The sequence below is a fragment of the Micromonospora sp. SD12 genome (assembly GCF_052068495.1).
GTDB classification, from domain to species: domain Bacteria; phylum Actinomycetota; class Actinomycetes; order Mycobacteriales; family Micromonosporaceae; genus Micromonospora; species Micromonospora echinofusca.
This window is the reverse complement of sequence record NZ_JBQHDF010000012.1, coordinates 56,538-114,208: the sequence shown is the minus strand read 5'-3', so window position 1 is coordinate 114,208 and position 57,671 is coordinate 56,538. Positions and strand designations below refer to the sequence as shown.

Genomic DNA, 57,671 nt, shown 5'->3' with positions numbered 1-57,671 from the left:
GCTCGACGAGGTACCCGCCGACGCGCCGCTGACCAGCGTCGTGCACGCGGCCGGCGTCCTCGAGGACGGGGTGCTCGACGGGCTCACCGCCGACCGCCTCGCCACCGTCCTGCGCCCCAAGGTGCTGGGCGCCCTGCACCTGCACGAGCTGACCGTCGGGCGGGAACTGCGCGCGTTCGTGCTGTTCTCCGCGATGGCCGGCCAGCTCGGCGCCGCCGGCCAGGGCAGCTACGCCGCCGCCAACGCCTACCTCGACGCCCTCGCCGAGCAGCGGCACCGCCAGGGCCTGCCGGCGACCTCGGTCGCCTGGGGTCCCTGGTCGGCCGGCGGGATGGCCGCCACCGACCAGGCCGTCGAGGAGCGCCGCCGGCGCACCGGCGTGGCCCGCCTCGACACCGCGCCCGCGCTCACGGCGCTCGCGCAGTGCGTCGCGCGGGGCGAGCCGGCGACGATGGTGGCCGGCATCGACTGGGCCCGCTACGTGCCCGGGTTCGTCGCCGTGCGGCCCAGCCCGCTCATCGCGGGCGTCGCCGAGGCGCGCCGGGCCGTCGCCGAGCGGGCCGAGGACACCGGCGTCTCCGCGGAGTCCCTGGCCGCCCTGCTCGCCGGGCAGACCGACGCCGAACGGCGCAAGACCCTGCTGGAACTGGTACGCGGGCAGGCCGCCGCGGTGCTCGGGCACGCCTCGATGGACGCCGTGGAGCCGGACCGGGCGTTCCGCGAACTCGGGTTCGACTCGCTGACCGCCGTGGAGCTGCGCAACCGGCTCACCGCGGCGACCGGCGTCCGGCTGCCCGCCACGGTGGTGTTCGACTACCCGACCGCCGCCGGGCTGGCCGAGTACGTGCGGGCCGCGATCGTCGACGGCGGGGTGGTCGGGGTCGCGCCGGTCTTCGGTGAGCTGGACAGGTTGGAAGCGGCGCTCTCCGGCTCGGCGCCGGACCGCAGCGCCCGAATTCGGATCACCGAGCGGCTGCGGGCGCTGCTGGCCTCCCTCAACGAGGCCGACGCGCCGGCGGACGGCGACACCGTCGCCGAGAAGCTCCAGGACGCGACGCCGGACGAGGTCTTCGACTTCATCGACCGCGAGCTGGGGATGTCCTGACGTGATCGCTGCTGCGACGACGGGTCAACACAAGGAGTGCGCGGTCCATGGCTGACGAGGCGAAGCTTCTCGACTACCTCAAGCGGGTCACCGCTGACCTGCACCAGGTGCGCCAGCGCCTGCGCGAGGTGGAGGCCGGTGAACAGGAACCGGTCGCCATCGTCTCCATGAGCTGCCGCTTCCCCGGCGGCGTGCGGTCGCCCGAGGACCTGTGGGAGGTGGTCGCGTCCGGTCGGGACGTGGTCTCCGACTTCCCGGAGGACCGCGGCTGGGACCTCGGGTCGCTCTACGACAGCGACCCCGAGCAGAGCGGTACGTCGTACACGCGGCAGGGCGGCTTCGTCCACGACCTGGCCGACTTCGACCCGGGCTTCTTCGCGATCTCCCCCCGGGAGGCGCTGGCGATGGACCCGCAGCAGCGCTGGCTGCTGGAGACCTCGTGGGAGGCCCTGGAGCGGGCCGGCATCGACCCGCACTCGCTGCGCGGCAGCCGCACCGGCGTCTTCGCCGGCAGCACCGGCCAGGACTACGGCACCGTGCTGATGGGCGCCGCGCAGGGCCTCGAGGGGCACCTGATGACCGGCAACGCCGGCAGCGTGGTCTCCGGCCGCATCGCCTACACCTTCGGGCTGGAGGGGCCGGCCGTCACCATCGACACCGCCTGCTCGTCCTCCCTGGTCGCCCTGCACCTCGCGGGCCAGGCGCTGCGGCAGCGGGAGTGCACCCTGGCCATCGTCGCCGGGGTCACCGCCATGTGCACCCCGGCCGCCTTCGTCGAGTTCTCCCGGCAGCGCGGCCTGGCCGCCGACGGCCGGTGCAAGGCGTTCGCCGCCGCCGCCGACGGGACCGGCTGGTCCGAGGGCGTCGGCGTCCTGGTGCTGGAACGGCTGTCGGACGCGCAGCGCAACGGCCACCCCATCCTCGCCGTGGTGCGGGGCAGCGCGGTGAACCAGGACGGTGCCTCCAACGGCCTGAGCGCCCCGAACGGGCCGTCGCAGCAGCGGGTGATCCAGCAGGCGCTGGCCAACGCCGGCCTCGCCGCCGGTGGCGTGGACGTCGTGGAGGCGCACGGCACCGGCACCCGGCTCGGCGACCCGATCGAGGCGCAGGCGCTGCTGGCCACGTACGGGCAGGACCGGGGCAACTCGGCGCCGCTGCTGCTCGGCTCGGTCAAGTCGAACATCGGCCACGCGCAGGCCGCCGCCGGGGTCGCCGGCGTCATCAAGATGGTCATGGCGATGCGGCACGGACTCGTACCGCCCACCCTGCACGTCGACGAGCCGACCCCCGAGGTCGACTGGTCGGCCGGCGAGGTCTCGCTGGTGACCGAGGCGACGCCGTGGCCGGCGGTGGACCGGCCGCGCCGTTCGGCGGTCTCCTCGTTCGGGGTGTCCGGCACCAACGCGCACACCATCCTGGAGCAGGCCCCGGCACCGCAGCAGCCCGCGTCGGCCGCCGCGCCGGTGGTCGAGCGGCCGGTCGTGCCGGTGCCGGTGTCGGCCCGGGACGCCGCCGGCCTCGCCGCGCAGGCGGGCCGCTGGGCCGCCCGGATCGCCGCCGACGACACCCTGCGCCCCCTGGACGTGGCGTTCTCGTCGGTCACCTCCCGCTCCACCCTGGACCACCGGGCCGTGGTCTCCGCGACCGGCCGCGACGACCTGCTGGCCGGGCTGCGCGCCCTCGCCGCCGGGGAGCCGTCCGGCGCGGTCGTCACGGGCCAGGCCGGCGGCCGGGGATCGCTGGCGGTGCTCTTCTCCGGCCAGGGCGCGCAGCGCGCCGGCATGGGCCGGGAGCTGTACGCCGAGTTCCCGGTCTTCGCCGCCGCGCTCGACGAGGTGTGCGTGTACCTGGACGCGCTGCTGCCGCGCCCGCTGAAGGAGGTGCTGTTCGCTCCCGAGGGTTCCGCCGAGGCGGAGCTGCTGGACCAGACCGCGTTCACCCAGGCCGGGCTGTTCGCCGTCGAGGTGGCGCTGTTCCGCCTCGTGGAGTCCTTCGGGATCACACCGGACTTCGTGGGCGGCCACTCCATCGGCGAGGTCACCGCCGCGCACGTGGCGGGGGTGCTGTCCCTGGCGGACGCGGCGGCGCTGGTCGCGGCGCGGGGCCGGCTGATGCAGGCGCTGCCCACCGGCGGTGGGATGCTGGCCGTCGCGGCGGCCGAGGCCGACGTCCTCGCCACGCTCGACGGGCTGGTCGACGTGGGGATCGCGGCGGTGAACGGGCCGACCTCGGTGGTCGTCTCGGGTGCCGTGGACGTGCTGGACGAAGTGGAGCGGCTCTGGAAGGACCGGGGCGCGCGCACCCGCCGGCTCACGGTCAGCCACGCGTTCCACAGCCCGCTGATGGAGCCGATGCTCGCCGACTTCCGGGCCGTCCTCGACGGGCTGACGTTCGCCGCGCCGACGCTGCCGATCGTGTCGAACGTGACCGGCGCGCTCGCCGACGCCGACGAGATCCGCACCGCCGACTACTGGGTGCGCCACGTCCGGCAGGCCGTCCGCTTCGCCGACGGGGTCGCCGCGCTGCGCGCCGCCGGGGCGGACACGTTCCTGGAGGTCGGGCCGCAGAGCGTACTGACCGCGATGGCGGCGGACATCCTGCCCGGTGACGACGGCGTGCTGGCCGTCGCCGTGCAGCGCAAGGACCGGCCCGCCGTGCACGGGCTGCTGGCCGGGCTGGCCGAGCTGCACGCGCACGGGGTGGCCGTCGACTGGCAGCCGTGGTTCGCCGACACCGGCGCCCGGCGGGTGGACCTGCCCACGTACGCCTTCCAGCACCAGCGCTACTGGCCCGAGGCGGGCGCCGGGTGGACCGGCGACGTCACCGCGTTCGGCCTGCGGCCCGCGCAACACCCCCTGCTCGGGGCCGCCGTCGGCGTCGCGCACGCCGAGGGCTTCCTGTTCACCGGACGGCTGGCCCGGCGTACCCACCCGTGGATCTCCGACCACGTCGTCTTCGACACCGTGCTGCTGCCCGGCACGGGCTTCGTGGAACTCGCCCTCCAGGCGGGCGCACACGTCGGCGCGGACCACGTCCGCGAACTCACCCTGGAGTCGCCGCTGATCCTGCCGGAGACCGGGGGCGTCGACATCCAGCTCTGGATCGGCCCGGCGGACGAGACCGGCTGCCGGTCCGTGTCGCTGCACTCCGCCCAGGACGGCGAGCCGACCGAGGGCGAGCGGGCCTGGACCCGCAACGCCAGCGGCGTGCTGGCCAGCGGCCCTGCCGCCCCGAGCGGCCCGGTCGGCTGGTCCGACCTGACCACCTGGCCGCCGCCCGGCGCGACCGAGGTCGGCACCGACGACCTGTACCTCAACCTCGCCGCCCAGGGCTACGACTACGGCCCGTCGTTCATCGCCCTGCGCTCCGCGTGGCGGCGCGGCGACGACCTCTTCGCCGAGCTGGCGCTGCCCGAGGCCCCCGCCGCCGAAGCCGGCGGGTACGGCCTGCACCCGGCCCTGCTCGACGCCGCGCTGCACACCCTCGGCCTGACCACGCCGGCCGGTGAGCCCTCCGGGGCCGACATGCCCCCGGGGTACGGCCGGCTGCCGTTCTCCTGGAACGACGTCGCCCTGCACGGCGCCGGCGCCGCGGCGGCCCGCGTCCGGGTGTCGCACACCGGCCCCGACAGCATCTCGCTGCTGCTCACCGACGTCACCGGCGCGCCGGTCATCTCCGTCGGCTCCCTCGTCCTGCGGCCGGTCTCCGCCGACCAGCTCCGCACCGCCTCCGGCGGCGGCACCGAGTCGCTGTTCCGGGTCGAGTGGGCGCCGCTCGCGCTGCCCGCCGGCCCGGCCACCGTCGACTGGGCGGTGCTCGGTGACGCGGCGGCGCTCACCGACGCGGTCGCCGCCACCGGCACGGCCGTGACGGCGTACGCCGACCTGACCGCCCTGGCCACGGCCATGGACGACGGGACGGACGCACCCGGCGTGCTCGTCGTGCCGTTCCTCGACCCGCCCACGTCGGCGGACGTGCCCCGGGCCGTCGCCGAGGTGACCCACCGCGCGCTCGCCGTGCTCCAGCAGTTCCTCGCCGACGACCGCTACACGGCCTCCCGGCTGGTGGTGCTGACCTCAGGCGCGGTCGCCACCGAATGGGACACCGACCTGACCGACCTGGCCGGCGCCGCCGTGATCGGCCTGCTCCGCTCCGCCCAGTCGGAGAACCCCGACCGGTTCGTGCTGGTCGACGTCGACGACATCGCCGGCTGCGCCGCCGCGCTCGTCCCGGCCGTCGCCACCGACGAGCCGCAGGTCGTGATCCGCGCGGGCGTCGCCGCCGGCGCCCGGCTCACCCGGGTACCCGCCCCGAGCGAGCCGCCGGCCGCCCCGTTCGACTCCGACGGCACCGTCCTGATCACCGGCGCCACCGGCACCCTCGGCCAGCTCATGAGCCGGCACCTCGTGGACACGTACGGCGTCCGACACCTGATCCTCACCAGCCGGCGCGGCCGCGCCGCCGGGGGCGTCGCGGAGCTCTGCGCCGAGTTGGAGGCGCTCGGCGTGAGCGTCACCGTCGCCGCCTGCGACGTCGCCGACCGCGCCGCCGTGGCCGAACTGCTGGCCGGCATCCCGGCGGAGCACCCCCTCACCGCCGTCATCCACGCCGCCGGCGTCCGCGACGACGGCGTCATCTCCTCGCTCACCCCCGAGCGGATGGACGGCGTGCTGCGGCCCAAGGTCGACGCCGCGTGGCACCTGCACGAGCTGACCGCCGACCTCGGCCTGAAGGCGTTCGTCTCGTACTCCTCGCTCGCCGCCACCGCCGGCGGCCCGGGCCAGGGCAACTACGCCGCCGCCAACGCGTTCCTCGACGGGCTGGCCCAGCACCGCAAGGCGCGCGGCCTCGCCGCCCTCACCCTCGCCTGGGGCCTCTGGGCCGACCGCAGCGGCATGACCACCGAGCTGGACGACGTCCACCTCAACCGGATCTCCCGCTCCGGCGTCGCCGCGATGGAGGCCGAGGAGGGGCTCGCCCTCTTCGACGCGGCCTGCCGCACCACCGACGCCGCGCTCGTCCCGGCCCGGCTGGACCTCGCCGCGATGAAGGTGCAGTTCGCCGGCGGGAGCATCCCGCCGCTGTACCGGGCGCTGATCCGCATGCCCGCCCGCGCCGCCGCGGCCACCACCGGCGCGTCGCTCGTGCAGCAGCTCGCCGGGCTCGGCGACGCCGAGCGGGCCGCCGCGCTGGTCGAGATCGTCCGGGGCCAGGCCGCCGCCGTGCTCGGCTACCCCGACCCGGCGGCCATCGAGCCGCGCCGGGCGTTCAGCGAGTTCGGCTTCGACTCGCTCACCGCCGTCGAGATGCGCAACCGGCTCAACAACGCCTTCGGGATGCGGCTGCCGGCCACCCTCGTCTTCGACTACCCGACCCCGCACGACCTGGCGGCCTTCCTGGGTACGGAGATCGCCGGCACCCCGGTCCCCGTGCGACCCACGACGACCGCCGTGCCGGTCGGCGACGACGAGCCCCTCGCGATCATCGGCATGGCCTGCCGGCTGCCCGGCGGCGTGTGGTCGCCCGACGACCTGTGGCGGCTGGTGGTCGACGGCGTCGACGCGATCAGCGACCTGCCGACCGACCGGGGCTGGGACCTCGACAGCCTCTACAGCCCCGACCCCGACGCCCCCGGCACCTTCTACGCCCGCGGCGGCGGCTTCCTCAGCGGCGTGGACAAGTTCGACCCCGGCTTCTTCGGCATCTCGCCCCGCGAGGCCCTGGCCATGGACCCGCAGCAGCGGCTGCTGCTGGAGACCACCTGGGAGTCCTTCGAGTCCGCCGGCATCGACCCGACCGACGTACGGGGCAGCAGCACCGGCGTCTTCGTCGGCACCAGCGGCCAGGACTACGGCTCGCTGCTCGCGTACTCGCCGGAGGCCGCCGAGGGCTACATGCTGACCGGGATGACCAGCAGCGTCATCTCCGGGCGGGTGGCGTACACGTTCGGGCTGGAGGGGCCGGCGGTGTCGCTGGACACCGCCTGCTCGTCGTCGCTGGTCGCGCTGCACTGGGCCGGTCAGGCGCTGCGGCGCGGCGAGTGCGACATGGCCCTCGCCGGCGGCGTCATGGTGATGGCCACCCCGACCGCGTTCGTCGAGTTCTCCCGGCAGCGCGGCCTTGCGGCCGACGGCCGGTGCAAGTCCTTCGCCGCGTCCGCCGACGGCACCGGCTGGTCCGAGGGCGTCGGCATGCTGCTCGTGCAGCGGCTCTCCGACGCCCGCCGGCAGGGCCGCACCGTGTACGCGGTGGTGCGCGGCTCCGCGATCAACCAGGACGGCGCCTCCAACGGCCTGACCGCCCCGAACGGCCCCTCGCAGCAGCGGGTGATCCGGCAGGCCCTCGCGTCGGCCCGCCTGACCACCGCCGACGTGGACGTGGTCGAGGCGCACGGCACCGGCACGACGCTGGGCGACCCGATCGAGGCGCAGGCCCTGCTCGCCACGTACGGGCGGGAGCGGCCCGCCGACCGGCCCCTGCTGCTCGGCTCGATCAAGTCGAACATCGGCCACGCCCAGGCCGCCGCCGGTGTGGCCGGCGTGATCAAGATGGTGCAGGCCATCCGGCACGGCCTCGTCCCGGCGACGCTGCACGTGGACGAGCCGTCCCCGCACATCGACTGGACCTCCGGCGCGGTCGAACTGGCCACGGAGTCGCGGCCCTGGCCGGCCGTGGACCGGCCGCGTCGGGCGGCGGTGTCGTCGTTCGGCATCTCCGGCACCAACGCCCACGTGATCATCGAGCAGGCAGACGAGCCGCAGGCCGTGGCCCCCGCCGAGCAGGGCCCCGGGCTCGTGGCCTCCGACGTCGTGGCCTGGCCGCTGTCGGGACGGTCGAAGGGCGCCCTGACCGGCCAGGCGGCCCGCCTGGCGGAGTACGTGCGCGAGCACGGCGAGGTGGACGCGGCGGCGGTGGGCTGGTCCCTCGCGGCCACCCGGTCGACGTTCGACCATCGCGCCGCCGTGATCGGTTCGAGCGCGGAGGAGTTGCTGGCGGGGCTGGACGCGCTGGCGTCCGGGTCGCCGGCCGGCAACGTCGTCGCGGCGGCGGCTTCGTCGCATGGCGCGGGTGCGGTGTTCGTGTTCCCGGGTCAGGGTGCGCAGTCGGCGCGGATGGCGGCCGGTCTGGTCGGTCGTACGCCGGTGTTCGACGCGCGCCTGGCGGAGTGCCAGCGGGCTCTGGCCCCGTACCTCGATGTCGACCTCGTGTCGGTGTTGACCGGCGACGACGAGTCGTGGCTCGATCGGGTCGAGGTCGTGCAGCCGGTGCTGTGGGCCGTGGGCATGGCCCTCGCCGCGGTGTGGCAGCACGCGGGTGTGACTCCGGCTGCGGTGGTCGGTCACTCGCAGGGCGAGATCGGCGCGGCGTGTGTGGCCGGGATCCTGAGCATCGAGGACGCGGCGAAGGCCGTGGCCCTGCGCTCGCGGGCGCTGACCGTGCTGCGGGGCACGGGGACGATGGCGTCGGTGGACCTGTCGGCCGAGGCGGTGGCCGGGCGGCTGTCGGCGTTCCCGGGTGTCGGGGTGGCGGCGGTGAACGGCCCGTCGACGGTGGTGGTGTCGGGTCCGCCGCAGCCGGTCGCGGATCTGGTGGAGGCGTGTCAGGCCGACGGGGTGCGGGCGCGGTTGATCCCGGTGGACTACGCGTCGCACTCGGCGGCCGTGCAGGACGTCGCGGAGCAGTTGCGCGCTGACCTGGCCGATGTGACCCCCCAGGCCGGTCACACCCGGCTCGTCTCGACGTTGACCGGTGACTGGGTGGACCCGTCCTCGATGACGGCGGACTACTGGTACGAGAACCTGCGGCAGACGGTGCAGTTCGACGCGGCTGTCCGCGTTGCGATCGCCGCCGGGCACACGACGTTCGTGGAGATCTCCCCGCATCCGGTGTTGACGATGCCGGTGACGGCGATCCTCGACGACGCGGGCGCCACCGGGCACAAGCTGGGTAGCCTGCGGCGTGGTGACGACGACGCGACGCGGCTGCTGACGAACCTCGCCACCGCCCACGCGATCGGCCTGCCCGTCGACCTGACGGCCGTGCTGACCCGGACCGACGCCGTGGCGCTGCCCACGTACGCCTTCGACCACCAGCGGTACTGGGTCGAGCCGCCGGTCCACCGGGCGCAGGACGTCAGCTCCGCCGGCCTCCAGGACGCCGGACACCCGCTGCTCAGCGCCACGCTGACCTTCCCCGACAGCGAGCGGATGGTCTTCACCGGGCGGCTGTCGGTGCGTACCCACCCGTGGCTCGGCGAGCACCGGGTGATGGACAACATCCTGCTGCCCGGCACCGCCTTCGTCGAGCTGGCCACGTACGCCGGCGAGCAGGCCGGCTGCCCGACGGTGGAGGAGCTGACCCTGCTCGCCCCGCTCGTCCTGCCCGAACTCGGCGCGCTCCAGGTGCAGCTGATGGTCGGCGACCGGGACGACGACGGGCGGCGCAGCGTCCAGCTCTACTCCCGGCCCTACCGGGACGGCTCCGACGAGATCCTGGCCGACGTCGCCTGGACCTGCCACGCCACCGGTCTGCTCGGCCCGCAGCCGGCCGACGCCGCACCCGCCTTCGACCTGGGGGTGTGGCCGCCGCCCGGCGCGACGCGCGTCGAGGCCGACGACTTCTACTCCGGCATCGAGGCCACCGTCTTCGGGTACGGCCCGGCCTTCCGCGGCCTGCGCGCCGCGTGGACCCGCGACGACGAGGTCTTCGCCGAGGTCGAGCTGCCCGCCGACCACCACGCCGAGGCCGGCCGCTTCGGCGTGCACCCGGCGCTGCTGGACGGCGCGTTGCAGGCCATGTCGATCGGCGGCTTCCTCGGCCGGATGGGCGACGGCGCCGACGCCAGCGTGCCCCGCCTGCCGTTCGCCTGGACCGGGGTCTCGCTGCTCGCCGCCGGGGCCACCGCCCTGCGCGTCCGCGTCGCGGCGGCCGGCGAGGTCGGCGTCTCCTTCCAGGTGGCCGACGCCACCGGCGCCCCGGTGCTGCACGTCGACTCGCTGATCATGCGCCGGGTCTCCGGCGACTCGCTCGGCGCGGCCCGCTCCGGCCGGCACGAGTCGCTGTTCCAGGTGGACTGGCCGGTGCTGCCAGTGCCCACCGGCCCCGTACCGGCGGCCACCCGCTGGGTGGCGCTCGGCGACGACCTGGCCCTCAGCGCCGCCTGCGAGGCGGCCGGCGCCCGGGTGCGTACCGACGTCGGCCTCGACTCGCTGGGCGACCTGCTCGCCGGGGGTGAGCCGGCGCCCGAGGCGGTGATCGTCCCCGTCGGCGACGTCGGGGACCCGACGGACCCGGCGTTGGCCGGGCAGGCGCGGGCCACCACGCACCGTACCCTCGCCGCGTTGCGGACCTGGCTCGCCGACGACCGGTTCGCCGACTCGCGGCTGGTGCTGGTCACCCGCGACGCGGTCGCGGCGGGCGAGCAGCAGACGGTCAACCTTCGCCAGGCTCCGGTCTGGGGTCTGCTGCGCACCGCGCAGCTCGAACACCCGGGCCGGTGCCAGCTCGTCGACCTCGACGACACCCCGGACAGCGCCGCCGCGCTGGCCGCCGCCGTCGCCTCCGGCGAGCCGCAGCTCGCCGTGCGAGCCGGGCAGGTCCGCACGCCACGGCTCGGGCGGGTCCCGGCCGGGGTGGAGCCGCTGCCGGGCGGCATCGACCCGGACGGCACCGTGCTGATCACCGGCGGGACGGGCGTGCTGGGCCGCATCCTGGCCCGCCACCTCGCCACCACCCACGGCGTACGGCACCTGCTGCTGGCCGGGCGGCGCGGCGCGGCGGCCGAGGGGATCGACGACCTGGTCACCGAACTCGCCGGCGCCGGTACGGAGGTGACCGTCGCGGCCTGCGACGCCGCCGACCCCGACGCCCTGTCGGCGCTGCTGGCCGGGGTGCCCGCCGCGCACCCGCTCACCGCCGTGGTGCACGCCGCCGGCGTCCTCGACGACGGCGTGCTGGAGTCGATGACCCCCGAGCGGGTGGACGCGGTCGCCGTACCCAAGATCGACGCGGCGTGGCACCTGCACCGCCTCACGGCCGACGCGGACCTCGCGGCCTTCGTCCTGTTCTCCTCGGCGGCGGCCACCCTGGGCAGCGCGGGCCAGTCCAACTACGCGGCGTCGAACGCCTTCCTCGACGCCCTCGCGGCGCACCGCCGGGCCCGTGGGCTCGCCGGCATCTCGCTCGCGTGGGGCCTGTGGGAGCAGGCCAGCGGCATGACCGGCCACCTCGGCGACGACGACGTGCGGCGGATGGCCGAGCAGGGCGCCGCCGGTCTCGCCACCGAGCAGGCGCTGAACCTCTTCGACGCCGCGTGGCGGCTCGACGCGGCGGCCGTCGTACCGATGCGCCTGGACGTCGGGACGCTGCGCGGGCAGGCGGAGGCCGGCACCCTCGCGCCCATGCTCCGGGCCCTGGTCCGGGTGCCGCTGCGGCGCTCCGTCGACGCCACCGGCGCCCGCTCCGGCGGGGTGCAGCTCAGCCAGCGACTCGCCGGCCTGGCCGGCCCGGAGCGGCTCAAGGTGGTGCTCGACGTGGTACGGGCGAACATCGCCGCCGTCCTCGGCCACGCCGGCGCCGACGCCGTCGACCCGAACCGGCTCTTCACCGACCTGGGCTTCGACTCGCTCACCGCCGTCGACCTGCGCAACCGGCTCAACGGCCTGTCCGGGCTGCGGCTGCCGGCGACGCTGGTCTTCGACTACCCGACGCCGACGGCGCTCGCCGAGAAGCTGACCAGCGAGATCGCCGCCGACGCGGCGCCCTCCACGCAACCGCTCTTCCAGGGCATCGACACGGTGGAGAGCCTGCTCAACAGCATCCCGCTCGACCCGGCGGCCCGGGCCCGGTTCACCGCCCGCATGCAGGACCTGCTCGCCAAGGCGTCCGACCTGGCGGCCGGGCCCGCCGCCGAGCCGGACCGGCCCGACCTCGACTCGGCCAGCGACGACGAGATCTTCGACTTCATCAGCAAAGAGTTTGGAATCTCCTGAGATGACCAACCTTCGAATCGAGGCAGGGGCCACCCGATGAGCGACGACAAGCTGCGGTACTTCCTCAAGCGGGTGACCGCCGACCTGCACGACACCAAGCGCAAGCTGCAGACCGTCGAGGCCCGGGATCAGGAGCCGCTGGCCATCGTCTCCATGAGCTGCCGCTTCCCCGGTGGGGTCCGGTCGCCGGAGGACCTGTGGGAGCTCGTCGCCGACGGCCGGGACGCGCTCACCGAGTTCCCCGACGACCGGGGGTGGGACCTGGAGGCGCTCTACGACCCCGACCCCAACAAGCCGGGCAAGAGCTACACCCGCATCGGCGGGTTCCTCGACGGCGCCGGTGACTTCGACCCGTCCCTCTTCGGCATTTCCCCGCGTGAGGCCCTCGCCATGGACCCGCAGCAGCGGCTGCTGCTGGAGACGTCCTGGGAGGCCGTCGAGCGGGCCGGCATCGACCCGCTGTCGCTGCGCGGCAGCTCCACCGGTGTCTTCGTCGGGCTGAGCACGTCCAACTACGGCATGGGTCTGCCGAACGTGCCCGAGGGCGTCGACATGTACATCGGCACCGGCAACACCACAAGCGTCGCGTCCGGCCGGATCTCGTTCACCCTCGGCCTCAACGGCCCGGCCGTCACCGTGGACACCGCCTGCTCCTCCTCGCTGGTGGCCCTGCACCTCGCCGTGAACGCGCTGCGTCGCGGCGAGTGCGACCTGGCCATCGCCGGCGGCGTCACCGTCATGGTCACCCCGGGCGTGTTCGTCGTCTTCTCCCGGCAGCGCGGCATGTCCGTCGACGGCCGGTGCAGGGCCTTCGCCGCCGGCGCGGACGGCACCGGCTGGGGCGAGGGCGGCGGCGTGCTCGTCGTGGAGCGGCTGGCCGACGCCGAGCGCAACGGCCACCCGATCCTCGCCGTGATCCGGGGCAGCGCCCTCAACCAGGACGGCGCGTCCAACGGGCTCACCGCCCCGAACGGCCCCTCCCAGCAGCGGGTCATCCGGCAGGCCCTCGCCAACGCCCGGCTCGGCACCGCCGACGTCGACATGGTCGAGGCGCACGGCACCGGCACCACCCTGGGCGACCCCATCGAGGCGCAGGCGCTCATCGCCACGTACGGGCAGGACCGGCCGGCCGACCGGCCGCTGTGGCTGGGCTCGGTGAAGTCGAACATCGGCCACACCCAGAGCGCCGCCGGCGTCGCCGGGCTGGTCAAGATGGTGATGGCGCTGCGCAACGGCGTCATGCCGGAGACCCTGCACGTCGACGAGCCCTCCCCGCACGTGGACTGGACCGCCGGGGCCGTGTCCCTGCTCACCGAGTCCAAGCCGTGGCCGGAACTGGACCGCCCCCGCCGCGGCGGTGTCTCCTCCTTCGGCGTCAGCGGCACCAACGCCCACGTGATCCTGGAGGAGTACCGGCCGCGCGTCGCCGACCCGGTCGCCGTCGACGGCGAGGAGGCCGTCGAGGCCACCGCCGTCGAGCCCGCGCGACGGCCCGGCCTGGTCGCCTCCGACGTCACCCTCTGGCCGGTGTCGGCCCGGTCGAAGACCGCCCTCGCCGGGCAGGCCGCCCGGCTCGCGCGGCACGTGCGCGAGCACGGCGACCTCGCCCCGGCGGCGGTCGGCTGGTCGCTGGCCACCACCCGCTCGACGTTCGACCACCGCGCCGCCGTCGTCGCCTCGACCGCCGACGAGCTGCTCGCCGGGCTGGACGCCCTCGCCGCCGGCCAGCCGGCCGGCAACCTCGTCACCGGTACGGTCACCAGCGCCGGCACCGGCCCCGTCTTCGTGTTCCCCGGCCAGGGCGCCCAGTCGGCGCGGATGGCGGCCGGCCTGGTGGGTCGTACGCCGGTGTTCGACGCGAAGCTGGCGGAGTGCCAGCGGGCCCTCGCCCCGTACCTCGACGTCGACCTGGTGTCGGTGCTCACCGGCGACGACGAGTCGTGGCTGGAGCGGGTCGAGGTCGTGCAGCCGGTCCTGTGGGCCGTCGGCATCGCCCTCGCGGCCGTGTGGCGCGCGGCGGGCGTCGTCCCGGACGCGGTCGTCGGCCACTCGCAGGGCGAGATCGGCGCCGCCTGCGTGGCCGGCATCCTCACCCTGGAGGACGCCGCCCGGACGGTGGCGCTGCGCTCCCGTGCGCTCGCCGTGCTGCGCGGCACCGGCACGATGGCGTCGGTGGACCTGCCGGCCGACGCGGTCACCGAGCGGCTGCCGGCCTTCCCGGGCGTCGGGGTGGCGGCCGTCAACGGCCCGTCCACCGTCGTGGTCTCCGGCCCGCCGCAGCCCGTGGCCGACCTCGTCGCGGCGTGCCAGGCCGAGGGCCTGCGCGCCCGGCTCATCCCCGTCGACTACGCCTCCCACTCCGAGGCCGTGCAGCAGGTCGCCGAGCAGCTCCGCGCGGACCTGGCCGACGTCACCCCCCGGGCCGGCCACACCCGGCTCGTCTCCACCCTGACCGGGGACTGGGTCGACCCCGCCGCGATGACCGCCGACTACTGGTACGACAACCTGCGCCGGACCGTGCGGTTCGACGCGGCCGTGCGCACGGCGATCGCCGCCGGGCACACCACCTTCGTGGAGATCAGCCCCCACCCGGTGCTGACGATGCCGGTCACGGCGATCCTCGACGACAGCGGCGTCACCGGCCACACCCTGGGCAGCCTGCGCCGCGGCGACGACGACCCGACGCGCCTGCTGACCAACCTCGCCACCGCGCACGCCATCGGCCTGCCCGTCGACCTGGCGGACGTCCTCGCCGAGACCGACGTCGCGCCGCTGCCCACGTACGCCTTCGACCACCAGCGGTTCTGGCTCGACGGCAGTGGCGGCCCCGACCTGGAGAGCCTGCTCTCCGGCGCCGGCGACCCCAGCGACGCGAGCTTCTGGGCGGCCGTGGAACGCGGCGACGTCACCGCCCTCGCCGAGACCATCGCCACCGACGAGACCCCGGCGCACGAGGTCCTCGACGCGCTGCTGCCGGCCCTGCCGCTGCTCACCTCCTGGCGGCGGCAGCGGCGCCGGCAGTCCGACATCGACAGCTGGCGCTACCAGGACACCTGGAAGCCCCTGACCGGCGTCGCCAACCGGGGCATGAGCGGCACCTGGGTCGTGGTCATGCCGACCGGCGACATCATCGAGCCCTGGCAGGACGCCTGCGTCGAGGCGTTCACGGCCGCCGGCGCGACGCTGGTCCCGGTCGCCGTCTCCACCCCCGACGTCGACCGCGACCAGTTCGGCAAGCTGCTCCAGGAGGCGCTCGCCGCCGCACCGGGCGGCGACGCCGCCGCCCCCGAGGTGACCGGCGTGGTCTCGCTGCTCGCCTTCGACGAGCTGGCCCACCCGCTGCACCCGTCCGTGCCCGGCGGATTCGCCGCCACCGTCGCGCTCTTCCAGGCCCTCGGCGACATCGGCCTGCGCGCCCCCATGTGGAGCGTCACCTCCGGCGCGGCCTCCGTCGGCATGGCCGACCTGCTGCGCTCCCCGGTGCAGTCGCTGGTCTGGGGCTTCGGCCGGGTCGCCGCGCTGGAGCACCCGCAGCGCTGGGGCGGTCTCGTGGACCTGCCCGAGGCCGTCGAGGACCGCTGCGCCGACCTGCTGGTCGCGGCCCTCACCACCGCCGGGGAGGAGGACCAGATCGCGGTACGCCCCAGCGGTCTGCTCGCCCGCCGGCTCACCCGGGTCCCGCTCGGCGACAGCCAGCCCGCCAACCCGTGGCAACCGTACGGCACGGCGCTGGTCACCGGCGGCACCGGCGCGCTCGGTGGGCACGCCGCCCGCTGGCTGGCCCGCAGCGGCGTGGAGAACATCGTCGTCGTCAGCCGGCGGGGCATGGCCGCGCCGGGCGCGCAGCAGCTCGTCGACGACCTCACCGAGCTGGGCGCCCAGGCCACCGTCGTCGAGTGCGACGCCTCCGACCGCGACGCGCTGGCCGACCTGATCGACGCGATCCCCGCCGAGTACCCGCTCACCGCCGTCGTGCACGCCTCCGCCGTGCTCGACGACGCCATGATCAACGACATCCGGCCGGAGCAGATCGAGCGCGTGCTCCAGGCCAAGGTCGACGTCGCGTACAACCTGCACGAGCTGACCCTCGACCACGAGCTGTCGGCGTTCATCATGTTCTCGTCCTTCGCCGGCAGCGTGGCCAGCTCCGGCGTCGGCAACTACGCCCCGAGCAACGCGTTCCTCGACGCGCTGGCCCAGCACCGGCGCGGCCTCGGCCTGACCGCCACCAGCGTCGCCTGGGGGGCGTGGGCCGGCGGCGGCATGGCCGACGGGCCGCTCGGCGAGCTGCTGCACCGCCACGGCGTACCCGAGATGACCCCCGACGCGGCCATCGCCGCGCTGCACCAGGCCGTCGACCACGGCGAGGCGTTCCTCACCATCGCCGACATCGCCTGGGAGCGGTTCTCCGTCGCCTTCACCGCCACCCGGCCCGGCCCGCTGATCAGTGACCTGCCGGACGTGCGGCGGCTCGCCACGGCCGAGAAGGTCGCCAGCGTGGAGGCCGGCGACGGCCCGGAGTCGTTGCAGGAGCGGCTCGCCGGGCTGCCCGCCGCCGAGCGGCTCGCCGTGCTGCTCGGCCTGGTCCGCAGCCAGGTCGCCGCCGTGCTCAACTACCCGTCCGCCGAGTCGGTGGACGAGCACCGGGCGTTCCGGGAGCTGGGCTTCGACTCCGTCACCGCCGTCGAGCTGCGCAACCGGCTCGGCTCGGCCACCGGCGTGGCCCTCCCGGTCACCCTGGTCTTCGACTACCCGACCCCGACGACCCTGGCGGAGTACCTGTTCGCCGAGGTCGCCCACGACGACGTGGTCACCCCGACCGCCCTCCTCGACGATCTGGACCGGATCGCCGACAGCCTCGACGTGGTGGCGCGCGACGAGGCCGCCCGGGTGCGGGCCACCGTACGCCTCCAGGCGATGCTCTCCCGGCTCGCCCAGGACAGCGGTGGCGCCGACATCGGCCGGCACCTCGACGACGCCACCGACGACGAACTGTTCGCGATGGTGGACAAGGACCTCGGCATCTCCTGACCTCCAGCTCCAGCTCTCTCCCGTCCCTTTCGAGGAAGCGGCACTCCGATGGCCAATGAAGACAAGCTCCGCGACTACCTCAAGCGGGTCATGGCTGATCTCCACGACACCCGCCGCCGGCTCAGTGAGGCACAGTCCCAGGAACTGGAGCCGGTGGCGATCGTGGCGATGAGCTGCCGGTTGCCGGGCGGGGTGCGCAACCCCGACGACCTGTGGGAGCTGCTGCGCGACGGCCGGGACGCCGTCACCCCCTTCCCCGACGACCGGGGCTGGGACCTGGAGCGCCTCTACCACCCCGACCCCGACAACCCGGGCACCTCGTACGCCCGGGAGGGCGGGTTCATCGACGGGGCCGGGGACTTCGACTCCGCCTTCTTCGGCATCTCGCCCCGTGAGGCGTTGACGATGGACCCGCAGCAGCGACTGCTGCTGGAGACGTCCTGGGAGGCGGTCGAGGCCGCCGGCATCGACCCCGCCTCGCTGCGCGGCAGCCGGACCGGGGTGTTCGTCGGCACCAACGGGCAGGACTACGGCACCCTGCTGATGATGTCGCCGGACGGCGACGAGGGGCACTCGATGACCGGGGGCGCGGCGGCCGTCGCGTCGGGCCGGGTGTCGTACGCCCTCGGGCTGGAGGGGCCAGCCGTCTCCATCGACACGGCCTGCTCGTCGTCGCTGGTGGCGCTGCACCTCGCGGTGCAGGCGCTGCGGGCGGGGGAGTGCGACCTGGCGCTGGCCGGCGGGGTGACCGTGATGGCCACCCCGGGCCTCTACATCGGATCCAGCCGGCAGCGCGCCCTCTCCCCGGACGGGCGGTGCCGGTCGTTCGCCGCCGCCGCCGACGGCGCCGGGTTCTCCGAGGGCGTCGGCTGGCTGCTGGTCGAGCGGCTGTCGGACGCCCGCCGCAACGGCCACCGCGTCCTCGCGGTGGTCCGCGGCACCGCCGTCAACCAGGACGGCGCGTCGAACGGGTTGACCGCCCCGAACGGGCCGGCGCAGCAGCGGGTGATCAGCCAGGCCCTGGCCTCCGCCCGGCTCGCCACCGCCGACGTGGACGTCGTGGAGGCGCACGGCACCGGCACCAAGCTGGGCGACCCGATCGAGGCGCAGGCGCTCATCGCCACGTACGGGCAGGACCGGGGGGAGGCGCCGCCGCTGCTGCTCGGCTCGGTGAAGTCGAACATCGGCCACGCCCAGGCCGCCGCGGGCGTGGCCGGCGTGATCAAGCTGGTGCTCGCCATCCGGCACGGCCTCGTGCCGGCGACGCTGCACGTCGACGCGCCGTCCCCGCACATCGACTGGACGGCCGGCGCGGTGGAACTGGTCACCGAGGCACGGCCGTGGCCCGAGACCGGCCGGGTACGGCGCGGCGCCGTCTCCTCGTTCGGCATCTCCGGCACCAACGCCCACGTGATCATCGAGCAGCCGGCCGAGCCGGCCGAGGAACGCCCGTCCGGCTCGGCCCCCGGCCTGGTCGCCGCCGACGCGCTCCTGTGGCCGGTGTCGGCCCGGTCGAAGGCCGCCCTGGCCGGGCAGGCCGCCCGGCTCGCGTCGTACCTGCGTGAGCGGGCGGGCACGGACCCGGCGGCGGTGGGCTGGTCCCTGGCGGCCACCCGCTCCACGTTCGACCACCGCGCCGCCGTGGTCGCCTCGACCGCCGAGGAGCTGCTGTCCGGGCTGGACGCGGTCGCGGCCGGGCTGCCGGCCGGGAACGTGGTCACCGCCGTGGCGTCGAGCCCCGGCGCGGGCCCCGTGTTCGTCTTCCCGGGCCAGGGCGCCCAGTCGGCGCGGATGGCGGCCGGCCTGGTCGGTCGTACGCCGGTGTTCGACGCGAAGCTGGCCGAGTGCCAGCGGGCCCTGGCCCCGTACCTGGACGTCGACCTGGTGTCGGTGTTGACCGGCGACGACGAGTCGTGGTTGGCGCGGGTCGAGGTCGTGCAGCCGGTGCTGTGGGCCGTGGGCATGGCCCTCGCCGCGGTGTGGCAGCACGCGGGTGTGACTCCGGCTGCGGTGGTTGGTCACTCGCAGGGCGAGATCGGCGCGGCGTGTGTGGCCGGGATCCTGTCCCTGGAGGACGCGGCGAAGGCCGTGGCCCTGCGCTCGCGTGCCCTGACGGTGCTGCGGGGCACCGGCACCATGGCGTCGGTGGACCTCTCCGCCGAGGCGGTCGCCGAGCGGCTGCCGGCCTTCCCGGGCGTCGGGGTGGCGGCCGTCAACGGCCCGTCCACCGTCGTGGTCTCCGGCCCGCCGCAGCACGTCGCCGACCTGGTGCAGGCGTGCCAGGCCGAGGGGATCCGCGCCCGGCTGATCCCCGTCGACTACGCGTCGCACTCGCCCGCCGTGCAGGAGGTCGCCGAGCAGCTCCGCGCGGACCTGGCCGACGTCACCCCGCAGGCCGGCCACACCCGGCTCGTCTCCACCCTGACCGGGGACTGGGTCGACCCCACCGCCATGGGCGCGGACTACTGGTACGACAACCTGCGGCAGACCGTGCAGTTCGACGCCGCCGTGCGGGTGGCCGTCGCCGCCGGGCACACCACGTTCATCGAGATCAGCCCGCATCCGGTGCTGACGATGCCGGTCACGGCGATCCTCGACGACACCGGCGTCACCGGCCACACCCTGGGCAGCCTGCGCCGCGACGACGACGACCCGACGCGGCTGCTGACCAACCTCGCCACCGCGCACGCCATCGGCCTGCCCGTCGACCTGACGAAGGTGCTTCCCGCCGCGCCCGCCGTCGACCTGCCCACGTACGCCTTCGACCACCACCGGTACTGGCCCGCGCCGCCGGTCTTCCTCGCCGCGCCCGACGGCGAGCCCGACATCGACCGGTGGCGCTACCGGGTCACCTGGCAGGCCGTGCCCGACCTGCCGCTGACCTGGCTCGGCGGCACCTGGCTCGTCCCGGTGCCCGCGGCGCTGGGCGACGACCCCCTGGTCACCGACGTGCTGTCGGCACTCGGCAACTTCGGCGCGGACGTCGTACCCGTGCGGCTGGACGCCACCGACGACCCGGCGGCGCTGGCCGACGCGCTGGGCGCCGCGCTCGCCGGCCCGGACGCCCCCGTCGCCGTGCTCTCGCTGCTGGGCCTGGACGAACGCGCGCACCCGGAGCATCCGGCGACCTCGCTGGCCGTCTCGGGCACCGCCCTGCTGGTGCAGGCGCTCGGCGCGCTCGGCGTCGAGGCGCCGCTGTGGTGCGCGACCCGCGGGGCCGTCGCGGTCGGCCCCGACGACCCGGCGCCGCGCCCCGTCGCCGCCTCCGTCTGGGGGCTCGGCCGGGCCGTCGCCCTGGAGCACCCCGGCCGCTGGGGCGGTCTGCTCGACCTGCCGGACGTCCTCGACGCGCAGGCCGGCGCGCTGCTCTGCGCGGCGCTCGGCGCCAGCGGCGGCGAGGACCCGTTCGGCGACGGCGACGACGCGGACCAGTCCGGCGGCGAGGACCAGCTCGCCGTCCGCGACTCCGGGGTGTACGTGCGCCGACTCGCCCGGATCACCGAACCCGAGCCGGCAGCCTCCGGGGACGCCTGGCGGATGCGCGGCACCGTGCTGATCACCGGCGGCACCGGCGGGCTGGGCGGGCACCTGGCCCGGTGGGCGGCCCGCTCAGGCGCCGCGCACGTCCTGCTGGCCAGCCGCCGGGGCCCGGACGCCCCCGGCGCCGCCGAGCTGGAGGCGGAGCTGACCGACCTCGGCGTACGGGTCACCGTGGCCCGCTGCGACGTCGCCGACCGGGCGCAGGTGGCCGACCTGCTCGCCGCCGCCCCCGCCGACGCCCCGGTGACCGCCGTGCTGCACACCGCCGCCGTCCTCGACGACGGGATCGTCGACACCGCCACCGCGCAGCGCCTGCACACCGTCGCCGCGCCGAAGTGCGCCGGCGCGCTGCACCTCGACGAGCTGACCCGGGACCTCGACCTGGACGCCTTCGTGCTCTTCTCCTCGGTCGCCGGCACCACCGGCAACGCCGGGCAGGGCGCGTACGGGGCGGCGAACGCGTTCCTCGACGCCCTCGCCGAACGGCGCCGGGCTGAGGGCCGACCCGCCCTCTCCGTGGCCTGGGGCGCCTGGCGCGGTGCCGGCCTGCCCGCCGACAACGAGCGCGCCCAGCAGCGGCTGCGCCGGGGCGGCATGGTCGGCATGGACCCGGACCTGGCCGTCGAGGCCCTCGCCCGGGCGCTGCGGCGCGACGAGACCACCACCGTCATCGCCGACATCGACTGGGCCCGGTTCGCCCCCGCGTTCACCCTGGTCCGGCCCAGCCCGCTGCTCGGCGACCTCGCCGAGGTACGCGAGGCGACGCGCCCCGCCCCGCTGGAGGCCGCCGAGGAGGAGCCGGACGTACCGTCGGCCCTGGCGCGGCGGCTCGCCGGGCTCGCCCCGGCGGAGCGCGCCGCGACGCTGCTGGAGCTGGTCCGCCAGTGCGCGGCCACCGCGCTCGGCTACGGCGCCGCCGACGACATCCCGGCCACCCTGCCCTTCCGCGACCTCGGCCTGGACTCGCTGACCGCCGTGGACATGCGCAACTTCCTGGCCGCCGCCACCGACCTGCGGCTGCCCGCGACGCTCGCCTTCGACTACCCGAACCCGACGGTGCTCGCCGCGCACCTCGACGAACTGCTCACCGGCGCCGCCCCGGACGTGGCCACCCCCGCCCCGGCCGCCCCGGCCGACGACGACGAGCCGATCGCCATCGTGGCGATGAGCTGCCGCCTGCCCGGCGGGGCGGACACCCCGGAGCAGCTGTGGCAGCTCCTCGCCGGCGGCGGCGACGCGATCGGCGAGTTCCCCACCGACCGGGGCTGGGACCTCGACCGGCTCTTCGACTCCGACCCGGAGAAGGAGGGCACCAGCTACGCCCGCGAGGGCGGCTTCGTCACCGGGGCCGCCGACTTCGACGCCACCTTCTTCGGCATCAGCCCCCGCGAGGCCCTGGCCATGGACCCGCAGCAGCGGCTGCTGCTGGAGGCGTCCTGGGAGGCCATCGAGCGGGCCGGGATCGACCCGCACGCGCTGCGCGGCAGCCCCACCGGCGTCTTCGTCGGCACCAACTACCAGGACTACCGCAACCTGATGTTCAGCGCCGAGGGCGCCGAGGGGCACCTGATGACCGGCAACGCCGGCAGCGTGCTCTCCGGCCGGGTGTCGTACACCCTCGGGCTGGAGGGGCCCGCCGTCTCGGTGGACACCGCCTGCTCGTCGTCGCTGGTCGCGCTGCACTGGGCCTGCCAGGCGCTGCGCCGCTCGGAGTGCTCCCTCGCCCTCGTCGGCGGCGTCACCGTCATGTCCACCCCCGGGGTGTTCGTCGGCTTCAGCCGGCAGCGGGGGCTCGCCCCGGACAGCCGGGTCAAGGCGTTCGCCTCCGCCGCCGACGGCACCAGCTGGGGCGAGGGCCTCGGCCTGCTGCTCGTCGAGCGGCTCTCCGACGCCCGCCGCAACGGCCACCCCGTGCTCGCCGTGATCCGGGGCAGCGCCGTCAACCAGGACGGCGCGTCCAACGGGCTCACCGCGCCGAACGGGCCGTCGCAGCAGCGGGTGATCCGGCAGGCGCTCGCCAACGCCGGGCTCACCCCGGCCGACGTGGACGCCGTCGAGGCGCACGGCACCGGCACGAAGCTCGGCGACCCGATCGAGGCGCAGGCCCTGCTCGCCACGTACGGCCAGCGGCCCGCCGACCAGCCGCTCTGGCTCGGTTCGATCAAGTCCAACATCGGGCACACGCAGGCCGCCGCCGGGGTCGCCGGGATCATCAAGATGGTGCTGGCGCTGCGGCACGGCTACCTGCCGCAGACCCTGCACGTCGACGAGCCGACCGACCAGGTGGACTGGTCCGTCGGCGCGGTCGAGCTGCTCGACGAGGGCCGCCCGTGGCCCGTCACCGACCACCCGCGCCGCGCGGCCGTCTCCTCGTTCGGCATCAGCGGCACCAACGCGCACACCATCCTGGAGCAGGCCCCGGAGCCGTCCGTCGTCGAGCAGCCCACGGGCGACCCGGCCCTGCTGCCGGTGGTGCCGGTGCTGCTGTCGGGCCGCACCGGTGCCGCGCTGGCCGCCCAGGCGCAGCGCTGGGCCGAGCAGCTCACCGGGCTGGAGGCGCCGCGTACGGTCGACGTCGGCTGGTCGTCGGCGGTCTCCCGGGCCACCCTGGAACACCGCGCCGTCGTGCTGGCCACCGACCGGATCGCGCTGGGCGCCGGGCTGCGCGCCCTCGGCGCCGGCGAGGACTCGCCGCTGGTGGTCACCGGCGTGGCCGCGTCCCGGCCGAAGGTGGCGTACCTCTTCTCGGGGCAGGGCGCCCAGCGGGCCGGGATGGGTCGCGAGCTGGCGGAGGCGTTCCCGGTCTTCGCCGCCGCCCTGGACGAGGCCTGTGCCGCCCTCGACGCGCACCTGCCCCGCCCGCTGAAGCCGCTGCTCTTCGCCGAGCCCGACACCCCCGAGGCCGAGGCGCTGGACCGCACCGAGTTCACCCAGCCGGCGCTCTTCGCCGTGGAGGTGGCGCTGTTCCGGCTGCTGGAGGCGTGGGGCGTGCGCCCCGACGCCGTCGCCGGGCACTCCATCGGCGAGTTCGCCGCGGCGCACGCCGCCGGGGTGCTCTCCCTGGCCGACGCCGCCGAACTGGTCGCCGCCCGGGGCCGGCTGATGCAGGCGCTGCCGGCCGGCGGGGCGATGCTCGCCATCGCCGCCACCGAGGCCGAGGTGACCGCCACGCTCGCCGACCGCGCCGAGCGGGTCTCCGTCGCCGCCGTCAACGGTCCCGCCGCCGTCGTGGTGTCCGGGGCCGGCGACGCCGTCGAGGAACTGGCCGCCGAGTGGACCGCCCGGGGCGTACGGATCCGGCGGCTCACGGTCAGCCACGCGTTCCACAGCCCGCTGATGGATCCGGTGCTCGACGACCTCGCCGCCGTCGCCGGACGGCTGCGCTACGCGCCCCCGACCATCCCGATGATCTCCACCGTCACCGGCGCGCCGGTCGACGTGGCGGAGATCGGCACGCCCGACTACTGGGTGCGCCACGCCCGCGACGCCGTACGCTTCGCCGACGCCGTCACGGCGTTGCGGGAGCGCAACGTCACCGGCTACGTCGAGATCGGTCCGGACGGGGTGCTCACCGCCCTCGCCCAGGCCGTCCTCGCCGAGGACGCCCCGGCCGGCGGGCGGCCCCCGCTGGTCGTGCCGGCCCTGCGCCGGGACCGTGCCGAGCCGACCACCCTGCTGCGGGCGGTCGCCGCGCTGCACACCCACGGCGTCTCCCCGGACTGGTCCGCCCTCTACGCGGGCACCGGCGCGCAGCGGGTCGACCTGCCCACCTACACCTTCGACCGGCAGCGCTACTGGCCGGAGCCGCCGCCGTGGGCCAACCTGGCCGCCGAAAACGAGCACACCGAGGTCGAGCGCCGCTTCTGGGCGGCCGTCGAGGCCGAGGACCTCGAGTCGCTGGCCCGTGACCTGGACGTGCACCGCGACCAGCCGTTCGGCACCGTGCTGCCCGCCCTGTCCGCGTGGCGGCGGCGCGGCCGGGAGCGGGCCCTCGTGGACGGCAGCCGGTACCGGGTCGTCTGGGAGCCCGTCGCGGAGACCCCGCAGGAGCAGGACCCCGGCCGCTGGCTGGTGCTGCTGCCCGCCGACCGGGCGGACGACCCCGACCTGAACTCCTGCACCTGGGCGCTGGGCGCCGAGGTCAGCATCGTGCCCGTGGACACCGCCGCCGACCCCGACGAGCTGTGCGGCGGATTCGCCGACGTGCTCACCGAGGCGCTCGGCGCGGGCGAGGGGCCGCTGTCGATCCTGTCCTTCCTCGGCCTGGACGACACACCGCACGCCGAGCATCCGGCGCTGCCCCGCGGCCTCGCCGCGACCGTGCACCTGCTCCAGCAGCTCGTCGACCTCGACGCCCCGGCCCGGCTGTGGTGCGCCACCCAGGGTGCCGTCGGAACCGGCGACGGCGACGTCCCCGCCAACCCCCGGCAGGCGATGCTGTGGGGCCTGGGCCGGGTGGCCGCGCTGGAGCAGCCCACCCGCTGGGCCGGGCTGGTCGACCTGCCCACCGACCTCGAACCGTGGACGGCGATGCGACTCGGCGGCCTCCTCACCGGCGGCGGCGTCGAGGACCAGCTCGCCGTCCGCGACTCCGGGGTGCTGGTGCGGCGGCTCGTCCCGGCGGTCACCGAATCAGAGCCCGCGCCGTGGCAGCCCCGTGGCACGGTGCTGATCACCGGCGGCACCGGCGCGCTCGGCGGGCACGTGGCCCGCTGGGTGGCCGCCGCCGGCGCGCAACGCGTGGTGCTGACCAGCCGGCGGGGCACCGACACCCCGGGCGCCGCCGAGCTGCTCGCCGAGCTGACCGGCCTCGGCGTGGACTGCCGGGTCGCCCGCTGCGACGCCGCCGACCGCGCCGCTGTGGCCGAACTCCTGACCGACCTGCGGCGGGAGGGGCCGCCGCTGCGCGCGGTGGTGCACGCCGCGGGGGTCAGCGAGGTGGTGCCGCTGTCCGACACCACCCTGGAGGACCTGGCGTACGTCATCGCCCCGAAGCTCTCCGGCGCCGAGCACCTCGACGAGCTGCTCGACGACACCGAGCTGGACGCGTTCGTGCTCTTCTCGTCCATCTCGGCGGTGTGGGGCAGCGGCGGGCAGGGCGCGTACGCGGCCGGCAACGCCTACCTGGACGCGCTCGCCGAGCGGCGGCGCGGCCGGGGCCTGCCGGCCACGTCCGTCGCGTGGGGCCCGTGGACCGAGTCGGGCATGTACACCGAGGGCGCGGCGGAGCAACTGCGCCGCCGCGGCCTGCGGGTGATGCCGCCGGGCGTGGCGATGGCCGGACTGCGCCACGCCCTGGCCGCCGACGACACCTGCGTCACCGTCGCCGACGTCGACTGGGCCACCTTCCAGCCGCTGTTCACCTCGCTGCGGCCCAGCCCGCTGCTGGCGGAGCTGCCGGCCGTACGCGAGCTGGACGCCGCCCCCGCCCAGACGCCGGACGCGTCCGCGCCGGTCGCCCGGGACCTGCTCGCCGGGTTGCGGGCGCTGCCCAGCGACGAACGACGGGCCGCGCTGCTGGAGATGGTGCGGGTCGACGCGGCGAAGGTGCTCGGCCACCCCTCCGGCGACGCGATCGAGACCGACCGGGGCTTCCTGGACCTCGGCTTCGACTCGCTCACCGCCGTGGAGCTGCGTAACCTGCTCACCGCGGCGACGGGGCACGACCTGCCCACCACGGTCGTCTTCGACTACCCGACCCCGGCCGGCCTGGCCGACCACCTGTACGAGGAGCTCTTCGCCGACGGCGACGCGGACGTCGGCGACGGCGACGAGGAGTCGGTCCGCCGGGCCCTCGCCGCGATCCCGCTGGACGAGCTGCGTCAGGCGGGCCTGCTCGACCAGCTGCTCCAGCTGGCCCGCACGAGCGCCGGCCCGTCGGCCGTGGCGCCCGCCGCCCCGGCCGCGTCGCCCGCGCCCGAGGCCCAGATCCGCGAACTCGACGTCGCCGGCCTGGTCCGGATGGCCCTGGAAGGCTCCGACTCGTGACCCGGCCGGCCCTGAGGAGCCCCCGATGAGTGTTTCCCTGGACGAGGTCGTCGGCGCGCTGCGCGCGTCCCTGCTCGACAACCAGAAGCTCAAGCAGCAGAACCAGCAGCTGACCGCCGCGCTCAGCGAGCCGGTGGCGATCATCGGCATGAGCTGCCGGTTCCCCGGCGGCGTCGGGTCGCCGGAGCAGCTGTGGGACCTGGTGGCGGCGGGCACCGACGCGATGTCGCCGTTCCCCGACGACCGGGGCTGGAACCTGGGCGCGCTCTACGACCCGGACCCCGACCCCGACAGCCGGGGCACGTCGTACGTGCGCGAGGGCGGGTTCCTCTACTCCGCCGGGGACTTCGACCCCGCCTTCTTCGGCATCAGCCCCCGCGAGGCCCTCGCCATGGACCCGCAGCAGCGGCTGCTGCTGGAGACCGCGTGGGAGGCGTTCGAGCGGGCCGGCATCGACCCCACCACGCTGCGCGGCGCGCCCACCGGCGTGTACGCGGCGACCAGCAGCCAGGGCGACTACGCGGCGCTGCTGACCGGGGTCAGCGGCGGCGTCGAGGGCTACCTCGGCACCGGCAGCGCCGCCGCGGTGGCCAGCGGCCGGATCTCGTACGCGCTGGGCCTGGAGGGGCCGGCGGTCACCGTGGACACGGCGTGCAGCTCGTCCCTGGTCGCGCTGCACCTGGCCTGCCAGGCGCTGCGGCTGGGCGAGTGCACGATGGCGCTGGTCGGCGGCGTGTCGGTGATGGCCACCCCGACCGTCTTCGTGGAGTTCTCCCGCCAGCGCGGCCTGTCCACCGACGGCCGGTGCAAGTCGTTCGCCGCCGCCGCCGACGGCACCGGCTGGTCCGAGGGGGCCGGCATGCTGCTGGTCGAGCGGCTCTCCGACGCCCGCCGCAACGGCCACCCGGTCCTCGCGGTGGTACGCGGCAGCGCGGTCAACCAGGACGGCGCGAGCAGCGGGCTGACCGCCCCGAACGGCCCGTCCCAGCGGCGGGTGATCCGGCAGGCCCTCACCAACGCGGGGCTCAGCGCCGAGCAGGTGGACGTCGTCGAGGCGCACGGCACCGGCACCACGCTCGGCGACCCGATCGAGGCGCAGGCGCTGCTGGCCACGTACGGCAAGGAGCGCCCCGCCGACCGGCCGTTGTGGCTGGGGTCGGTGAAGTCGAACATCGGGCACACCCAGGCGGCGGCGGGTGTGGCCGGGGTGATGAAGATGGTCCTCGCCATGCGGCACGGGGTGCTGCCGCCCACCCTGCACGTGGACGAGCCCACCCCGCACGTCGACTGGAACAGCGGGGCGGTGTCCCTGCTGACCGGGGCGCAGCCCTGGCCGGAGACCGGGCAGCCGCGCCGGGCCGGGGTCTCCGCGTTCGGGATCAGCGGCACCAACGCGCACGTCATCATCGAGCAGGCCGCCGGGGCGGACACCGACGACGCCCGGCCGGCCGGCACGCCCGCCCCGCCGGCCCCCTGGATCGTCTCCGCCCGGTCCGCGCCGGCCCTGGCCGGACAGGCCCGGCGGCTGCTCGACCATCTCGCCGACCAGCCCGACCTGGCCCCGGCCGACGTGGCGTACTCGCTGGTCACCACCCGGGCGGCGCTGCCGCACCGGGCCGCCGTGATCGGCGACGACCGCGACGCGCTGCTGTCCGGCCTGCGCGCGGTCGCCGAGGAGCGCACCGCCCCCGGCGTGGTACGCGGGGTGGCCCGCCCGGCCGGCAAGGTCGCGTTCCTCTTCACCGGCCAGGGCGCCCAGCGCCCCGGCATGGGCGCCGAGCTGTGCCGCCGGTTCCCGGTGTTCGCCGCCGCGTTCGACGAGGTGGCCGGGGAGCTGGACCAGCACCTGAGCCGGCCGCTGCGGGAGGTGGTCTTCGCCGAGGCCGACTCGCCCGAGGCGGCGCTGCTGGACCGCACCGAGTTCACCCAGCCGGCGCTGTTCGCCTACGAGGTCGCCGCCTACCGGCTGGTCACCGCGTGGGGGCTGCGCCCGCAGTTCCTGCTCGGGCACTCGGTCGGCGAGCTGGCCGCGGCACACGTCGCCGGCGTGCTGTCGCTGGCCGACGCGGCGGCCCTGGTGGCCGCCCGGGGTCGGCTGATGCAGCAGCTGCCGGTCGGCGGGGCGATGCTGGCGGTACGGGCGTCCGAGGCCGAGGTGCTCCCGCTGCTCGACGAGCGGGTGTCGCTGGCCGCCGTGAACGGTCCCCGCTCGGTGGTGCTCTCCGGCGACGAGGAGGCCGTGCTCGCGGCGGGTCGGCGGCTGGCCGCCGAGGGCCGGCGGTCGCGCCGGCTGCGGGTCAGCCACGCGTTCCACTCCGCGCGCATGGACGCCATGCTGGCCGACTTCCGGGTGGTCGCGGAGAAGGTCACCTGGCAGCCGCCGACCCTGCCGGTCGTCTCCGACCGCACCGGCGAGCCGCTGACCGCCGCCCAGGCCACCGACCCGGGCTACTGGGTCGACCACGTGCGGGACACCGTCCGCTTCCACGACGGCGTCGCCACCCTGGCCGCCGCCGGTGTCGCGACCTTCCTGGAACTCGGCCCCGACGGCGCCCTGACCGCGCTGGCCCGCGAGTGCCTGCCTGACGTCGAGCCCACGGCCTTCGTGTCGCTCGGCCGCCGGGATCAGCCGGAAGCGGCCACCCTGCTCGCCGCGCTCGCCGCCGTCGACCTGCGCGGCGCCGGGGTGCACTGGCCGGCGCTCTTCGCCGGCAGCGACGCCGCCCGCGTCGAGCTGCCCACCTACGCCTTCCACCACGAGCGGTACTGGCCGGACCCGCCCACCGTCGACCTCATCCAACCCGCCGCCGCCGGCGACGACGAGGAGTTCTGGGCCGCGGTGGCGGCGGGCCGGCCGGACGCGCTGGCCGCCACGCTCGGCCTCGACGGCGGCCGGCAGGAGGCGCTCGCCGAGCTGCTGCCCGCCCTCGCGTCCTACCGGGACCGGCGGCGTCGCGGATCCGAGCTCGACGGCCTGCGGTACCGCGCCGACTGGGCCCGCGTCGCCCCGCCCGCCGCCGGCACCGCGCCGGCCGGCGAGTGCCTGGTGGTGGCCGGGGCGGGCACCGACGCCGACGCCGTGCTGGCCGCCCTGCGCGCCGAGGGCCTGACCCCGGTGCTCGTGACCGTGGCCGACGACCCGGACGACATCGCCCGGGCCCTACCCGCCGGCGGCACCCCGTCGGTCGTGCTCTCGCTGCTGGCGGCGGGGGAGCCGGCCGGGACCGCCGCGCTGGCCGCGACCGCCGCGCTCGTGCGGGCCCTCGGCGGCGCCGGGAGCAGTGCGCCGGTGTGGACGGTGACCCGGGGCGCGGTGGCCGTCGACGCGGACGATCCCGCGCCCGCCGTGGCCGGCGCGTACCTATGGGGTCTGGGTCGGGTGCTGGCGTTGGAACAGCCGCGCCTGTGGGGCGGGCTGGTGGACCTGCCGGCGGAGCCGGACGACGCCGCGCTCGCCGTGCTCGCCCGGCTCGTCGCGGCCGGCGGCGACGAGGACCAGCTCGCGGTGCGCTCCGGCGGGGTGTACGCGCGGCGGCTGTCGCGCGCCCCGGCCGGCGCCGCCGACGCGGACTGGCGGCCCCGGGGCGCGGTCCTGGTGCACGGGGCGGCGGCGGTGCGCACCCCGCACCTGTTGCGGTGGCTCGCCGACCGGGGCGCGGCCCACCTCGTCGTCGTCGGTTCCGTGCCGCCCGCCGACCTGGGCCGGGACGTCGCCGTCACCGGCGTCGACGACCTCGACGGGCTGCCCGAGGCGCTGGACCGGCTGGCCGCCGCCGGCACCGAGGTCCGCACCGTCCTGCACGTCGCCGACTCCGACGGGGCCGGCGACCCGGTCGTGGCGCTGGAGCCGCGCGACCTGGCCGACGCCGTGGCCGTCCGCACCGCCGCCGTGCACCTGCTCGACCAGGCCTGCGCCGGTCGGCCGGTCGACGAGTTCGTGGTCTTCACCTCCACCGCCGCCGTCTGGGGCAGCGGGGGAGCGGCCGTCTCCGCCGCCGCCGGTGCCGGGCTGGAGGCCCTGGCCGCCGGCCGGCGCGCCGCCGGCCGGCCGGCCACCGTCGTCGCGTGGGTGCCCTGGGCGGACGAGGTGACCGATCCGGTACCGCTGCGTCGCCGGGGGGTCCGTCCGCTGCCCACCGCGCTGGCCCTGTCCGCGTTGGAGCAGGCCGTGGGCCGCGGCGACGAGCAGCTCGCGGTCGCCGACCTCGACTGGGCCGCCTTCGTGCCGGCCTTCACCGCCGTCCGGCCCAGCCCGCTGCTGCGCGGCGTGCCCGAGGCGGCGGTCGTCGCAGACCGGGACGCCGGGCCCGGCGGCGAGGCCACCGACCCGGCCCGGGCGCTGCGCGACCGGCTGGCCGGCGTCCCGGCCGGCGACCGGCACCGGATCCTGCTGGACCTCGTGCGGGCACGCGTGGCCACGGTGCTCGGGCACGCCTCGCCCGGGGCGGTCGAGGCCGACCGCGACTTCCTGGAACTCGGCTTCGACTCGCTGACCGCGCTGGAACTGCGCGACGCGCTGTGCCAGGAGACCGGGGCGGAGCTGTCGGCGACCCTGCTCTTCGACCACCCCACCCCTACGGCGCTCGCCCGCCACCTGCTCGGTCAGCTCGTCGGCGCGGACGCCGCCGAGGACGCGGCGGACGCCACCGGGGGCGGCGCACCGGAGAGCGCCGGCGGCGGCCTGCTCGGCGGGCTGTTCAACCAGCCGAAGGCGCGCGAGGACCCGGCCGGGTACGCCGAACTCCTGGTCAAGCTCGCCCAGTTCCGGCCCAGCTTCAGTGAACCGGCGCAGCTCACCCGACCGGCCGGCATCCTCCGGCTGGCCCAGGGGGACGCCCGGGCGCAGCTGGTGTGCTGCTGCACCATGTCGCTGCTCTCCGGGGCCCACGAGTACGCCCGACTCGCCGCCGGCTTCCGGGGGGTGCGCGACGTGTGGGCCCTGCCCAACCCGGGGTTCGGCGTGGGCGAGGAGCTTCCCGCCGACCTCGACGCCCTGCTGCGGGTGCACGCCGACACGGTGCTGCGCGCCGTGGGCGCCGGCCCGTTCGTGCTGGCCGGCCACTCGGGCGGGGCGATGGTGGCCAACCTGCTCGCCGGCGAGCTGGAACGCCAGGGCCGGACGCCGGACGCGGTGGTGCTGATGGACACCTACCCGGCGAACAGCGAGGTGCTCGGCGGATGGGTGCCGCAGCTGCTCGACGGAATGATCGACCGGGAGAGCGCGTACACGCCGATGGACGACTGGCGGACGACCGCGTGGGCCGGCTACCTGCCCCTGTTCCTGGACTGGCAGCCGGTCGAGATGGCGGCGCCGACCCTGCTGGTCCGGGCCAGCGAGCCGCTGGGGGAGTGGGCCGGCGAGGAGGACGGCTGGCGGTCCCGCTGGCCCTACCCGCACGAGGTGGCGGACGCGGCCGGTGACCACTTCAGCATGGTCGCCGACCGGGGGCCGGAACTCGCCGGCACGGTGCAGCGGTGGCTGACCGCGCAGGGCCTGTGACCGGTGCCGCCCCTGGCGTGCCCCTAGCGCCCCCTATCGGCGCACCCACATCTATCGGACCGATGTTTCAGGACGGAGCATGACGACGTGGACGAGGCAGTGGTGGTCACGGAGCTGGTCAAGCGGTACCAGCCCAACATGCCACCGGCGGTGGACGGACTGAGTTTCTCCGTCGGCGCCGGTGAGGTCTTCGGCCTGCTAGGGCCGAACGGCGCCGGCAAGACGACGACGATCGGGGTGCTGACCACACGGGTGCGGGCCACCTCGGGCCGGGCCCGGGTGTGCGGCGCCGACGTGATCGGCGCGCCCGCGGTCGCGCGGCAGTTGCTGGCGGTCGTACCGCAGCGGGTGAACCTGGACCGGGCGCTGACCGTCCGGCAGAACCTGCTGTTCCACGCGGCGTACCACCGCGTGCCCCGGGCGGAGCGCATCCGGCGGGCGGACGAGCTGCTGGATCAGATGGGGCTCAAGGACTTCGCGAACCACCGTACCGACTTCCTGTCCGGCGGCCTCGCCCAGCGCACGATGATCGCCCGCGCGCTGATGCACTCGCCCCGGGTGCTCTTCCTCGACGAGCCGTCCGCGGGCCTGGACCCGCAGTCCCGGCTCTTCGTGCACGACCGGATCGCCGAGCTGAAGCGGGCCGGGGTGACCGTGGTGGTCACCACGCACGACATGGACGAGGCGGAGAAGCTCTGCGACCGCGTCGGCATCGTCGACCACGGCAAGCTGCTCACCCTGGACACCCCGTCCGCGCTGACCCGCACGCTGCCGGGCAGCAGCACCCTGACCCTGGTGGTGACCCCCGGCGCCCCCGCCGAGGAGGTGCGGGCCGCGCTCGACGCGATCCCGGACGTGGAGCAGGTGGAGCACTTCAAGATGACCGCCCCGGCGCCCGTCGCCGCGCCGGCGTTCCCCGGCATGCCGGCGATGCCGATGCCCGCGCCGGCCCCCGACGCGCCCGTTGATCCGGACGCCCCGCTCTCCTTCCGGGTCTACACCAGCGGTCAGCCGGCCAACGCCATCCCGATGGCGATGAAGATCCTCGCCGACCTGGGCTGCGAGGTTCGTGACCTCAACATCGGCCAGCCCAGCCTGGAAGATGTCTTCATCCACCTGACCGGAAGGGAACTTCGGTGAGCGTCGCCGCCCCCGCCCCCCCGTCCGCGCCCTCGTCGGCCGCGGCGCCGCCGCCGGTGAGCGCGCTGGACCAGTTCGCCACGTTCCGCGCGGTGCTCTCGCGGGACCTGTTCGTCACCGGCCGTGAGCTGGTCGGCTTCCTGCTCCAGGTCTTCATCCAGCCGCTGTTCATGCTGCTGATCTTCGGCAAGGTGCTCAGCGATCTGGGCTATGCCAGCGACGACTTCTCCAACGTGCTGCTGCCCGGCGTCATCGCGCTGAACGCCTTCCTGATCGGGCTGGAGAACACCGCGCTGCCGATGATGATGGACTTCTCCTTCACCCGGGAGATCGAGGACCGCCTCCTGTCGCCCATGGCGATTCCGCTGGTGGCCCTGGAGAAGATCGTCTTCGGTGGCATCCGCGGCCTGATCGCCGGTGTGGTGCTGATCCCGGTCGGCATGCTCATGCTCGGTGTCACCTGGCCCTGGGCGGTCGTGCTCAAGGTGGTCGGGGTGTTGGCGATCGGCGCGCTGGTCGGTGCGGCGGTCGGCCTCGCCTTCGGCACGCTGGTGCCGACGCAGCACATCCAGATCATGTTCACCGTGGTGATGACCCCGATCATGTTCACCGGCGCGACCCAGTTCCCGCTGCTCGGCCTGGACTCGCTGCGCTGGTACCAGGTGATCTGCTCGCTCAACCCGCTCACCTACATCAGCGAGGCGACCCGGTCGCTCGTCGGCCCGCCCGGGGTCGAGTCGCTGCCGCTCTGGCTGTGCATGTGCGTCCTCACCGGGGTCTTCGTGGTGTTCTCGGCGATCGGCATGCGTGGCTTCATGCGCCGCGCCATGGACTGACCGACCAGGACCGACGCCAGACCTTCCCGTCCGTCGTACCACCCGAACGCCGATGGCCCGGGCCGCTCACGCGGCCCGGGCCATCGGCGTCGTGGTTTCGGGCGTCACGTCAATCGGCAGAAAACCCCATTCTCCGCGAGCGTCGTCGCGCCAACCGTGGCAGGCTGCATAGACGGCGGTAGTTCCTGGGCCCGACTGTCCCGGAGTGACCGGCCCTGTGTCAGGGGACCGCCGAACGTCGCCGAATCGATAAAGATCGATGACTGGCCCTGCCGCTGACTGGCCGGCTCCACGAACAGCCCGCCGGTGCGGCGTACTCCAGGGTCGGACGGCGCAGGTCGCCGCACAGGCGGGAAGGAGTGGCGGACGGTGCACATGACCGGAAACGACCGCGACCGAGCGGTGCTGGTCGTCGCCTACAACAGCGCGGGGATGTTCAACCCGTTGCTCACCATCGTGGGCGAGTTGAAGGCCCGGGGAGTCGGGAACGTCTGGTTCGCGTCGACCGAGGATCGCCGGGCAGACGTCGAGGGGCTGCGTGGGCCGGGTGAGGTCACCTTCGTCTCGCTCGGCCCGGCCCGGCCACAGTCGTCACCGGACACCTGGGACGACGCCACCTACCGGGCGCTGACCACCGGCGACCGTGCGACCAGCTTCGCCCGCTACCTCGACGTCAGCACCGACTACGACCACGTGCAGCAGCTCTACCGCCGCTGCCTGGACATCATCGACGAGGTCGGCCCGGCGGTGGCCGTGGTCGACAGCCTCGCCAGCTGGGCGATGGACGCCGCACAGACGCGGCGGCTGCCCTACGTGGTCAGCATCTCGCTGCCGCCGTCCAACTTCCTCCAGGAGCAGCTGCCGCCGCGCTACCCCGCTCCGTTCTCGGGACTGCCGCAGCAGATGACGCCCCGGCAGCAGGCGGCCAACACCGGCTTCCGTAACCGGCTGGTGCGGGCGCTGATGGAGCCGCAGCGGCTCCGCCGCAGCCTCGCCGCCGTGGCCAGCCGGAAGGCGGCCGGCATCCCCAACCCGGAGATGCGCCCGGCGGGCTACGTCGAGGCCGCCGAGGCCCTCATGGCGTACACGGTGTTCGGCTTCGAGTACCCGTTCGCCACCGCCCCGGAGAAGCTGCGGATGCTCGGCCCCGTGGTGCCCCGCGAGCTGTCGCCGGCCGACGACGACGAGCTGATGGGGTGGCTCGACGAGCACCCCTCGGTGGTCTACGTCGGGTTCGGCACCATCATGCGACTGTCGCAGGGGCAGGTGGACGCGATCGTCGAGGTCGCCGAGCGGCTCGGGCCCGAACACGCCGTGCTGTGGAAGGTGCCCGCACGCCAACGGCACCTCCTCCCGTCGGCGCGACGGCTGCCGGCCAACCTGCGGGTGGAGGCGTGGCTGCCGTCGCAGCTGCGGGTGCTGGCCCACCCGCACGTGCGGGTCTTCTTCAACCACGGCGCCGCCAACGCCATCCACGAGGCCGTCCACTTCGCCGTACCGCAGCTGGTGATGCCGTTCTGGCTGGACTGCCCCGACGGCGCGGTGCGGGCGGTCGACAGCGGGGTGGCGCTCGCCGTCGAGCGCGCCGATTCGCTGAACGTCGAGGACGTCCTGGCCAAGCTCGGACGACTGCTGGGCGAGGAGACGTTCCGGGCGCGGGCGCGGCTGTGGAGCCGGCGGATGCGCCAGGCCGGCGGGGTCACCGCCGCCGCCGACCTCGTGCTGCGGCACCGCGACGCCGCGGCCGCCCGCCCGCCCGCCGGCCTGGCCGTCGGCTGAGCTTCTGGCTGCCGTACGCCGAAGGGGCGCGGTGGTCTGCTGCCACCGCGCCCCCTTCAACGCCCGTCAGGACGCGGCGCCCTGGGTCTCGTCGGCCAACGCCTCCGCGTACGCGACGAGCCGGGACGGCAGGTCGGTACGGCGCTTGACGTCCAGCTTGCGGTAGACCCGGGTCAGGTGCTGCTCGACCGTGCTCACCGTGATGAAGAGCTTGCTGGAGATCTGCCGGTTGGTGTGCCCCTGCGCGGCCAGCGCGGCGACCCGGCGTTCGGCGTCGCTCAGACCGTCGTCCGGCTCCTGCAACTCGGCGGCGGCCGGGTACGCCGGCAGCCCGCTGCCCGGCTCCCGGCGGATCAGCCGCTGGGCCAGCACCGACGCCCCGCAGTCCTGGGCGAGCTGGTAGGCCCGCCGCACGAGCAGGCGGGCGCGGGCCGAGTCCCCGGCGCGTTGCAACGTCTGGCCGGTGTCGCCGAGGGCCCGGACGAGTTCCAGCCGGTCGCCGCTGGACTGGAGCAGGTTGACCGCCTCGGAGAGCAGCTTGCGCCGGTGGTCCTGGGCGGCGGTGGTGGCGAGCAGGCGCAGCGTGCGGCCCCGGGTCCGGTCGTCGACCCCGTGCGGCACCCGCAGCTGCTCCTGGAGAAGCTGCGTGGCCTGCGTCTTGTTGCCGACGCTGAGCTGCACCCGGGCCAGCTCCAGCCGCCACGGCACCAGCCCGGCCGCGTCGATGCCCCAGGCGCGCATGAGTTCGCCGCAGCGCCGCAGGTCGGTGGTGGCGGCGTGCGGCCGCCGTACGGCGAGGTGGTGCCGGGCGCGGGCGGCCAGGTAGTGCAGGCCCAGCGGGGTGCGGAACATGCCGGGCGGGACCGGGTGGGCGAGCCACCGGTCGGCCTCGGAGAACCGGCCCGACTCGGTCGCGCAGGCGACCAGCGTGGCCAGCGGGCCGGCGACCGCCACCCCCCAGGCGGGGGCGGGCATGTCCTCCAGGGCCGCGCGGGCGTGGTGTTCGGCGCCCGGCAGGTCGCCGATCCGCAGCGCCGCCTCCGCCCGGATCGCCCGGATGACGGCCCGCCACCCCGGCGCGTGCTGGGCCGCCGGCCGGCCGAGCAGCACGTCCCCCCAGACCGCGGCCCGGTCGGAGCGACCCGTCCAGAGCAGCGCGAGCAGGGGAGCGGTCAGCAGGCCCAGCGCCCCGTCGTCCGTGTGGTGGCGCTGGAGGAGCTGCTCGGCGGTCGCCACGGTGTCGTTGTCCGCGGCCGGCGTCAGCGCGGTGCCGAGCACCGTCACCGCCTGGAGCAGCGGGCTGATCGCGGTCGGCGCGCTCGCCGCCCGGCTCCAGGTGCTCGGGGTCTCCCGCACGCTGGCCAGGTGGTCCGGGTGGGAGAGCGAGACCAGCAGCTGCATCATCCGCAGGCGACCGGGCAGGGAGCCGTTCTCCTCGTCGGACGGGAAGGCCGTGACCGCCTCGGTGGCCTCGTCCACCCGGCCCTGCCAGAGCAGGTAGGGCACGGCGGACAGGCCCGCGTCGGTGGACCAGCCGGCGGCCCGTGCCGTCTCCACGAGCTCGGTCAGCTGCCCGTTCACCGTCAACGGGTTGATCTGCCAACGCGCGCTGACCAGCATCTCGGTGGTGGCGGTCCGCTGCTGCTCGTCCACCGACGCCCGGGAGACCAGCCGCAGGCAGGCGGCGGCCACGTCGGGCCGGCCCGACGCCAACGCGTGCCCGGCGGCGTCCTGGAGCACGGGCACCATCCAGGGGGCACCCGCCGTGCCGGCGGCCACCAGGTGCTCGGCCACCACGCTCGGCTCCGCGCCGTGCTCGTGCAGCACCTCGGCGGCCCGCTGGTGCAGGCTGCGCCGTTCGTCGGCCGACATGTCGCCCAGGATCGAGCGCAGGATGCGCGGGTGGCGCAGCTCGTCGGACTCCATCAACCCCGAGGTACGCAACACCCGCACCGCCGGGACCGTGGACTCGGGCACCACGTCGAGGAGGTGACCGAGCAGGTCGACCGGCGCCGGCCGGTTGAGCACCGCCAGTGCCTGGGCCACCCGGCGTACGCCCGGCTCGTGCCGGTAGAGACAACCGAGCACGGCCTGGTCGAACGCGTCACCGACGGCCTGGCCGTAGTCGTCGCTCAGCCCGCCGCCGGCCCGCTCCTCGAGCAGCGCCCGGGTGAGCAGCGGGTTGCCGCCGGTCATCCGTACGCACCGCTCCGCCGTCCTGCGGGCGTCGGCGTCGTCGGCGTCGCCGCCGGCGAGCCGGGCGACCGCCTCCACGGTCAGCGGCGGCAGGCCGATCCGGGAGAAGTGCGGCTGGCTGAGCAGTTCGGCCCGGAACAGCGGGTGCGGCGGACGCAGCGTCGACGCCTCGGCGAGCACGAGCATGATGCGGGCGTGGCGCAGCCGGCGGGCCACGTAGAGGAGGCAGTGCAGCGAGGCCGGGTCCGCGTGGTGCACGTCGTCGACGGCGAGGACCAGGGGACCGGCGTTGGTCAGGTCGAGCAGGGCGGCGAAGAGCCCGTGCAGCAGCGGCGCCCAGGCCCGGTCGCCGTCGGCCGCCTCGCCGCCGGGCTCGGGCAGCGGTACGGCGAAGGTGGCGTCCCGCATCAGCTTCTCGATCCGGGCCGCCTCCTGCGGCGCGAGCCGTGCACTGTGGAATAGCTGGCCGACGACCCCCAGGTGCAGCCCGCGCTCCGCCCGGGAGCCCGCGGCGCTCATCACCTGCCCGCCGGCACCCGCCGCCCACTCGCTGAACGACTCCAGCAGGCTCGTCTTGCCGCTTCCCACGGCGCCGGTGACCAGCGCGACGTGGCCGCGCTGCTGGTCCTCACAGGCCCGGAACGCGCGCCGGAGACGGGTCGTCTGTTCCTCTTGCTGCACCAACACCAGCGTGTCAGCCCTTCTCGTACGCGGCGACGGACCGGGAACCCCGGTGCTGTCGACGCCGCCTCCCCCTTGCCGGACAGCCGCCCCTGCACCCGCGTGTGCCGGGTAGGGGTGGAGCGCACCGGGCCGCCGTGCCGGGTGGACCTGGAAATCTTTCGCCGGACCGGGGTTTTCGCCGTACGGTCCGCGTGTTCAGGCGAGTCTGGCACCGGCGCGGGTGTGCGACAACGGGCGCGGGACCCCACCGTTTCGCGCACAAACCTGCGGCCCTCGAACGCATATAGGGGTTGCGCGAATCGCACTGAGGGGTGTCGGCGCCGGCCCGACGGGGGAGGTGGACACTCCGTGAGGGGCTGGTGTCGGGTGTGCAGCCTGATGGTGTCACACCGGGCTTCCCCACGCACCCCCGTCGGCACGGACAGTGGTGGGAGGTGGACGCGCGGCGACGGTCGCGGCGAAGGCTGTCGGGCGTCGCCCGGCCGGGCGTCAGGCGGCCGGCAGAAGGGCGTACGCGCCGACGGCGCCAGGGATGAACGGCAGGTGAACGCCGACCCGATCCACGGTGAACAATCGGCGACGACCGACAGTCCGGTGTGGAGGGTCAGCGGCGGCCGACGGTGAGTGCCGCGGCGCCGGACCGACGGTGAGGGCCGCGGCGTCGAGCCGACGGTCTGGGTCGCAGCTTTGGGCAGCCGGCGACGGCGGCCGCCGCGGTGTCAGGCCGACGGCCGGGGTCGAACGCCGGGGTGCCTCAGCGCAGCCGAGGGCCGGGAGGCCGGCGCTCCGGGTCGAGCGAGCCGCGCGGCGGCGGATCCAGCAGCGTCGCGCCGGGCCGGCTCATCCGCAGCCGGCTGGCCAGCTCGCTGCGTGAGTTGACGTCCAGCTTCCGGTAGATGCGGGTCAGCCGCTGCTCGATCGCGCTGACCGTCAGGAAGAGCTTCTCGGCGATCTCGCGGTTGGTGTGGCCCTGGGCGACCAGGGCCGCCACCTTGGACTCCGCGTCGGTCAGCCCGTGCACCACGACCGTCGTGTCGCGGCGGCCCTCGGCCGCGCCGCTCCTGGCGGAGATGCCGAACCGCAGCATCGGGATGCCGCACTCCTCGGCGAGTTCCCGGGCCGAGCGCGACGCCACGCGGGCCTGCCGCCGGTCGCCGGCCTGCTGGTAGGCGTGGCCGAGGTCGGCCAGGTTGTGCGCCAGCTCCATCCGGTCGCCGCACTGCCGCAACAGCCGCACGGCGCTGCGCAGGTGCGGGATCCGGTCCGGCCCGTCCTCGGTGGCGGCCAGGACCCGCAGGGCGGCGGCCCGGTACCGGACGTGGACGGGCCGCAGCCGGGCCAACTCGTCGCGGACCAGCCGGCTGGCCTGTTGACGGCGGCCCATCCGCAGCAACGCCCGGGCGGACTCGGTGCGCCAGGGGATGAGGCCGGAGAAGTCGAGCCGCCAGCGGTTCATGAGCTGCCCGCAGAGCTGGAAGTCGGCCAGTGCGGCCTCCGGGCTGCCCGCGGCGAGGGCGTGCATTCCGCGGGCCTGCAAATAGTGCAGCCCGATCGGCGTCTCGAACATCGCCGGCGGGACCGGCGTCTGGAGGCAGGCCGCCGCCGCGTCGAGCTGGTCCATGAAGGTGAGGGCCCGGATCCGCACCGCCAGCGGTATCCCGATCACCACGCCCCAGCCCTTGGGCGAGAGCTGCCCCAGCGCCTCGTCGGCCAGCTTGTCGGCTCGGGAGAGGTCGCCGAGGCGTCCGGCGACGGTCGCCCGCAGGGCCGTGAGCATGGCCGACGGGGTGGGGTAGCGCGGGGCGGCGGGATCGCGGCCCAGCCGGTCGCACCAGTCGTCGGCGAGGTCCAGGCGATCCGCGTAGATGATGGCGATGAGGGCGCAGACGGCGGTCCACATGTTGCGTTCGTCGTCGAGCCCGGTGGTCGACAGCGTCCGCTCGGCCTGCTCGACCGCGCCGACGTCACCACGGTCGAGGACGGCCGACAACAGGGTGGCCCCCTCGACCCCGCGCTTGACCTTGGCCAGCGTCAGGGGGTCCCGTACGGCCGTGGTGGGGGCGGGACGGTCGACCATCACGCCGGGGTAGAGGGTCGACATCCAGCCCGTGATGATGAGCAGTTCGGCGGCGGACCGCGGGTCGGCGCTGTCCGCCCGTTCGCTGAGGTGGTTGACCAGCGCGGCGGCCTCCTCGATCTCACCGTGCCAGAGGAGGTACTGGATGGGGCCGGCGGCCTGCTGGCTGCCGAGGTGCCCGGCACGGATGGCGCTGACGACGCCGATGAGGTGGGGGAGCGCGGCCTGCGGGTCGAGCCGCCACTCGGCACGGGCCAGCGCGGAACGGATCCGGGCCCGCAGGCATTCGCCGGCGCAGCCCCGGTGCGCACGGCGCAGGTACCGCAGGGCGGTCTCCACCTCGCCGTCGAGCAGCGCCTGCTCGCCGGCGTCCAGCAGGGTCTGCGCCATCCAGGGCTCGGCCAGCTCGTCGATCCCGACCAGGTGCGGCGCGACCCGGGCCGGCGCCGCGCCGTCGTCGTGCAGCAGGCAGGCCGCCTCCAGGTGCAGCCGTGCGCGTTCCTCGGCGGTCGTCCCGTCGATCACCGCCTGGCTCACCGCCGGGTGGCGCAACCCCTGCTCGGTGATCAGCCCGGCACTGGTCGAGTCGTCGATCGCGCCCAGCGCGGCCCGCGACCGGGCGTCGACGAGTTGCGGCAGCAGGTTGCCGTGCAGCGGTTCGCCGGTCACGGCGAGCACCCGGGCGGCGTTGAGCACCAGATGGTCGCAGCGGTACAGGCAGCTCAGCACCGCCTCCCGGAACGACTCGCCGACGGCGGGGTGGTCGGCGGGGCGGGTTGCCACGGCCTGGTCCTCGGCGAGCGCCTGGAGCAGCAGGGGATTGCCCCCGCTGATCCGGTGGCTCTCCGCGGCGATGGTCCGGGCGACCGGGACGCCGAGCCGCTGGGCGAGCAGATGGAACGTGCCGTCGGGGCTGAGCAGCGGCAGCCGGATGCGGTGCAGCCTCGCGGGTTGCAGCAGTTCGGCGTGCACGTCCGGCCGCCACGGCCTGGTACGCGGCGCCTCGGTCAGGACGATCAGCACGGGCAGGCCGGAGATCCTCCGGGCCACGTAGTCGAGGCAGCGCAGCGACGGCACGTCGGCGTGGTGGACGTCGTCGACGGCGATGACCAGCGGTTCCCGCGTGGTCATCTCGAGCAGGGCGCCACCGATGGCGGCGGTGGTCAGAGCCGTGCCCTCGTCGTCGGTGTCGTCGGCGTCCGCCCAGGCGAGGGCGCCCTCGTCCAGCAGCCGCTCCAGCCGGGCCAGGGTGTCCGGGGTGCCGGCCCCGCTCAACGGCGCCGCCCGGACGAGTTGTCGGACGACTTCCAGCGGCACGGTGCGTTCGGCGCGGGACGCACTCGCGCCGAGGACGCGTGCTCCGGAGTCACAGGCCCGCCGGGCGAAGGTCTGCAACAGCGTGGTCTTACCGACGCCGACCGGACCGGTCAGCACGGTCACCGTCCGGTTCGTCGACGCGTTCCCACCCCGGAACAGGTCCGCGAGCCGGCCTTCCAGCAGGCTCAGCTGGCACGACCGCTCGGTCAGCTCCATCGCCGTGGCCTCCGAGGGAGCGCGCGGTCCGCGGTCACCGAACGGGCCGCCCGACCTGCGCGGCCCGGGAGCTCGACGAAATCGGAGACCGGCAATTCTTGACCCAATCCATTATTAGCAAATATAGACGACCATCGAACATGGCTGGCAAACATCGATCGACTTGACCGGCCGGCGACTTCGAGTCGCGCCCTTGTCGACCTCGGCGATAATTCCCCAGCCTCTCGGGTCGGCCTCCCCCTATCGACCACCGTGATGGTGGGAGTATGGCAGTTCGGCAATTGGGCGGCAAGCCAAGGTTTGTAAAGGATGGGCAAACATCGGTTGCGGGCCAGCGCCGGCCCGAGCGCGCCTTCGGCGTCGGTCGACAACGGAAAGTCGCCGGGTGGCGTCGCAACGTGACAGAGCGCTCTCGTGACCCATTGGTTGCGCCTTTCTGGCCCGCTCGGCGATTGGCCGGCGCGGTTTCGCGTGCTAGGTGTGTCCGGTTTGCGGCGTCGCCCGCCGCCCCGGCGCGGCCGCGAGCTGTCCGCCCGTCGACATGGGGAATCGTGCAGTGTCGATGAGGTCGGCGATCCCGGTCCCGGTCACTGGGACGCAACTGCCGAGGCCAGCGCGTAGGTGCTGCTCAACTCAGGGTTGGTGCGGCCGGCGCCCGGGGTGCGCGCCCGGCCCGGGGCGGGTGCGTCGCACGTCCGGGCGGCTGCCGCCGGCGTGTCGGCTCCGCCGGGCCGGCCCGCCGCCGGGACGTTCCGCCCGGGTCTGGCGGCCGAAATTGGCGAGGATTCCCGAAATTGTTGCGGAGTGAAGCATCGGGTGCCCCGAAGTGCGACCGCGGACTGCCGGGGGGTGGGGTGGTGGATCGGGTGTGCCGCGAGTCGCGCGGGCGGCCGCCGATTCGGACGTTTGGGAAATTCAACGATTATGTTGTTAAAAAAGAATTATGCGGCCCAGGGTCCCCGATGGGGGGCGCCGGTGCGGGGCCGCTACCGGAAAGTGTTTGAGTATGAATGATAGACGTCAATGTCATGCCATGTTCGGGGTGTTGCCCGGAGAGGTCGCGGCCGATTCTGTTATTCAATGTCCGCAGATGCTGCGGCACCGTAGTCCGTCCATAGTGGCGGAGGCCGGAAAGGGTGGCCGCTCCGGCCGTCCCCGGAGCCGGAGCGAAATCCTGTCCTACCTGGGCCGTCGGCCCCGGCAGGGGACCGGGGCGCGGTGGCTAGGGGTTGTGCCGGACGATTGCCCGGCCTAATTTCGGGGCACCCGTTTCCAACATCGGGATAGCCGGATATGGGGCCGTGCCGGTCCCATGACCTGAAGGGCTCTGTGGCCGTCGTGATGTCCCAGCCGCTGCCGCGACTCGTTGACGCCCTCCGCAGGGGATAGCGGAGATGACACTGCTGCCGGCGCTGCGGGGATTCGGCGCGGATCGGGCCGACGCGGTGCGGGTGGCCGACCGTACGCTCTCCAGCGAGGCCCTGCTCGGCTGCGTCACCGCCGTCGCCGACCGGATCCGGGGCGCGGATGCCGTCGCGGTCGACGGCACGCCGACCCTGGAGACGGTGGTCGGCATGCTCGGCGCCCTCCACGCGGGCGTCCCGCTCGTGCCGCTGCCGCCCGATGCCGACGAGCGCGAGCGGCGCCGCATCCTTCGGCAGTCCGGGGCGACACTGTTCCTCGGCCGGGACCTGCCCGACACCCACCGGCTGCCCACGGTCCCGGTCGACCTGCGCCAGCGCTCGTCGACGCGGCACCCCGAGCCGTCGCCCGGCACCGACGCGGTCATCCTCTACACCGGCGGCGCCGGCGGGCCGCCGCGCGGCGTACGCATCTCGCGTCGCGCCATCGCCGCCGACCTCGACCTGCTGACCCAGGCGTGGCGGTGGTGCGAGGACGACGTGGTGGTCCAGGGCGCGCCGCTCTTCCGGGCGTACGGCCTGGTCGTCGGCCTGCTCGGCGCGCTGCGGGTCGGCAGCCGCTTCGTCCACCTCGACCGCCACGCCGCCGCGGGACCGGTCGGCACCATGTACCTGGCGATGCCCGAACAGTGGGCGAGGATCGCACTGAACAGCCGGTGGGCCCGGTCGCTGGCCGCGGCGCGCGTCCTGATCTCCGCCGACGCCCCCCTGCCCTCCGCCGTGGCCGAGCGCCTCCGGCTGCTGACCTCGCACTCACCGGTGCAGGCGTACGGCACCACGGAGACGCTCATCGCCCTGACCGGGCGGGCCGACGACCGCACCGCCGCCGGCGGCGTCGGCACCCCCCTGCCCGGCGTGCAGACCCGGGTGCTGGACCGCGAGGCCCGGCCGGTGCCGGCCGACGGTGAGTCGGTCGGCGAGCTGAGCGTCTGCGGCCCGACGCTGTTCAGCGGCTACGTCGGGGCCGGCCAGGGCTTTCCGGCCGGGCGCTGGCACGCCACCGGCGACCTGGCCAGCGTGGCCGCCGACGGCTCGTACCGGATCATCGGGCGGTGCGGGCTCGACGTGGTGCACAGCCGGGGCCGGCGGATGCACGCCGGGCAGATCGAGGAGGCGCTGCTGAGCCATCCCGGGGTCCGGGAGGCGGCCGTCGTCGGCACGCCGCACCACGCGCTCGGCGAGCAGGTCACCGCGTACGTCGTCGCGGAGGGGCTGACCGCGCAGGTGCTCATCGACCACGTCGGCCGGTACCTCTCGGCCTGTCAACGACCCCGGCGGGTGCACTTCGTCGACGAGCTGCCGCGCAGCGCGCACGGCCGGATCAGGAAGTCCCTGCTGATCGCCGCCGGCTGAGCCGACCGCGTCGGGCGGGCGTCCACCCCGTCGGCCGCCGCGGTCAGCCCTCCACCCAGCCGTGCCGCCGGGCGAGGTCCAGCATGCGGGCGCGTACGGCCACGATCTGCGCCCCGGTCAGATCCGACACGGACGTCACCAGCGCCTCGGTGGTCTCGGCGTAGAAGGCCCGCTCGGAGAGCACGTCGCAGAGGCCCTCGTCGTCCTCGGCCCCGCCGGCGGCGTGTCCGCTGTCCCTGCCGCGCGCGCCGGTGACCGCCACGCCGGCCCGGGAGGGCGCCACCGCGCCGGCCGTCCCGTTGCGCTCCGCGACCGCGCCGACCACCCGCACCAGCACGGCCTTGGGGCCGCGGTCGGTCCCCACCGCCTCATACTCCACCGGGACGCCGGGCGTCAACGCCCACTTGTCGCCGTCCAGCATGTTCGCGTGCACGAACACGTCGTCGCTGCCGTCGTCCGGGGCGATGAACCCGTAGCCCCGCACCTCGTCGAACCGCACCACCTTGCCAGTGAGCATCGCTTTCCCGCATCCGTCCGACCCAAAATCCGCGTGCCCCGCCCGTGGGACCGGGGCCGCCCCAGACTGGCAGCCACCTGCGCGGCCCGGCACCCGTACCCGACCCCTATGGTGCACCGTACCGCCGACGCCGGGGCGGCGAGGGTCGCCGCACCGCCTAGCATCGGCGGACGTGATCGAGCAGATCCTGCCTCCCGCCGTGGCGGTGGCCGAAGCCTTCACTGACCCCACCGGCCTGACCCTGTTCCCCGAGGAGGAGGCGCTGGTGGCCCGGTCGGTGGAGAAGCGCCGCCGGGAGTTCACGACCGTGCGGCACTGCGCCCGGCTTGCCCTCGGTGAGCTGGGGTTCGACCCGGCGCCGATCGTCTCCGGCGCCCGGGGCGCCCCGGTCTGGCCGGGCGGGGTGGTCGGCAGTATGACGCACTGCGACGGCTACCGGGCGGCGGTCCTCGGCCGTACGTCGGCGTTCGCCACCCTCGGCGTGGACGCCGAGCCGCACGCGCCGCTGCCCGAGGGGGTGCTCGACGCGATCGCCCTGCCGGCGGAGCGGACGCGCACCGTCGCGCTGTCGGCGGCCCGCCCCACCGTCTGCTGGGACCGCCTGCTGTTCAGCGCGAAGGAGTCGGTGTACAAGGCGTGGTTCCCGCTCACCGGCCGGTGGCTGGACTTCTCCGAGGCGGACATCGTGATCGATCCGGCCGGCACGTTCGAGGCCCGGCTGCTGGTGCCCGGCCCCGTGCTCGGCGGGACCCCGGTGACGGCCTTCGCCGGCAGGTTCCTCGTCGAGCGGGGACTGCTCGCCACCGCGATCAGCATCCCGGCCGCGCGCCCCTAGCCCGCCGTCAGCCTGCTCTTCTGCACCTTGCCGAGGGCGTTGCGGGGCAGCGCGTCGACCAGGCGTACCTCGCGTGGCCGCTTGTGCGCCGACAGGTGCCGGGCCACGAAGTCGATCAGCTCGGCGCCGTCCACCCCGTCGCCCACCACGTACGCGGTGACCTGCTGGCCGAGGTCGGGGTGCGGGACGCCCACCACGGCGGCCTCGCGGACACCGGGGTGCGCCAGGAGGGCGTCCTCCACCTCGCCGGCGCCGATCCGGTAGCCGCCGCTCTTGATCAGGTCGGTGGACGCCCGGCCGACGATCCGGTGCCAGCCGTCCGGGTCGACGGTGGCGACGTCCCCGGTGCGGAACCAGCCGTCCGGGGTGCGGCTGGCCGCGTCGGCGTCCGGGCGGTTGAGGTAGCCGTCGAACAGGGTGGGGCCGGCGACCTGGAGCTCGCCCATGGCCGCCCCGTCGGCGGGCAGGACGGCGCCGTCGTCGTCGACGAGCCGCGTACGCACGCCCGGCAGCGGCAGCCCGACGGTGCCCGGCCGACGCGGGCCGTCCGCCCGGGCGCTCACCGTGATCAGGGTCTCGGTCATCCCGTACCGCTCGACGACCCGGTGGCCGGTGAGGGCGGCGAGGTCCGCGAAGACGGCGGCCGGCAGCGCCGCGCTGCCCGAGACGAGCAGCCGCGCCGGGCGCAGCGCCCGTGCCGCGTCCGGGTCGGCGGCGATGCGGGACCAGACGGTCGGCACGCCGAAGTACATCGAGCCGGTGGCGGCGGCGTACCGGTCGGGACGCGGGCGGCCCACGTGGTGCAGCCCGCTGCCCAGCCGCAGCGGCCCGAGCACGCCGAGCACCAGCCCGTGCACGTGGAACAGCGGCAGGCCGTGCACCAGCAGGTCGTCCGGCGTCCACGCCCAGGCGTCGGCCAGCCCGTCCAGGCAGGCGGCGACCGCGCGGCGGGAGATCACGGCGCCCTTCGGGGCGCCGGTGGTGCCGCTGGTGTAGAGGATCACCGCGGTGCGGGCCGGGTCCGGTTCCGGGTGGACGGTGTCCGACCGGCGGGTCAGGTCGACGGACACGACCGTCCGGCCAGCGCCCTCGGCGCCGCGCGCCGCGCCGGCCGGGACCAGCAGCGCCGTCGACCCCGAGTCGCGCAGGATGTGGTCGCGCTCCATCGGACCGGCGTCCGGCGGGACCGGTACGACCGCCGCTCCGGCGGTGAGCGCGCCGACCACTCCGACCACTGTCTCCAGGGTCGCGGTGGCCTCGATGGCGACCCGGTCGACGCCGTGCAGCTCGTCGGCCACCGCGGCGGCCAGGCGGCGCAGCTCCACCCAGGACACCGCGCGGTCGTCGACCCGGACGGCGCCCGGGCGTTCGTCGGTGCCCTTCGTCAGCCAGCTCAGCAGCGGCATGGTGCGATCCCTCTCCAGCGGCTCGGACCCGGGCCGGCGCGGCCTGCCGCGCCGGCACCGGACGACGGGCGCCCCGGACGCCGGTAGGGTCGGTGCGACGCTGGCGGATCCGGGCGCGTACGCCGCGCCGGCGGGCCCGGGACGACGTCCTGACCGTAGTCGGGGCTCCCCGGGGCCTGCCACCCCTACGGGCGCGGGCGGCGTCGGACGGGAGGTGGCACCGGTGGCCGTGGACGCGACACCGTGGGCGGCGGCACCCGACGGCGTGCGGGCCGTCGTGCTCGACCTCGACGGGGTGCTGGTCGACAGCCTCGCCGTGGCCCGGGAGGCGTTCGCCCTCGCGTACGCCGAGGTGGTCGGCGACGGCGTGGCCCCGGTCGAGGAGTACTGCCGCCACCCCGGCCGGTACCTGCCGGAGGTGCTGGAGCTGATGGGCCTGCCGGCGGCGCTGGCCGGGCCGTTCGTGCGGGAGAGCAACCGCCTCGCGCACCGCGTCACCCCGGTCGAGGGGGTGCCGGAGCTGCTCGGCACGCTGCGTCGGCGGGGGATCGGGCTGGCCGTGGCCACCGGCCGCAGCGGAGTCCGCGCCCGGGACCTGCTCGGCCGGCTCGACCTGCTGCCGCTCGTCGACCACGTGGTGGGCTCGGACGAGGTGCCCCGACCGAAGCCCGCGCCCGACATCGTGCGGCGGGCGCTGCGCCTGCTCGGGGCCCGCCCGGGCGAGGCGCTGATGGTCGGCGACGCGCCCAGCGACCTGGCCAGCGCGCGGGCGGCCGGCGTGATGGCGGTCGCCGCGTTGTGGGGCGAGTCCGACGAGGAGACCCTGCGCGCCGCCGGCCCGGACGTCGTCCTGACCCGGCTCGACGAGCTGCTGCCGATCTGCCCGGCCCGGCGGTGACCGGCCCCGCACGGACCGGGTCTGGACGCCGCGTGTCCCGATTCCCGCGTCCGGCCGGCGGTGACGGGCCCGCGCCGACCGGACACCTGCGGTGACCGGTCGGCACCCCTGCCTCCGGGGCGCGTGCGCGGCCGGTACCCCTGTCCCGCGCCGGTTCCCGGTCGGACACCCCCGATTTGTCAACTGATCAGTTGATTGGCGCATCGGTTGGCCGGATGATGTCGGGCGTCGGTCGGCCTGGTGCCGGCCGGCACCGGCCCGTTCCCGCAAGCCGACGCCGCGATCAGCCGAGGGGTCCCGCCCTTCTCGACGGCAACCCGCACGTGAAGGAGGACCACCCCCCATGCCGGTCATCGAAGTCGATCATCTGCAGAAACGGTACGGCGAGAAGATCGCGGTCGACGACGTCTCCTTCACGGTGGAACAGGGCGAGATCTTCGGCGTGCTCGGCCCGAACGGGGCCGGCAAGACGACCACGGTCGAGTGCGTGCAGGGCCTGCGCCGCGCCGACGGCGGCACCATCCGGGTGCTCGGGCTCGACCCGATCCGCGACCGCACCGAGGTGCGGCAGCGCGTCGGCGCCCAGCTCCAGGAGAGCCAGCTGCCCGACAAGGTGCGGGTGTGGGAGGCGCTGGACCTGTACCGGTCCTTCTACCGCAACCGGGCCGACATCGACGAGCTGCTGACGGACCTCGGCCTGGCCGAGCAGCGCAACACGTACTTCCAGAAGCTCTCGGGCGGGCAGAAGCAGCGCCTGTCGGTGGCCCTGGCGCTGGTCGGCAGGCCGGAGGTCGCCATCCTCGACGAGCTGACCACCGGCCTGGACCCGCAGGGCCGCCGGGACACCTGGGACCTGGTCGAACGGATCCGCGACCGGGGCGTCACCGTCGTGCTGGTCACCCACTTCATGGAGGAGGCGCAACGCCTCTGCGACCGGCTCGCGATCATCGACAAGGGGCGGGTGGTGGCCATCGACAGCCCCGCCGGCCTGCTCACCCGGGTCGGCTCCGAGCACCGGGTGCACTTCCGTCCCGCCGAGCCCGTCGAGGACGCCCTGCTGCTCGCGTCGCCCGACGTGACGGGGGTGTCGCGCTACCGCGACGAGGTGACGGTGACCGGCACGAAGGACGTGCTCCAGGCGGTCATGTCCGTGCTCAACGGGCGCGGGATCGGCTACGACGCGCTGCGGGTCGAGCAACCCACCCTCGACGACGCGTTCGTCTCCCTCACCGGCCGCTCGGGCCGGACCGCCGCGCAGTCCCCGACCGACGGGAGGTCGTCGTGAGCGCCCTGTCCAAGCTGATCGCCGTCGAGACGAAGCTGTTCCTGCGGGAACCGGTGTCGTTGTTCTTCGTCTTCGCCCTGCCGATCGGCCTGATGCTCGTCTTCGGGCTGCCGCAGCGCGCCGGTACGGCCGCCGACACCGGGCAGCACGCCGAGCAGACCTTCCTGCCGTCGCTCGCTCTGGCCCTCACCATCGGCATGCTCGCGCTCTTCACCCTGCCGATGGCGCTCGGCATCTACCGGGAGCGCCGGGTGCTGCGCCGCCTGGCGACCACCCCGGTGCAGCCCAGCCTCCTGCTGGTGGCCCAGGTGGTGGTCAACCTGGTGATGGGCGTCCTCGGCGCGGTGGTCACCGCGATCGCCGTACGGTTCCTGCTGGACCAGCCGGCACCGGCCAACCTGCCCGGGTTCGTGCTGGCCTTCCTGCTCGGGGTGGCGTGCCTCTTCGCCGTCGGCCTGCTGATCGCGGCGCTCGCGCCGTCGGCCAGGGCGGCGCAGTCCATCGGCCCGGCGCTGTTCTTCCCGCTGCTCTTCCTGGCCGGCGCCTGGCTGCCGCGCGACCGGATGCCGGCCGCCCTGGCCGCCATCGCCGACTACTCGCCGCTGGGCGCCACGGTGGACACCCTCGGCGCGGCGTGGGCGGGCGCGAACCCGGAGCTGCCGCAGCTGATCGCCCTGGCGGTGACGGCCGTGGTCGGTTCCGTAGCGGCCACCCGGTTCTTCCGCTGGGAGTGATCCCCCGCACCGTCGTGGTCGGTACGGGGGACATCGTCGCTGCCCAGGGCCGTTCCTAGGGGTGACCTAAGGGTGTCGGGCGAATGTGATCTGGATTACGTTCGGAGCAGAACGGGCGGCCGGTGACCGGACAAGGACGTTCGACCGCGAAGCGTCCGTTCACCCGGCAACGGGTGTCGTCAGACCTGTGTGGACGCCGCCGCACCACGCGGCGGCCCGTCCAAGGTGTGCGGAATGCGACGGAGGTCGTGCCATGAAGGACGTTTCGCAAGCTGATCCGGTCACCCGGGACGCCGCCGGCGTCATCGACGTCGTCCTGGAGGGCGGCCCCGTCGACCTGCCGGCGGATCTGCGCAGCCGCCGGGTGGCCAGGGCGGAGGAGAAGATCAAGGTCCTGCACTACGGCGGGTACGAGCACTTCGAACGGGGCGCCGCCCCGGGGGCGCTCGACCTTCCGGTGGTCTTCCGCTGGACCGGCCGGACCCGGATCGCCGAGTAGGGAAGGGCGCAGCAGTCTCATGAGGGCACAGGACCACCGGCCGGGGCCGCACCTGACGGTCAGCGACACGAACGAAGCCATCGCCTTCTACACGGACGTCTTCGACGCCGTCGCGATCCAACGGGAGTGTCTGCTCGACGGGCGCGTCCTGCACGCGGAGCTGGCCGTCGGCGGCCACCGTCTGACCGTCAGCGAGTGGCACGAGGCGGGCACGGCGTCGGCGGTGGAGAGCCGTGACGACGTGCTGACCATCGAGCGGACGGACCCCGAGTCGGTGCTGCGGCGGGCGGTGGCCGCCGGTGCCCGCGTCGAGACGCCGGCGGACCCGTCGCGCCAGGTGACGCTCCGCGATCCCGCCGGCCTGTGCTGGGCCGTCGTGGGTCCGCAGCGGGCGGCGTAGGCGAGCTTCCACGCCCGCCGCCGCGGTGGGCCGAGACCGTGACAGGGCCCGCGCACCTAGCGCGGGCCCTGCTCGCTGGCACCGTCCCCCGCGCCGACCTCACCCCCGCACCCGCGCCCGGTGGGCGTTGCGGGTGCGTACGGCGAAGAAGAGCGCCGCGGCCCGGCGGACGTCCCCCGGGCGGCGCGGGTCCGTGGCGATCCCGTGCAGCAGGTCCCGGTCGGCCCGCTCCGCCGCCAGCGTCGTCAACAACGAGAAGCACTCCCGCGCGCCGTCGCGGCCGGCGGGACCGTCCGGACCGGCGGACCAGTGGGCGAGCAGCGCCGCCAGCACGTCCGCCCGGAACGACGGCGTGCCGGCCCCGGCGGTGCCCCGGCCGGCGAGCAGGTGCCCCGCGGCGATCGCCCCGTCGGGTCGCGTCAGCCGGGCGCGCAGGAAGGCCGGCGCGACGGCCGCCCGGCTGATCGCCTGCAACGCCACGAACCGCGCCGAGCCCGTGTTCATCAGCGTCACCCACTCGTCCGGCCGCCAGTCGCGGGCGAGCGGCCCGGCCGCCAGGTACTCCACCAGGCTGGGCCAGACCGAGGTCAGGGCGTGCCGGTCGGCACGGAAGAGATCGGTGGCGAGCAGGATCTGGCGTACGCGCGCGGGCCAGTCGGGCAGCACCGTCGCGGGGGGAGCCGGGGCGTGCGCCGCCGACCAGTCGACGACCGCCGCCACCGGATCGCCCCCGGCGACGGCGGCGGTGGCCGCCACCTCGACCAGATCCGTGTGCCGGGTGTCCAACCAGGCGGCGACCGCCTCGCCCCCGGCCGGGTGGCGGCGCAGCGCCTCGCAGGCGGCGTCGAGGCTGTCCCGGCCGCCGCGCAGCAGGGCGCGGACGAACTCGTCGAGCAGGGCGGCCGGGCCGGGCTGCGTGGCCGCCCCCGCCTGCCCACCCTCCCAGACCAGCACCGCGACGGTGGCGGTGAGCGGATTGTGCACCGGGTCGGTGATGCGCTGCGCGTGCGTCCAGTCCAGGAACCTGCGGGCGGCGTCGCCGTCGGGGAACCAGCGGGCCGCCAGCAACGCCACGTCGGCGTCGGTGAAGTGCGCGAGGTGGTACGCCGGGTAGCCGTCGCCCAGCACGGCCAGCTCGTCCTCGGCCAGGTGCCGGGTGGTCACCAGGAGCCGCCAGGGCCGCGGCGCACCGGCCGGGCCGGGGGAGCGGGCCAGCTCCGCGAGGCGGTTGAGGACGACGGCCCGCTCGTCCGGGTCGGCGACGGCGTCCAGCGCGTCGACGCAGACCAGCCACCGCCGGCCGGGGACGGGTGGTCGCTCGACGTCGATCGGCGCGCCCTCCCCGGGGTACGCCTCGGCGAGCGCGGCGGGCAGCGGCTGGTGCACCAGGGCGGACGCCGGCAGGCTCACCAGCACCGGCCCGGGCGGACAGCGCCGCCGCCGGCCGCGCCCGGCCAGCCACCGCCGCGCCGACCGGGCGCTCTCGTAGCGTACGAGCGCCGTCTTGCCACTGCCCGGCTCCCCGATCAGCAGCACGTTGCCGCCGCCGGTGAGCAGGTCCGCGACGTCCACGCCGTCGCCGGACGGCGTGAGCCGCGGCACCGCCCGGCGCGGCACGTACACCTCGGACAACGGCTTGACGTAGCCCCCGAAGCGGTGCGGATGGACGATGCCGGCGTCCGCCTCGCCGCGCCAGACCGGGCGCAGCGAGGCCCACCAGCCGCGCCGGCCCCGGGCGTGGCGGTGCAGGGCGACGCCCGCGGTGGCGAGCGCGGTGGCGAGCGCCACCGTGCCGCTGACGACGCTGGCGACCTTGTCGGAGACGTCCAGGTCCATCGGCGCTCAGGACCGGCCGGCGCCGGGCCGGTCGGCCGACAGGTGGTGCGCGCCGCACCCCTCGCAGTACGCGCCGGTCTGCTCCTCGTCGCAGTGCCGCCACGGGGCGGGCGGGCCGGTCGGCGCGGCCCGCTGCGCCGGCGGCTCCTGCGGCCCCCACCGCGACGTCTGGTGGGCCACCACCAGGGAGGACTGGGTGAGGCGAACGTCGACGTCGGGCTTGAGCCGGACCCGGCCCCCGGCGGCGTCCAGGACGTCCACGACGCGGGCGAGCAGGGCGACGTCGTCGTCGCGGCCCGTGGCGTGGGCGAGCGCCACCGCGCGCCCGAGGTGCTCCTCGGCCTCCGGCACCCGCCCCGCCCGGGCGGCCGACAGCCCCCGCTGGACCGCCGCCGCGTAGTCCTGCTGGCGGGTGTAGTACGCCACGCTCTCGTTGATCTCCGAGTACCGCAGGGCGTCCTCGGTCCACTCCACGGTGAGCGGCGCCTCGACGGGCGCGGCGTCGGCACCGGCGTGCACGCTCAACCAGCCGACGCGCCGCCGCGCCCCGGGCGCCATCGCGTCGACCTCCAGGGCGACGTGGTAGTCGCGCTGGTCGTGCGGGCTCCACGCGCCGACGGGGTAGTCGGTGGACAGCTCGCCGGCCGGCTCGCCGCGCCCGCTCAGGTCGGCGAGCGCCGGGTGCACCTGCTTGACGAAGCGGACCCGGGCCAGCCCGGTGGTGCGTACGCGCAGCCGCACGTGGGGGACCCGCCGGGACATCGCCCGGCCCAGCACCGCCCGGAAGTCGTCGGCGAGCCCGGTGAGGTCCTCCACCGGCACGACGGGGTTGGCGCCGAGCGCCTCCGCGATGCCCAGCAGCTCCGCCGCGTCCCAGTCGTGTACGCCGTCGGCGGAGCCGATGGCGCGGCAGTCGACGGTGAACCGGCCCACGCAGTCGTCCACCGCAGCCTGCAGGTCGGCGGGGCGCTGGGACTCGTTGCGCCCGTCCGTGAGCAGGATGACGTGCCCGATCGCGTCCGGTCGCGTCGCCAGCAGCTGGCGGGCCAGCAGCAGCCACGTGCCGATGGCCGTGCCGCCGTGCGGGGTGACGTGCCGCAGCGCCCTGCGGGCGGCGGCGCGGGTGCTCTCGTCGGCTACCGCCAGCCGCCGGTCGCCCGGGTAGACCATGGTGGCGTGCCCGGTGCCGGACACCACCGCGAACGCCACCCCGTCCGGCAGGGCGTCGACGGCCGCCAGGGTGGCCTGCCGGGCGGCGCGCATCTTGGCCTGCGGCGCCCCCATCGAGCCCGACGAGTCGAGCAGGATCACCTCGGCCAGGTCGCCGTGCCGGACGTCCGGGTGGGCCGGTTCCTCGCCCCGGACGGTGGCGACGACGTCGAGCACCGCCCCGTCGGCGGGGACGCACTCGGTGTGGTGCACGCGCAGCCGCAGCGGCAGGTCGTTCACGGGGGACCTCTTTCCGTCGGGGCCGGCGGCCGGGGTCACCACCACGTCACCGGCCGGTACGCGTTGGCCAGCTCGACGAGCGCGATCCGCTCCCGCCGGTCGGCGGTGCGTCGGGCGCGGGAGCGGCACCGGCGCTCGAACGCGCGGCGCAGGGCGTCCTCGTCGAGCCGGTGACCGAACAGCCGCCGGTCGCCGTGGCGCCCCTCGGTCAGGTCGCAGTCCAGCGCGATCCGCAGGATGTGCGCCTCCACCTCCTCGCGTTCGCCGAACGGGGGCAGCTTGTCGACGATCGCGGCGGCGTCGAGCGCGGCGTCGAGCCGGCGCCCGTCGTCCGGCGCGTCGAGCAGGATCCGCACCGCGCAGGTCACCGCCACCGTCGAGGCACGGGAGGACTCCGGCACCCGCAGCAGGGCGTCGGCCGCGCTGCGCGCGTCGGCCGTCGCCAGCAGGCAGCGGGCCAGCCCGAACGCCGCACCCACCACGCCCGGGTCGGCGTCCCACACCCCCCGGTAGTGGTCGGCGGCCGTCCGCGGGTCGCCGTCGAGTTCGCAGGCCACCGCGTACGCGAGCCGGGTGGACACCTCGCCGGGCAGCCAGCCGTAGACCTGCTCGAAGCGGCGTCGGGCGGTGGCGGTGTCCCGCCCCACCAGGGCCACCAGGCCGCGGTGCCACCACAGCGCCCAGTCCCGCAGGTCCTCGGGGAAGTCGGCGAGCAGCGGGCCCGCCTCGGCCACCCGTCCGGCGGCGAGGTGGGCCCGTACGGCGCGGTAGGTGACCTGTGCGGTCCGCTGCGGCGCGGTCTTCAGCAGCTCGATGAGTTCGGCCGGGTCGGCGGCGCCGAGCGAGGCGAGGAACCCGGCGGCCGGGTCGGTGCCGTCGACCAGGGGTACGGGCAGGCCGAGCATGATCTCCACGACGTCGAGGGCGGCGCGGTCGGTGTGCAGCGCGAACGCGCACGTGGACGGGCTGAACAGGGTGGAGCGGGTCGGCCGGGGCACGCCGTCGGTGGCGGAGCCGACCTGCCGGCGTACGCCCCGGACCTGCTCGCGCATCTCGGCCGCCGAGGCGAACCTGTCCTCCGGCTCGGCGGCGGTGGCGCGGGCGAGCAGCCGCAGGAACGGGTCGAGCCGCGCGGGAACGGGCAGCCGCAGCAGGTCCGCACCCGGCGGGATCCGGGTCACCTCGGTGGAGCGGGGCACCAGGGTCAGCGCGGCGAGGGTACGCCCCACGGTGTAGAGGTCCGACCGCACGCTGGGACCGGCCGGCCCGAGCCGCTCCACCTCCGGCGCCGTGTAGCCCACCGTGCCCCACGCCGGGCTGACCGTGTTGTCGATGCGGCGGGCCGCGCCGAAGTCGACCAGCTTGATCGGGTCGTTGGTGCCCTGGCCGCCGACGCGCATCACGTTCTCGGGCTTCAGGTCGCAGTACAGCCAGCCCTGGTCGTGCAGGTACTCGAAGGCGTCGAGGATCTGCACGGCGTACCCCAGCGCCTGCGCCACGTCCACGGCGCAGGACCCGCCGCCCGGTCCGGCCGTGCTGCGCGCCTCCTCCAGGGTGCCACCGTTGACGTACTCCATCACCAGGTAGCCGCCGTCGCGGTCGGACTCGGGCCGCAGCGCGTGGGTGATGGTGACGATCCTCGGGTGGTTCAGCGCGATCAGCGCCTGCCGCTCGGCGACGAACGCCGCGACGGCCTCCCGGTCCTCCGGGTTGCGCTGTCCCTTCAGCACCCGCCAGGCGCCGTCCATGTCCTCGTCGCGGGCGAGGAACACCCACCCGACGCCGCCGTTGCCCAGGCAGCCCTCGATCCGGTAGCGCCCGGCGCGCAGGTCACCGTCGGCCAGCGGCGGGGTGAAGGAGTAGCGGGTGCCGCAGTCGGGGCAGAACCCGGCGACCCGGGGCAGCCGGGGACCGCGGTGCCGGTGGCATCTCGTGTTGCCGCAGTAGCGGGAGTGCTCGGGCACCACCGCCTGCGACACCACCGCCGTCAGGGGGTCGTGGGGCCGCGCGGTCGGCAGCACGGCCGGTCGCTCCCACGGCCGCGACGTCGTCCGGGGCGGTCGCGGATCGGCCACGGGCGGCCGGACCGCCGCGCCACCCACGTCGGCCCCGCCCGCGCCGAGGCACTCGTGGCCCCACAGCCGGCAGAACCCGTCCTCGTCGACGGCGCCGGGGCAGTTGCGTTGCGCGCAGTCGCGGTTCACCGTCATCGCGTACCCCCGTTCACGGCCCGCTGGTAGGCCCGCACCGCCCGGCTCGCGTCGGTCAGCGCGAAGGCGTCGGGTCGCAGCGCGGCCAGCGCCTCCCGGTAGGCACGCTCGACCTGCGGGTGCTCGGCCCGGCCCTCGTCGGCGGCCTTCTGCCGGTACGCCTCCAGCCGCCCGGTCAGCTCCGCGTGGCAGCCGCGGCGCAGTCGGCGCCGCGCGGTGTCGGTCCGCTCCACCGCCCGGTCGACGGCGGCCCCCAGCGACCCGTCGTCGCGTTCCGGCTGGACGTCGCCGCGCCACCACTGGCCCCGGCCCGCCGCCTCGGCGGCGCCGAGCCGGTCGAGCAGCGCGTCGACCGCGAGCGCCGCCACCGGGTCCGTCCCGTCGCCCAGCCCCTCGGCGGCGGCCTCCGCCGCGAGCCGCCGCAGCCG

22 protein-coding genes and 1 pseudogene (2 of these 23 cut by a window edge) are annotated in these 57,671 nt (G+C 75.4%); 15 read left to right on the top strand and 8 right to left on the bottom strand.

What is annotated here, in order from left to right:
- From ACTMS2_RS21490 to ACTMS2_RS21455, 8 genes and pseudogenes are all read left to right on the top strand, one after another.
- Positions 1-1,105 carry the 3' portion of a type I polyketide synthase gene (locus tag ACTMS2_RS21490; protein WP_441176995.1) on the top strand. It extends 13,019 nt beyond the left edge of the window, so the window shows 1,105 of its 14,124 coding nt (coding positions 13,020-14,124); the start codon falls outside the window, past its left edge; its stop codon occupies positions 1,103-1,105.
- Positions 1,106-1,152: 47 nt separating this feature from the next.
- Entirely contained in the window at positions 1,153-12,096 is a 10,944-nt protein-coding gene (locus ACTMS2_RS21485; RefSeq protein WP_441176994.1) for an SDR family NAD(P)-dependent oxidoreductase, read from the top strand.
- Between the two features lie 36 nt (positions 12,097-12,132).
- The gene (locus ACTMS2_RS21480; RefSeq protein ID WP_441176993.1) at positions 12,133-17,127 is read left to right on the top strand and encodes a type I polyketide synthase; all 4,995 of its coding nucleotides are present in this window, start codon (positions 12,133-12,135) and stop codon (positions 17,125-17,127) included.
- A 48-nt stretch (positions 17,128-17,175) separates the two neighbouring features.
- Positions 17,176-26,655 carry a type I polyketide synthase gene (locus ACTMS2_RS21475; RefSeq protein WP_441176992.1) on the top strand — a complete coding sequence of 3,160 codons (9,480 nt, stop codon included), beginning with the start codon at positions 17,176-17,178 and terminating at the stop codon, positions 26,653-26,655.
- 25 nt (positions 26,656-26,680) lie between these two features.
- Positions 26,681-32,155: pseudogene (locus ACTMS2_RS21470) on the top strand (type I polyketide synthase); the annotation flags it as partial.
- A gap of 87 nt (positions 32,156-32,242) precedes the next feature.
- Positions 32,243-33,295: an ABC transporter ATP-binding protein gene (locus ACTMS2_RS21465; RefSeq protein WP_441176991.1), complete on the top strand. Its 1,053-nt coding sequence runs from the start codon at positions 32,243-32,245 to the stop codon at positions 33,293-33,295.
- On the top strand, positions 33,292-34,131 hold the full coding sequence (locus tag ACTMS2_RS21460; RefSeq protein WP_089000778.1) for an ABC transporter permease: 840 nt from the start codon (positions 33,292-33,294) through the stop codon (positions 34,129-34,131). Before ACTMS2_RS21465 ends, ACTMS2_RS21460 begins: the two co-directional genes overlap by 4 nt.
- Positions 34,132-34,506: 375 nt before the next feature.
- Positions 34,507-35,910, top strand: a complete 1,404-nt coding sequence (locus ACTMS2_RS21455; RefSeq protein WP_441176990.1) for a glycosyltransferase — start codon at positions 34,507-34,509, stop codon at positions 35,908-35,910.
- Positions 35,911-35,976: 66 nt separating this feature from the next.
- Here ACTMS2_RS21455 and ACTMS2_RS21450 read toward each other — a convergent pair whose 3' ends face one another.
- Both ACTMS2_RS21450 and ACTMS2_RS21445 read right to left on the bottom strand, forming a co-directional pair.
- Positions 35,977-38,787 carry an AAA family ATPase gene (locus tag ACTMS2_RS21450; protein ID WP_441176989.1) on the bottom strand — a complete coding sequence of 937 codons (2,811 nt, stop codon included), beginning with the start codon at positions 38,785-38,787 and terminating at the stop codon, positions 35,977-35,979.
- Positions 38,788-39,544: 757 nt separating this feature from the next.
- Entirely contained in the window at positions 39,545-42,400 is a 2,856-nt protein-coding gene (locus ACTMS2_RS21445) for an AAA family ATPase (protein ID WP_441176988.1), read from the bottom strand.
- A gap of 1,394 nt (positions 42,401-43,794) precedes the next feature.
- Here ACTMS2_RS21445 and ACTMS2_RS21440 point away from each other — a divergent pair.
- Positions 43,795-45,174: an AMP-binding protein gene (locus tag ACTMS2_RS21440; protein WP_441176987.1), complete on the top strand. Its 1,380-nt coding sequence runs from the start codon at positions 43,795-43,797 to the stop codon at positions 45,172-45,174.
- 43 nt (positions 45,175-45,217) lie between these two features.
- Here the strand turns inward: ACTMS2_RS21440 and ACTMS2_RS21435 are convergent, their stop codons facing one another.
- On the bottom strand, positions 45,218-45,691 hold the full coding sequence (locus ACTMS2_RS21435) for a cold-shock protein (RefSeq protein ID WP_358168420.1): 474 nt from the start codon (positions 45,689-45,691) through the stop codon (positions 45,218-45,220).
- 172 nt (positions 45,692-45,863) lie between these two features.
- Between ACTMS2_RS21435 and ACTMS2_RS21430 the strand changes: the two genes are divergently transcribed.
- Positions 45,864-46,526: a 4'-phosphopantetheinyl transferase family protein gene (locus ACTMS2_RS21430; protein ID WP_441176986.1), complete on the top strand. Its 663-nt coding sequence runs from the start codon at positions 45,864-45,866 to the stop codon at positions 46,524-46,526.
- On the opposite strand, the gene ACTMS2_RS21425 is transcribed toward ACTMS2_RS21430, so the two are convergent.
- Entirely contained in the window at positions 46,523-47,932 is a 1,410-nt protein-coding gene (locus ACTMS2_RS21425; protein ID WP_441176985.1) for an acyl-CoA synthetase, read from the bottom strand. The genes ACTMS2_RS21430 and ACTMS2_RS21425 overlap by 4 nt on opposite strands.
- Before the next feature lie 223 nt (positions 47,933-48,155).
- On the opposite strand from ACTMS2_RS21425, the gene ACTMS2_RS21420 reads away from it, so the two are divergent.
- The 5 genes from ACTMS2_RS21420 (at position 48,156) to ACTMS2_RS21400 (ending at position 51,748) form a co-directional block, all read left to right on the top strand.
- The gene (locus ACTMS2_RS21420; RefSeq protein ID WP_441176984.1) at positions 48,156-48,830 is read left to right on the top strand and encodes an HAD-IA family hydrolase; all 675 of its coding nucleotides are present in this window, start codon (positions 48,156-48,158) and stop codon (positions 48,828-48,830) included.
- A 343-nt stretch (positions 48,831-49,173) separates the two neighbouring features.
- Complete coding sequence (locus ACTMS2_RS21415) at positions 49,174-50,115, top strand: ABC transporter ATP-binding protein (protein WP_101409437.1); 942 nt, start codon at positions 49,174-49,176, stop codon at positions 50,113-50,115.
- The gene (locus ACTMS2_RS21410; protein WP_089000769.1) at positions 50,112-50,849 is read left to right on the top strand and encodes an ABC transporter permease; all 738 of its coding nucleotides are present in this window, start codon (positions 50,112-50,114) and stop codon (positions 50,847-50,849) included. Before ACTMS2_RS21415 ends, ACTMS2_RS21410 begins: the two co-directional genes overlap by 4 nt.
- 253 nt (positions 50,850-51,102) lie before the next feature.
- Positions 51,103-51,348: a DUF5988 family protein gene (locus tag ACTMS2_RS21405; RefSeq protein ID WP_101409439.1), complete on the top strand. Its 246-nt coding sequence runs from the start codon at positions 51,103-51,105 to the stop codon at positions 51,346-51,348.
- Between the two features lie 19 nt (positions 51,349-51,367).
- Complete coding sequence (locus tag ACTMS2_RS21400) at positions 51,368-51,748, top strand: VOC family protein (protein WP_441176983.1); 381 nt, start codon at positions 51,368-51,370, stop codon at positions 51,746-51,748.
- 99 nt (positions 51,749-51,847) lie between these two features.
- Here the strand turns inward: ACTMS2_RS21400 and ACTMS2_RS21395 are convergent, their stop codons facing one another.
- The 4 genes in view from ACTMS2_RS21395 to ACTMS2_RS21380 are tightly spaced (at most 35 nt apart) and all read right to left on the bottom strand, a layout consistent with a single transcriptional unit that may run on beyond the window.
- The gene (locus ACTMS2_RS21395) at positions 51,848-53,584 is read right to left on the bottom strand and encodes a hypothetical protein (protein WP_441176982.1); all 1,737 of its coding nucleotides are present in this window, start codon (positions 53,582-53,584) and stop codon (positions 51,848-51,850) included.
- 6 nt (positions 53,585-53,590) lie between these two features.
- The gene (locus ACTMS2_RS21390; RefSeq protein ID WP_441176981.1) at positions 53,591-55,033 is read right to left on the bottom strand and encodes a VWA domain-containing protein; all 1,443 of its coding nucleotides are present in this window, start codon (positions 55,031-55,033) and stop codon (positions 53,591-53,593) included.
- A 35-nt stretch (positions 55,034-55,068) separates the two neighbouring features.
- Positions 55,069-57,243 carry a tetratricopeptide repeat protein gene (locus ACTMS2_RS21385; protein ID WP_441176980.1) on the bottom strand — a complete coding sequence of 725 codons (2,175 nt, stop codon included), beginning with the start codon at positions 57,241-57,243 and terminating at the stop codon, positions 55,069-55,071.
- A protein-coding gene (locus ACTMS2_RS21380; RefSeq protein ID WP_441176979.1) for a hypothetical protein crosses the window boundary here: on the bottom strand, positions 57,240-57,671 show its final stretch. 432 nt of this gene lie beyond the right edge of the window; 432 of the gene's 864 nt are visible here — the last part of the coding sequence; its start codon lies beyond the right edge, outside the window; it ends in the stop codon at positions 57,240-57,242. The genes ACTMS2_RS21385 and ACTMS2_RS21380 overlap by 4 nt, the downstream gene beginning before the upstream one ends.

Bases quoted from the DNA above. Each gene is read 5' to 3' on its own strand.
- ACTMS2_RS21485 (WP_441176994.1), top strand. From the start codon at position 1,153: ATGGCTGACGAGGCGAAGCTTCTCGACTACCTCAAGCGGGTCACCGCT.
- ACTMS2_RS21480 (WP_441176993.1), top strand. From the start codon at position 12,133: ATGAGCGACGACAAGCTGCGGTACTTCCTCAAGCGGGTGACCGCCGAC.
- ACTMS2_RS21475 (WP_441176992.1), top strand. From the start codon at position 17,176: ATGGCCAATGAAGACAAGCTCCGCGACTACCTCAAGCGGGTCATGGCT.
- ACTMS2_RS21455 (WP_441176990.1), top strand. From the start codon at position 34,507: ATGACCGGAAACGACCGCGACCGAGCGGTGCTGGTCGTCGCCTACAAC.
- ACTMS2_RS21445 (WP_441176988.1), bottom strand. From the start codon at position 42,400: ATGGAGCTGACCGAGCGGTCGTGCCAGCTGAGCCTGCTGGAAGGCCGG.
- ACTMS2_RS21440 (WP_441176987.1), top strand. From the start codon at position 43,795: ATGACACTGCTGCCGGCGCTGCGGGGATTCGGCGCGGATCGGGCCGAC.
- ACTMS2_RS21435 (WP_358168420.1), bottom strand. From the start codon at position 45,691: ATGCTCACTGGCAAGGTGGTGCGGTTCGACGAGGTGCGGGGCTACGGG.
- ACTMS2_RS21425 (WP_441176985.1), bottom strand. From the start codon at position 47,932: ATGCCGCTGCTGAGCTGGCTGACGAAGGGCACCGACGAACGCCCGGGC.
- ACTMS2_RS21415 (WP_101409437.1), top strand. From the start codon at position 49,174: ATGCCGGTCATCGAAGTCGATCATCTGCAGAAACGGTACGGCGAGAAG.
- ACTMS2_RS21405 (WP_101409439.1), top strand. From the start codon at position 51,103: ATGAAGGACGTTTCGCAAGCTGATCCGGTCACCCGGGACGCCGCCGGC.
- ACTMS2_RS21400 (WP_441176983.1), top strand. From the start codon at position 51,368: ATGAGGGCACAGGACCACCGGCCGGGGCCGCACCTGACGGTCAGCGAC.
- ACTMS2_RS21395 (WP_441176982.1), bottom strand. From the start codon at position 53,584: ATGGACCTGGACGTCTCCGACAAGGTCGCCAGCGTCGTCAGCGGCACG.
- ACTMS2_RS21385 (WP_441176980.1), bottom strand. From the start codon at position 57,243: ATGACGGTGAACCGCGACTGCGCGCAACGCAACTGCCCCGGCGCCGTC.